Origin of the sequence: Marinobacter bohaiensis, from assembly GCF_003258515.1 — a bacterium.
In the GTDB taxonomy this organism is placed as follows: domain Bacteria; phylum Pseudomonadota; class Gammaproteobacteria; order Pseudomonadales; family Oleiphilaceae; genus Marinobacter_A; species Marinobacter_A bohaiensis.
Genome location: NZ_QGEH01000004.1, coordinates 1 through 57,671, shown reverse-complemented (window position 1 = coordinate 57,671; position 57,671 = coordinate 1). Strand labels below are relative to the sequence as shown.

Sequence of the window (57,671 nt, the reverse complement as noted above, 5' to 3'; positions counted from 1 at the left end):
TGCTGGACGATGAGACCTATCGCCAGATGAAGGACGAACTGTCCGGCAGTGTCGTGGACGATGTGGGCCGTTCCGGTAGTCAGCGAGTGGGCCGCCTGGACGGCCGCAAGTCGGCGCTGGCGGTGACGCTGGTGGCCGTGATAGCGGTGCCGGCGGTGTCCCTGTGGCTGTACGACGACTGGGGCGGTATCGAACAGCTGGAGCAGTACCGGACCATGCGCGCCATGGAGCAGGTGGACCAGGCTGGCAGCCAGGAAATGGCCGCCCTGGCCGAGCAGTTGCGGGCCCGCCTGCTGGAACAGCCGGACAACCTGGAAGGCTGGGCCATGCTCGGGCGGACCTATATGAATCTGGAGCAGTATGACGACGCCGCCTGGGCCTATCAGCAGCTGGCCGGGCAGGTGGAGAGCGCCACCCGGCAGGCGGCCACCGCCTGGGGCCTGGTGGCCCAGGCGCGTTATTTCCAAAGCCAGGGGGCGATGAATGAATCGGTGACGGCTGCCATCGACAAGGCCCGCGAGCGTAACCCGGATGAAGTCAACGCCCTGGGTCTGCTGGGCATCAATGCGTTCGAGGCCCAGAACTATCGCCAGGCGATCGAGTATTGGGAGCGCATCATGGACGTGGCTCCGGATCACCCGCAGCTGCCGTCGATCCGCCAGGGTGTGGCGGAAGCCTACCGACGGCTGGGTGAGCCGGTGCCGGCCGGGGTGATGCCCGTGCAATTGAAAGTTCAGGTGTCGCTGGCCGAGTCCCTGCGTGATCAGGTGGCGCCGGATACGGCGCTGTTCGTGTTCGCCCAGAACGCGGACGGTCCCAAGGTGCCGCTGGCGGTGGCGCGTTTATCCGCCGCCCGGTTGCCGGTGACCCTGACCCTCGACGACAGCATGGCGATGATGCCGGGCAATACACTGTCTTCGGCCGCCGAAGTGACCGTTTCCGCCCGTCTGTCGCCGTCCGGCGAGGCGGTTCCCCAAAGCGGTGACTGGCAAGGCGCCAGCGAACAGGCGATCGTGCTGGACAGCTACGACGGGCAGACGGTGCCGGTGGTCATCGACCAGCGGATTCCGTAATCGGCCGGAATGGCATGCCCGAAGCGCGTGGGGCCAGTGTTTCGCACGTTACTTCTGGCGCCACGAACTTATGTTAATGGGCGCTAGCTGCCGGCCCGGGACGCTTTCAGACCAGCAGGGTAGAGCGGTGCCAGGGCGTCCTTCTCCGGTCGGGCGGCGTGACTTTCCCGCAGGACTTCCAGGCGTTGCAGCAGCGCTTTCGAGTGCCATTCCCCGGTGCTCTGGTGATCGCTGTAAAGGCGTTCCTGCAATTTCTCCAGCTCTTCCCCCAATACCTCGTCCTGACTGAAACGAACCACATCCGCGGCACTGCGCAGATGCTGGTTGGCGAAGCGCCGGCGAGCCCAGCGCGGCAGCAGGCTCAGGGTTTGCGCGCTGCCTGCACCGGCGGCGCTTTGCAGGTCGGCGAACAGCACCGCCTCGGCCGCATCCGGCTGGCTGTCGACGGGCACGGTGCCTGTGTCCCGGCGCCGATTCAGCCACCAGAACAACAGGGTCAGCACCCAGCCGGTGCCCAGCGCCAGGGCCAGCCAGAACCACGTACGGTCAACGCTAGCGGTTACCGGTTGCGAGGGGGCGTTGTCGCTGGCCTCGTCGGCGGGCGCGCTGGCCGGTGCTGAGGTCTGCGCCGCGGTTTCCGGCGCCGGCGGTTGGCTCGGCACCTGGCCGGACGCGTTGGCGATGCTCAGCGTGCGGGCGGGAATCACCGCCACCCGCTGGCGGTCGTTCACCGTGTCCCACCAGGGCACGCGGATCTCCGGCAGGGTGATCTCGCCGGGTTTGATGGCCACCAGCGCCGTATTCTCGGTACGCGACGAGGTGACGGTGCGATCGTTGACGTCTGAGGTCATTTCCGCCTTGTCCGGATAGCTGCGCAGGCTGTCCGGGTAGTTCACGTCCATCGGTGGCAGCGCCGACCCCAAAAGCCCCAGGGCTTTCATGCGGATGGTACGGGTCACACTCTTGCCGGCTTCCAGCTGCTGGCTGGGATCGCTCCACTGGTCTTCCAGTTCGAGGCTGGTGGCGGGCAGCCAGGTGTCGCCGGTGAACTGGGCAGGAATGTCCTTGACGGGGATGTCTACCGGATTCGCCCGGTCGCGCAGGAAGTTGAGCTGGCCGCGGTCGTCCCGGGCCTGGCCGTTGAAGGTGATGCCGTCGATCGTCAGGTTGCCGGGTGTCTGCGGATAGATCACGTAGCGCCGCTCCACGACGCGGTAGCGCACGTTGTTGCGGATGCGGGCGTATTCCTGCTGCTCACCCATGGTTTCGATGATGGCGTCGCCGTGGTCGGGCTGGCTCAGGTCGCCACGGATCAGGTTACCGCGATAGAACAGGCGCACGGTCAGTACCAGTTGCTCCTGCACGTAGACGCTGTCCTTGTCGGTTTCCACTTCCACGAAGGCGGGCGGGGCATCACCGTCGGCGGAGGGGGCATCGCCGGGTTTGACGGTGATCGTCACCGGACTGGAGTGGGCGTCGCGAAAGGTGAGGGACGGAATCGTGAGCTGTCCGGTTGTCTTCGGAGCCAGTTCATAGATCCAGGTGATCACCGCCGTGGCGTCGCCGTTGACCGAGCGCAGGCTGTATTTCTGGTGCCGGCTGAGAATCTCGAAGTTCTGCTTGAGGGCGTCTTCGTCCGGCGAGGGCAGATCCGCATCGCCGATGTTGAAGAGCATGTCCAGGTCCATGGAGAAGGGCATCTCGCCCTGGACCCGCATGGTCAGTGTCTGGTTCTCGTGCAGGGTGTCGCGGTCCACGTGGATGTCCAGGGTGCCGGGTGCCGCCCATGCGCCGGACACGAAGCCGGTCAGGAGGATCAGAAGCAGGAGCGATGGGACGCTTCTTACCATGGTGTATCGCCTTCCATTTGTTGCTGGTTGCCGCGCTCACGGTACTGGTAGAGGAATTTGCGCCGCATCAGGCCGGACGGGTCGTCCGGGATGCGGCGCAGCCATTGTTCCTGGCTCTGGCTCAGCTGTGAGCGGTCTTCCGGTTCCGCTTCCCGCGCACTGGCGGACGCCTGTTCGCCGTCACCGGGCGAGCGTTGCCCCGGCGATGAGGGTTGCCGGGCGTCCTGAGCCTGCTGTTCATCGGACGATGCGGCGTCGCCGCTTTCGGACGACGGCTGCTGGCCGTTCTCTCCCTGGGGCTGTCCCTGCTGCCCGGCCTGGTCCGGCTGTTGACCGGGTGACTGGGAGCGGTTGCCCTGGGATGAATCCTGTTGCTGTTGGCCCTGGCCGGATTGGGATTGCTGGCCCTGGCCGTCCTGGTTCTGCTGCTGTTGTTGGTTTTGCTGTTTCCGCTGTTCCTGCTGGCGTTGCTGTTGCTCGAGCAGTTTCTTCACCAGGTCGCGGTTGTATTGGGCATCCGCGTTGTCCGGATCCTGCATCAGGGCCGTGTCGTACGCGTCGAGGGCGGCTTGCAGCTCGCCCTTGCGGGCCAGGGCGTTGCCCCGGTTGTAATGGGCATCGGCGCCGTCGCCCCGTTCGAACTGTTCGGCGGCACGGCCGTAATCCCCCGAGCGGTAGAGTGCGGAACCTTTCCACTGCGGGTCCTTGAACTTACCGGCCGCCACCGATGGATCCTCGGCGATCAGGGCTTCGCCGCGCTGGTCCGGGCGGGTCCAGAGATCGTTCCAGTCCATCGCCTGGGCCGGCTGGGGCAGCATCGGCAACAGCACCAGCGGGATCAGCAGCAGGGCACCTCGCCGCCACGCCAGCAAGGCCAGCGGTGCGGCGAGCCAGAGCAGCCAGTAGCCGTCGTCCTGCCAGCGGTCGACCAGTAGCTGGCGCTGGCTGTCGTGCCAGTCGTCGCTGTCTTCGGTGCGCAGTTCCAGTGAGCGGATGTCGCCATCGTCCAGGGTGATGGCGGAACTCCGGCCGCCGGTGGCATCGGCCAGGCTGGCCAGGCGTTCCGGGTTGGCCTTGGCGATCACCACCTGATCGCCGTCGCGGATAAAGCCGCGCTTGGGCAGCGGGATCGGACTGCCTTCGCGGGTGCCCACGACCAGGGTGCTGAGCGTGTAGTTCGTGCCCTGCAGGCTCTCGCGGATCGACTGCACGTCGCCGGGGCGCACCGAGTCCGCCACCAGCAACACGCGGCCGTCGCCCGGGGCGCCCTGGTCGAGAAGGGTTTCCGCCCGCTCCACACCGAGATCGGCGCGGTTGCCGCTGGCGGGCATCATGAACGGATCGAGCACGCCCAGCAGGCTCTCGATGGTGCGGCCGTCATCGGTCAGGGGGGTGACCACGTGAGCGTCGCCGGCGTAGACCACCAGGGCGGTAAAGCTGCCCTTGCGTTGTTCCAGGATGTCGCGGATCTTGCGTTTGGCCTGGGTCAGACGGTCCGGGTCCACGTCCTGCGCCAGCATCGACAGGGACAGGTCGAGCACGATCACCAGACTGTCGTTCTGTTGCATAAGTGGCGTGGGCGCCTGGCGCCAGCTGGGGCCGGCCAGGGCGATAGCGCAGACGATGACCAGCGCGCCCAGGGTTAGCCCCGGCCGACGCTGACGGCTCTGTTGTTCGACGGCTTCGCCCAGAAGCGGACGCAGCAGGGCATCGGGAATGATCCGCGCCCAGCCGCTCTGGCCCTGGTTACGGTGGCGCAACAGGAAGGGGATCAGCGGCAGCAGGATCAACAGCAGCAGCCACAGCGGCCGCAGGAAATGGAAGTCAGCCATGGCTCACCTCCGGCGTGCGGTGGCGCAGGTGGCTTCCGGCGGTGCCCAGAAGCAACAGGATGACGGCCAGACCGGCGGGCCACTGGAACAGGTCGGTGGTGGGCCGGTACTGCTTGCCCTCCAGCTCGATGGGCTCGAGCCGGTCGATGGTGTCGTAGATGGTCTCCAGCTCCGTGGTACTGCGGGCGCGGAAATACTCGCCGCCGGTCTGGCTGGCGATGCGTTTGAGCAGGTCTTCGTCCAGGTCCCGCGAGGGGTTGATCTTGCGGGTGCCGAGGAAGCCTCGCTGGATCATGGCTTCGGCGCCCATGCCGATGGTGTAGATGCGCACACCGGCCGCTGCGGCGATCTCGGCGGCCTTATCCGGGCTGACCTCGCCGGCGGTGTTGGCGCCGTCGGTGAGCAGTATCAGGACGCGCTGGTCCTGGGGCCGGTCGCGCAGGCGTTTGACCGCCAGGCCGATGGCGTCGCCAATGGCGGTAGCCCGGCCGGCCATGCCCAACCGGGCCTCCTGCAACAGGGTGCGGATGGTCTCGTGGTCGAACGACAGCGGCGCCTGGATATAGGGTTGGGTGCCGAACAACAGCAGGCCGAGACGGTCGCCCTCGCGGCGTTTGATGAATTCGTCCAGCACGGATTTGACCGCCGTCAGTCGGTTCACCTGGCGCTGGCCCAGCACCATATCCTCCTCTTCCATGCTGGGGGAAATGTCCACCGCCAGCAGCAGGTCACGACCGGTGACCGGCAGTTGCACCCCCTCGGCGACGTGTTGTGGACGAGCGACCGCGATCACCAGAAGCACCCAACTCAGCAACAGCAGCATCTTCTGCCACCGCGGTCGGGCATCGCCGCTGCGACTGACGCCGGGCAGACCGGTGATCCAGTGACCCACTGGCAGTGTCGGCGCGGCCACATCGTCGACGTGGCGTTGGCGGCGTCGCCACCACAGCAGCGGAATCAGGGCCAGCAGCAGGAGCCAGGGGTAGGCCAGGGTCAGCATTTCTGACCTCCCAGCCAGCGGGCGGCCAGGCTGTGCGCGGCTTGCGGATCAATCGCCGGTGACGGTGACCAGGCGGCCTCCACCAGGGCGTTCACAGCCTGAGGGTCCAGCTTCTTCTGCGTGTGGGTCAGGAAGTCACGCCACTGGGCGCCGCTCAGGGCGTGGGGGCGCTGTTCCGGATAGCGCTGGCGGGCGCAGCGTTTGAGCAGGGCATTGAGTTCGGTGAACCAGGTGGGGCTGGCTTCGGCCCGGGCGCCCAGTTGATCCAGTTCGGCCCGGGCGGCGCGCAGCCAGCGGTTGCGCTGATGGCGACGCCAGAGCCAGAACACCAGCGCGCCCACCAGCACCAGGATGAGCGCGGCGACGATCCACCAGCCCGGTGCCGGGGGCCAGAAACCGCCGGGCTCCGGCAGGTGGATATCGCGCAACTGGGCCAGGGGATCGCCCGAATTCATGGGATTGGATGTTGCCTGTGTCATGGGTTTCATCGAGAACTGCTGTCAGCCTATTCGTCCCCGCGGACCCAGCACCTGCTTGAGGGCCTGGGCCGGTGGTTGTCCGGTGTAGATGGGCGTTGCGCTGACGCCGGCGAGGCTGAAACAGCGCTCCACCTGGTATTCGTGTTCGGCCACCTTGGCTTCGAACGCGCGCCGGAAAGCGGTGTCACCGGCGTCGAACCAGAGCGGACCGTCCGGCCCGGCTACCGCGAAACGACCGCGTTCCGGCAGCGCCTGTTCCAGCGGGTCGATCACCCGCAGTGCCGTCACCGTGTTGTGGCGCGCCAGTTGGGCAATCAGCCCCGGGGTGTCGGCACTCAGGTTGATGAAGTCGCTGATCAGGAATACCCGGCTGCCGGTATGGGCGATACGCCGCGCCTCGCGCAGGGCCTCGTCCAGTTTACCCGGTTTGCCCAGATGGCTGGAGCCGTCCGACGACGGGGCGTGGTCGTCCTGGCGCTTGACCAGGCTGTCGAGCAGCTTGAGCACGGAGCGTCGGCGCCGGGCCGGTCGCAGTACGTCACACTGGTGATCGGAAAAGACGATGCCGCCCACCTGATCGCCGGCCTGTAAACCCAGCCAGGCGACCAGTCCGGCCGCCTGGGCCGCACGCACGCGCTTAAAGGCCCCTTCGCTGCCGAAATAGAGGGAGTCGCCCAGGTCGCAGATGATCAGCAGCGGACGCTCCCGTTCTTCTTCGTAAAGCTTGGTGTGGGGTGACTGCCGGCGCGCGGTGACGCGCCAGTCGATGCTGCGGATATCGTCGCCGGGCTGGTACAGGCGTACCTCCGAAAACACCATACCGCGGCCTTTCTGGCGCGAGCGGTTCACGCCCGCCTTGCGCACCGCCACCGGGCGGGTGCCGGGCATACGCAGGGCACGGGCGTCGGCCTGCAGCCGGATCAGCTCGGGCAGATCAATGCGGATCAGTGGAGACGCGTCGGCCATGGTGTCAGGCGGCCACCGGTACCCGGTCGATCAGGCGCTGGATGACGTCGTCCGGCGTGATGCCGTCGGCTTCCGCCTCGAACGTCAGCAGCACGCGGTGACGCAGCACGTCGAAGGCGACCGCACGCACGTCGTCGGGGCTGACGAAGTCCCGGCCTTCCAGCCAGGCCTTGGCGCGGGCGCAGCGATCCAGCGCGATGGTGCCGCGCGGGCTGGCGCCGAAGGCGATCCAGCGGGCCAGTTCCTCGTCCAGCGTCGCCGGCTGGCGTGTGGCCAGCACCAGCGCCACGAGGTAATCCTCCACCGCTTCGGCCATGAACAGCTCGTTGGCGTCGAGACGGGCCTGGAAGATGTCTTCGGCACGCAGGCGCAGGTCGGTCGGCGCCGGGCCCTGCTGGTAGTCGCGGCGGGCGAGGTGAAGGATGTCGCGCTCGGCGCCGGCGTCCGGATAGTCGATGATGACGTGCATCAGGAACCGGTCGAGCTGGGCTTCGGGCAGCGGGTAGGTGCCTTCCTGCTCGATCGGGTTCTGGGTCGCCATCACCAGGAACAGGCGATCCAGGGGAAACGTCTTCATGCCGACACTGACCTGGCGCTCGCCCATGGCTTCGAGCAGGGCGGACTGGACTTTCGCCGGCGCGCGGTTGATCTCATCGGCCAGCACCAGGTTGTGGAAGATGGGGCCTTTCTGGAATTCGAACAGGCCGGTCTCGGCCCGGTAGATCTCGCTGCCGGTGACGTCCGAGGGCAGCAGGTCGGGCGTGAACTGGATGCGATGAAAGTCGCCTTCGATGTGGTCCGAGAGCGTCTTGATGGCCGTGGTCTTGGCCAGGCCCGGGGCCCCTTCCACCAGCAGGTGGCCGTCGGCGAGGAGAGCAATCAGCAGGCGATCCACCAGTTTTTCCTGCCCAATGATCCTTTTCGCTAATTGGGATCGCAGATCCCCGAATATACGCTGCACACTCATTGCACTTTCGAACCTTCCGTTTTGACTTTCGATCCGGGACCTATGGGCGACCGATCCGGGACGTGAGGGCGATCCGCGCCCTGCGGGGCAGGAGAGCCAATCAACGTGATGTCGTCGACTCGTGCAGTCGCGGTGGGGTACCGGCATGGGCCGGGTCCGTATTCACCACAATCGCCGTAGGGGCCCAGTGTTTGTAACCTACCAGCAAAAATCAAGGGTTTGACTATGCTTGTGAAAAGATCCGCTTGTGGCGGTAGCCGCGTGCGGACATATCCCGCTAGCTGTCATGGCCTTGTCGGGGAACCCTGTCTCTGACAGGACTCCGCCTCATTTGTTTATTAACATTAATTCAGAAAGTTGGGGTAGCACATGAACGCGCTGACGGTAACCAGCAAGGATCAGTTCCATGACCTGCTGGCCGAAGCCTTTGCCGAGAAAATCAACAAGACTGAAGCGAAGAAGATCAGTGAATTTGCAGTTCAACATTTATCCCACTTACCGCTGAACGAACTGGTGTCGAGGCGGTTTGCGGATGTCTACGGGTCGGTTCTCGCCGCCTGGCAGTTCATCAAGAAACGCGGCGCCAGCGAAACGCCTGTGTCGGTCTTCAATCCGGATCTGGAAAGCGACGGCTGGCAATCGACCCATTCGGTCATATTCATACTGCATCCGAACATCCCTTTCCTGATCGACTCCATCCGCATCGCGATCAACCAGCGCGAAATCGGTACCCACACCCTCTACCACTCCATCCTCCAGGTCGAACGCGACCGCACCGGCAAGCTCAAGAAGATCCACGACCGCGACAGCCAACCGGGAAAGGCCAAGACCAGCTACGAAGCGATGATCGTGCTGGAGATCGACCGCCACAGTGACCCGGAAGACCTGCGTGTCCTGGAGCAGGAACTGCAGAGTGTGCTTGAGGAAGTGCGCATCGCGGTGGACGATTTCCCGAAGATGAAGGACAAGTCCGCCCAGATCCTCAAGGAGCTGGATAACTGCAAGGCCAAGGTCAGCGCCGAGAACGTCAAGGAAGCGCACCGTTTCCTGGAATGGCTGGGCGACGACCACTTCACCTTCCTGGGGTATGACGAGTACGACTTCGTCAAGGAGAAGGACGGCAGCATCCTGGTGACCCAGGTGCCGGATTCCGAGATGGGGATCCTGCGGGTCCACAACGAACGTCCGGCCAAGGTGCGTCTCGACGAGCTGCCCCAGCGTACGCGCACGGAGATGACCCGCACCGACGACATCTTCATCTTCGCCAAGTCGGCGCAGCGGTCGCGAGTGCACCGGCCGGCCTATCCCGACTACATCGCGGTGAAGAAATTCAACGCCAAGGGCGAGGTGATCGGCGAGCGCCGTTTCCTTGGCCTTTACACCTCGCGGGTCTACCAGGAGCGTCCGGATCAGATCCCGCTGCTGCGCCGCAAGATCGCCGAGGTCATCGAGCGCTCCGGCTTCCTGCGCGACGACTACGCGGGCAAGGAGCTGGACCAGATCCTGACGGTTTACCCCCGCGACGAGCTGTTCCAGATCGAGCCGGGCGAGCTCTACAACGTGGCGCTGGATATCCTCTACATTCAGGAACGCCGCATGATCAAGGTATTCATGCGTGAGGATGTGTACGGCCAGTTCGTCACCTGCCTGGCGTTCTTCCCGCGGGATATCTACAACACCGAGCTGCGCCTGAGCGTGGAGCAGGTGCTGATGGAGCGGCTGGGTGCCGAGGACATCGAGTTCGTCACCCATTTCTCCGAGTCGGTACTGGCGCGGGTGCAGTTCACCATCCGTGTGCCGCAGGTGGAGAACCGCCAGCTGCCGGTGGCCGAGATCCAGGAAAGCGTGCTGGCGCTGGCCCAGTCCTGGCGCGACGGCTTGTCCGAAGCGCTCTACGAGACTCACGGCGAGGAACGCGGCAACGAGCTGATCCGCCTCTACCGCAACGCTTTCCCCGGCAGCTACCGGGACATGTTCTCGCCGCGCCGGGCCGCCATCGACCTGGACCACATCACTGAGTCGGCCGGCAACGACCGCGTGGAGATGAGTTTCTACCGGGCGCTGGAGGAAGAGGAAAGCACGGTCCACTTCAAACTGTTCGCGCCGGACAGGCAGCTGCCGCTGTCGGATGTGCTGCCGATCTTCCACAACCTCGGTTTCCGGGTGCTGGGCGAGCACCCCTTCGAGGTGGTGGATCGCAGCGGCAAGGCGGTATGGATCCATGACTTCACCCTGCAGGCCCGGTCCGGCAAGGCGGTGGACATCCACCGCATCCGGCCGATCTTTGAAGACCTGTTCCGCCGCGTCTGGTATGGCCAGGCGGAGAACGACACCTTCAACCGGCTGGTCCTGGCCTGCTACCTGGACTGGCGCCAGATTGCCATGCTCCGGGCCTACGCCCGCTACATGCGTCAGATCCGCATCTCCAACAGTCAGACCTTCATCGCCAACACGCTGGTCAATCACGTGTCCCTGGCGCAGCTGCTGCTGGATTTCTTCGCGGTGCGTTTCGATCCGGAACGTTTCCAGAGCAGCGGCAAGAGCGCGGCCGCCCAGCAGAAGCTGGAGCTGGAATTCAACGCCGGCCTGGACGACGTGGAGAACCTGAGCGAGGACCGGGTGCTGCGCCTGTACCTGGACCTGATCAAGGCGACCCAGCGCACCAACTACTTCCAGTTGGACGAGAATGGCGGCCACAAGCCTTACGTCAGCTACAAGTTCCGTCCGTCCGAGATTCCCGACATGCCGCTGCCGCGGCCGATGTTCGAGATCTTCGTGTACTCGCCGCGGGTGGAAGGTGTGCACCTGCGCGGCGGCAAGGTAGCGCGCGGCGGTCTGCGCTGGTCGGACCGTTTCGAGGACTACCGTACCGAGATCCTGGGGCTGGTCAAGGCGCAGCAGGTCAAGAACGCGGTCATCGTGCCGGTGGGCGCCAAGGGTGGTTTCGTGGCCAAACAGCTGCCCAATGGCGGTGATCGCGACGCCTTCCAGCGCGAAGGCATCGAAGCGTACAAGACCTTCGTGCGCGGCCTGCTGGATGTGACCGACAATCTGGTGGACGGCGCCATCAAGCCGCCAACCAGCGTCATCCGCCACGACGAGGACGATCATTACCTGGTGGTCGCGGCGGACAAGGGCACCGCCACCTTCTCCGACATCGCCAACGGCCTGTCGGCGGAATACGACTTCTGGCTCGGTGATGCCTTTGCTTCGGGCGGCAGCCAGGGTTACGACCACAAGAAGATGGGCATCACCGCCAAGGGCGCCTGGGTATCCGTGGAGCGGCATTTCCGCGAGCTGGGCATCAACCCGGCCAGGGATGACTTCTCGGTGATCGGTATCGGCGACATGGGCGGTGACGTCTTCGGCAACGGCCTGCTGCGTTCCGAGCACGCCAAGCTGATTGCGGCGTTCAACCACCTGCACATCTTCGTTGACCCGACGCCGGATCCCAGGGCCAGCTTCGAGGAGCGCCAGCGCCTGTTCGAGATGCCGCGCTCCAGCTGGACCGACTACAACGCCGACCTGATCTCCAAGGGCGGCGGGGTGTTCAACCGCAGCGCCAAATCGATTCCGGTCAGCGCGGAAATGAAGAAGCTGTTCAACATCAAGTCGGACCGCGTGCCGCCCAACATGCTGATCAGCCATATCCTCAAGGCCCAGGCGGATCTGCTGTGGTTCGGCGGTATCGGCACCTACGTCAAGGGCTCGAAGGAGACCCATGCCGATGTGGGGGACAAGGCCAACGACGGCCTGCGCGTGGACGGCCGCGAAGTGCGCGCCAAGGTGGTCGGCGAGGGCGGCAACCTGGGCATGACCCAGCTCGGTCGCATCGAGTTCGGTCTTAACGGCGGGCGTTTGAACACGGACTTCATCGACAACGCGGGTGGGGTGGATTGCTCCGACCACGAGGTCAACATGAAGATCCTGCTCAACCGTGTGGTGGCGGCCGGCGACCTGACCGAGAAGCAGCGCAACAACATGCTTGAGAAGATGACCGACGACGTGTCCGATCTCGTGCTGCTGAACAACTACCGCCAGACCCAGGCGATCAGTATCGCCAACACCGAGGCGATCACCCGCCTGGAGGAATACCGCCGGCTGATGATCAACTTCGAGACCGCGGGCAAACTCAACCGCGAGCTGGAGTTCCTGCCTGACGAGGAGACCCTGGCGGAGCGCAAGCTGAACAAGCGCGGCCTGACCCGGCCCGAGCTGTCGGTGCTGATCTCCTACGTCAAGGGCGACCTCAAGCAGTTGCTGATCGACAGCGAGCTGCCGGACGAGCCGTTGCTGGCCAAGGAGATGAACAAGGTCTTCCCGGAGCAACTGATCAAAAAGTTCGGCAAGGAATTGGGCGAGCACCAGCTGCGGCGTGAAATCATCGCCACCCAGATCGCCAACGACATGGTCAACCACATGGGCATCACCTTTGTGGACCGGATGGCCCAGTCCACCGGCGCGTCGGTGTCGGCCATCGCCATGGCCTGGATCATCGCCCGTGATGTGTTCCGCTTCGACGAGTGGTGGAACAAGATCGAATCGCTGGACTTCAAGGTGCCGGCGGAACTGCAGCTGGAACTGATGAACGAGCTGATCCGCCTGATCCGCCGTTCCGTGCGCTGGCTGTTGCGCAACCGTCGCAGCGAGCTGAACATCCAGACCCACATGGACCGCTTCGCCGCGGCGCTGTCCGACATCATCGGCCAGATGCCGGAATACCTGGGCACGGAGTCCGGTACGGCCTGGCGCAAGCAGTTCGACGCGCTGGTGGCCAAGGATATTCCCGAGGATGTGGCCGGTGTCGTGGCCGGGGCGTCGTACCTGTACTCGGCGTTGGGCATCATCGAGGCCCACGAGACAACCCAGGTGCCGCTCAAGCAGGTGGCCAACCTGTACTACACCCTGGGCGAACAGCTGGACCTCAACTGGTTTGCCGGCGCGGTGGCCAAGCTGTCGCCGTCCTCCCACTGGGAGGCCTTGGCACGGGAGAGCTTCCGCGAAGACCTGGACTGGCAGCAGCGCGCGCTGACCACCGGCGTGCTGCGCATCAGCGGCAAGGAAGGGGACATCGAGCAGGCCATCGAGGAATGGGCCGATCGGCACAAGCCGATGGTCCAGCGCTGGCACGCGATGCTGTCGGAACTGCGCAGCGCCCGGGAGCCGGAGTACGCCATGTTCTCCGTCGCCCTGCGCGAGCTCCTGGACCTGGCGCAGTCGTCCCTGCACACGCCGCTGGAGACGGCTAACCCGTAAGTCCAGTTGAACCGGAACGGGATTTGCCGTTCAATTTAAGGCGCTATCGTTCTCGCGGTAGCGCCTTTTTTGTGCCCGGGTGTTTTTCGGGCGGTTCAGGAAATCGGCCGCCCGCGTGTTATAAACACCCGCTTCGAGAACCTATCCACATCGAGAAGGGAACCATGCGACGGCTGAACCACCTCTTTGAAAGCAACCGCGACTGGGCGGATAAGATCAAGCAGGAAGACCCACAGTTCTTCGAGCGACTGTCCAACCAGCAGGCTCCCGAATACCTCTGGATCGGCTGCGCCGACAGCCGTGTGCCTGCCAACCAGATCGTAGATCTGATGCCCGGTGACCTGTTCGTGCATCGCAACGTCGCCAACGTGGTGGTGCACACCGACTTCAACTGCCTGTCGGTGCTGCAGTTCGCCGTGGAAGTGCTGAAGGTCAAGCACATCATGGTGGTGGGCCACTATGGCTGCGGCGGTGTAAAGGCGGCGCTGAAGAACGAAGGCAAGGGCCTGATCGCCAACTGGTTGCGCCACGTGCAGGACGTGCGCGACGAGTACAGCCCGATCCTGGAGAAACTGTCCGACGAGAGCGAGCAGGTGGACCGCCTGTGCGAGCTGAACGCCATGGCCCAGGTGCGTCACGTGTGCCAGACCAGCATCGTCCAGGACGCCTGGGAACGCGGCCAGGAACTCTCCGTGCACGGCTGGGTATACGACGTGGCCGACGGCCTGCTGCGTGATCTGGGGCTGTGCATCACAAACAATGAAGAGCGCGAGGAAATCTACGAGCAGAGTATCCAGGGGCTGGTCTCCCGCCCGGTGCGTTCGCTCAGCGCCAAATAAGGCGGCGCCCGCTCACTGCCCGGCGACCCGGATCTGGTTCCGGCCGCCGGTTTTTGCCGCGTAGAGCGCCGTATCGGCGCGCTCGATCCACTCCCGGGCGCTGTCGATATCCTCGGTCATCGATGCCAGTCCCATGCTGATGGTGCACTGGATTCGCGCCGAGCCGACGTCCACGGTGGTGGTCTCGATGGTGCGGCGGATGCGCTCGCACAACACCACCGCGCCGTCGATCGGCGTTTCCGGCAGCACGATGGCGTATTCCTCGCCGCCGTAGCGGCCGGCCAGGTCGGCATGGCGCAGGTTGGCCTTGAGGATCTGGGCCGTGCGCCGGATCACCTCGTCCCCGGTGACGTGGCCGTAGGTGTCGTTCACCGACTTGAAGCGGTCAATGTCGAACATCACCAGCACCGATTCGTTGCCGTAGCGGCAGCAGCGTCCGTATTCCGCTTCCAGCAGGTTTTCCCACGTATTGCGGTTGAGCAGCCCGGTCAGGCCGTCGGTTTCACTGAGGCGGCTGAGTTGGTCGTTGGCCCGTTCCAGAGCCAGCTTGCCGGCGGCCATGTCGGTCACGTCGTAAATCATCAGGCAGTACATCTGCACCGATCCGTCGCTGCCGCACAGGGGGCTGATGGTCAGGTTCTGGTACATGTACGGCGCCGTGCCCGTGATCGGGCGGGTGTTGCGGAAGTGGAACAGGTAGGGGCGCTGCTCCCAGGTGGTGAAGGCGCGGGTGCGCAACAGGCGCACCGACTCCAGCTTGCGTCGCAGCCAGGGCTCGGGCAGATCGGGGAAGATCTCGAACAGGTTGCGGCCCTTGATGCGGCTGGCGGTAATCTCGCTGTGGTTCTCCATGAACCCGTTCCACACGTGCACGCCGTAGTCGTGGTCGAGGACCACCAGGCCCACTTCCACGGTTTCCAGCATGTCCATCAGCCAGTGGAATTCCTGCAGGTCTTCGGGTTTGGCCATCATCGGGACGCCTTCGCTCCGTGGATGGCGGTCTCGAGTCGGGGCAGGGAATCCCCGGTCAGCAGGATCAGCAGGTCGCAGACCACGTTGTAATCCTCTATCGCGTAATTGATTTCGACGCACAGCAGTTGCTGGTCCCGGGCCTGGTGATATTCCAGAAGATCGCCGATCTGGCGGTGCTGGCCCAGCACGACCGGGTGGCTGAGGCCCAGGTTCAGATCCAGCTGCTCGCCCAGCCCCCGCAGGAAGGCGCCGAACAGGATGCTGGAGAGGTCCATCAGGACTTCCACTTCCAGCGCGTTGCGGTCGTCTTCCTCGTAACCCAGCAGGCGGGTCATGTCATTGAAGCTGGCGTCGGAGAACAGCAGCAGCGCTTCGCCGGCAATACCGCCGCCATTGAATCCCTGGCACACCGCCGAATAGGCGTCACGCTCGTCCACCGCGCCCAGCGCCATGGCCAGTTCGCTCTGCGCCAGCATGTCCACCCGCGGTACCGGCAGTTTGACGAACACGTTGAGCAGCCGGGCCAGCAGATCGGCGGCCTGGCCCATGGCGATGTTGGCCAGCTCCTGCAGGTGCCCGAACAGGTTTTCCTCGCCGGTATCGTCCGCCGTGGCCCGTTCGACAGCGGTGGTTTCCGTGGCGGCTTCGGCGGGGGAGATCAGGCCGTAGTCGGCCAGGATGTCGCGGATCTCGGCGGCGTCGGTGGGCTTGCGGATGAAATCCATGGCGCCCAGGTTGAGCACCCGGCGCCGGGCCTCCGGCTGGATGTCGCCGGACACCACGATGGTCATCACCGGCCGGTCTTCCCGGGCGATGGCCTCCAGCACGGCGTAGCCGTCCAGCACCGGCATGGTGAGATCCAGGAACAGTAGATCGCATCGATCCTGGCGAATCAGCCCGAGGGCCTGTTCGCCATCTTCGGCAAACGCCAGATCCGTGACCGCCGCCGAAGGCAGGGCGTCGGCCATCTGCTTGCGCGCCATGGCGGAGTCGTCACAGATGAGGACTCGATAGCTCATGCGATCTAACCCGTCGGGAAAGGAGTGTCGCCAGTGCTGAATTGTTATCTGTAATCAACGACCGAATTGGCACCGGACTTGAGCGTGCCGATCGGATAACCGGCACAGGCGAAAGGAAGTGATGATGCCCTAATCACTGTTTCTTTTGTTGTCCCAAATGTAATTTATTGTAAGAGATTCATCACAGATTCAGGATTGCCTTGTCGGGCCATTGGCCCGATGTGACATCTCTCACTGTCCCGCCGGGTTTGCCCGCCTATAGTCCCGATCGCAAGCAAGAAAAAGCCCCGGGTAACGCGCCCAATTCAACAACAAGAATCGACGGGCGTGGCGGTTGCCGATCAGGGGCGGACGCTCAACGACACAGAGACCATCAACATGAACAGGGAAACGCGTGCACGCGTGGCCCCGGCACTGCTCGGCCTGATGCTGGCCGGGACGGTGGATGCGGAGCTGCGGCCCATTTCCGAACAGGAAATGGAGCAGGTTCGGGGGCAGGGCATGATCGCCGTGGATCTGGGCGGGAGCGCGGCCAACCGCACCACCCGAATCACGCTGGGGCTGGATGCGGAGGTGCAGACCAACATCGCATCGCTGGCCTTCGGTGACACCGGCGACGGCACCGACGTGCTGATCGACCAGCTCTCCCTCGGCCACATCGCCACCGACGCCAATCGGGTCCAGATCGACGGCCAGACCTACGCCGTCGACGAGATCGTGCCCTTCGTCGGCCGTGATCCGTACATCGAGCTGGCGGAGGAGAACGGCGAGGTCATCGGCTTCCGGGTCGGCTTTAATCAAGCGCGCGGGACGTTGTCGGGCGATATCGAGAGTTTCTCCGGCCACCTCGGCATCCAGCTCGAAGACGCGGACGGCAACGTCTCCGCCGCGCAACTGTTCGACGCCGACGGCAACGCCACCCAGACCCGCGCGACCGACATCGGCCTGGCGGACGCCGCCACCGACTGCGCCACGAACACCCAGTGCGCGCCCCTGACCAACCTGCAGACCCTCGATGTGGGCAAGGGCAACGGCGACGGCACCACCGGCTTCACCGACGACCTGTTCATCGCCTTCCAGAAACAGGCGGTGCAGTGGCAGGATGGCACCGGCGGTGCGATCGATGCGGCAGCGGGCGTCTTCCTCAACGTGCCCACCGCCATGCAGTTGGATCTGCAGACCTTGCAGAACGGGATTCCCCGGGCGAGGACCGAGTACATCGACCGTGGTTTAGGACTTTTCTAAAAGAAGCCTGCCTACTGATCCCCCCCGGCGGCTCTGCTACACTCGGCCACCAAACTGGCAGAACCCCGCAGAGGTCCGGACACTGTGATCAAGAGCTTTTACTGGCACGACTACGAAACCTTCGGCGCCGACCCGATCCACGATCGGCCCTCCCAGTTTGCCGGAGTCCGGACCGACGCCGACCTCAACATCATCGAGGACCCGCTGGTCATCTACTGCAAGCCGACCGAGGACTACGTGCCCGATCCGGTGGCCTGCCTGATCACCGGCATCACGCCCCAGCAGGCGCAGGCCGAAGGCTATCCGGAAGCCGAGTTCATCGACATGATCCACGAGGCCTTCAGCCAGCCGGGCACCTGCGCCGTGGGCTATAACAGCCTGCGCTTCGACGACGAGGTCACCCGCCACACCCTGTACCGCAACCTGCGTGATCCCTACGCTCGGGAGTGGCAGAACGGCAATTCCCGCTGGGACATCATCGACATGGTGCGGCTGACCTACGCCCTGCGCCCGGAAGGCATCAACTGGCCCAAGAAGGAAGACGGCTCGCCCAGCTTCCGCCTGGAGGAACTGACCGCCGCCAACGGCATCGCCCACGAGGCCGCCCACGACGCCATGTCGGACGTGGAAGCCACCATCGCCATGGCCCGGCTGATCAAGGAGAAGCAGCCCAAGCTGTTCGAGTACGTGCTGGAGCACAAGGACAAGCACTCCGCCCGCTCCATGCTCGACCTGGCCACCATGAAGCCGGTGTTCCATGTCTCCAGCAAGTATCCGGCGTCCATCGGCTGTTGCGCCATGGTGGCGCCGGTGGCCCAGCATCCGGTCAACAAGAACGCGGTGATCGTCTACGACCTGCGCCACGATCCCGCCGAGCTGGTGGGGGCCGACGCCGACGAGATTCGCCGCCGGGTGTTCTCGTCCCAGGCGGATCTGGGCGAAGGCGAGGAACGCTTCGCGCTCAAGGCGGTGCACCTGAACAAGTGCCCGATCCTGGCGCCGGGCGCCATGCTCAAGTCCCTCACGCCCGAGCGCCTGGGCGAGCTGCAGCTGGACGGCGACGTGCTGCGCACCAACCTGCAGAAACTGCGCAACGCGCCGGGCATCGCCGAGACCATCGCCAACGCCTTCGCTCCACAGGACGATGGCCCCGGCGACCTTACCGATCCGGACGAACAGCTCTACGCCGGCGGGTTCCTGCCCCCGGCGGACCGCAAGCGCCTGGAGCAGCTGCTCAAGCAGCCGGTTGAGGTGATGGGCGAGGAAGTGCCTACTTTCGACGACCCGCGCCTGCCGGAAATGGTCTTCCGCTATCGTGCCCGCAATTTCCCGCATACGCTCGATCCCGAGGAGCAGGAACGCTGGGAACAGTTCCGTCAGCAACGCCTGATGCAGCCCAAGGCCGGCTGGCGCTCCCTGGAAGGCTTCTTTGCCGATATCCAGCAGCGGGTGCAGTCGCCGGACATCTCAGACCGCGACCGGCACTTGCTGGAAGAGTTGGCGCTGTACGGGGAGTCGATCATTCCGTACGTTTGAACCGCCTCCTGCGTCGAAGGTTTCGAATCAGGGCTCCAAAACGACGGAATTGGCAGGATCGTGGCAGAATGATACTGTCGCCACAGCGCACAGATTGAGCCCTGAGAGGTATCCTCTGTGACTTTATGGACGACGTAAAATAAGGACTCGCTGTGACTCGAACGTTTGTCGGCTGCTTGCTCCTGGTGCCCACGCTGGCACTGGCTGGGGAGCAAGGTGGCGTACTCGATACCAACTACGAGGTTGGTGCAGGTTATACCAAAGACCGCGACAGTGACTCGGTCGATCTTTCCGGTACCATCAACCTTCCGCTCTTCGGATATGTCGGATCGTCCGCGTTTGTGGGGGGCCAAACCAGTCAGGCTGACTCCGGCAGTAATCAGTTGGACGCTGACAATCTGGGATTTGGTGGCAGCATCTATTTGCGAGATTTTGATCTGGGCAAGGTGGGTGTGTCGGCGGCGTACACCAAGACCTTCTTTGACAGCTCCAGTCCGGCGGTTCCGGACGATCTGAAGTCTTACCAGTACTCGGCGTTTGGTGAGTACTACATTGATCGATTCACCCTTGGATTCCAGCGAACGCTGGTAGACGTTGAAGACCCGGTCGATGACGCGCACAGTTGGACCGGCTCAGTGGCATGGTACCCGGAAGACAACACCAAGCTGCTGCTTTCCGGTAGCGGTATGGATTCACGGGATAACTACTCGGTTGCTCTGTCACATCAACCGGATGCCTTGGGCGAATCGACGGAAGTATCGTTGGGCTATACGTCATCACCGCACGACGACACGTTCAACCTTTCGCTGAGCTATTACTTCGGAACCCAAGTGCCGTTGATCGATCGGGACCGCAAGTACCGTTAGAACGCTTTTCGACTGGGTAGGCGCCTGTGTGGGTGCCTGCCTGCTTCCTTACCCTTGATAAACAGCCTAAAGTTAAGATCCAAGCCTAATCGACAACGCAGGACGCCTGTCATGAAGGTTGCGATCTTCAACGCCAAGCCCTACGAGCGTGAGGTCTTCGAAGCCAACAACAGCGAAGGCCGTCACGCGCTGACGTTTCTCGAGCCTCACCTGAATCCCACCACTGTGTCCCTGGCCGACGGCTATCCCGCCGTCTGCGCCTTTGTGAACGACGATCTGTCGGAACCGGTGCTACGTCGCCTGAAAGCCGGTGGCACGCAACTGATTGCGCTGCGCTCCGCCGGCTTCAACCACCTTGACCTGGGCGCTGCCGACGCGTTTGGGCTGGCGGTGGTGCGGGTGCCGGCCTATTCGCCCTACGCCGTCGCCGAGCACACCGTGGCGCTGATGCTGTCGCTCAACCGCAAGACCCACCGCGCCTACGCCCGGGTGCGGGACGGCAATTTCTCCCTCAACGGCCTGATGGGCTTCGACTTCCACGGCCTGACCGCGGGGATCGTCGGCACCGGCAAAATCGGCGAGGTGCTGGCCCGCATCCTCACCGGCTTCGGCATGACGGTGATCGCATCCGATCCTTACGAGAATCCCGCGTGCACGGCGCTGGGCGTGCGCTACGTGACCCTGGACGAGCTGCTGCGCACCTCGGACGTGGTGTCCCTGCATTGCCCACTCACGCCGGACAGCCACCACCTGATCGACACGGCGGCGATCGACACCATGAAACACGGCGTCATGCTCATCAACACCAGCCGGGGTGCCCTGGTGGACAGCCGGGCGGTGATCAAGGGCCTCAAATCCGGCCGGATCGGTCACCTGGGGCTGGATGTCTACGAGGAGGAGGGCGATCTGTTCTTCGAGGACCTGTCCGACCGGGTGATCCAGGACGACGTGTTCACCCGCCTGCTGACCTTCCCCAACGTGCTGATCACCGCCCACTAGGCGTTCTTCACCCGCGATGCGTTGGACGGCATCGTCGCTACCACCCTGGCGAACATGGACGAATTTGAGACCACCGGGCGCTGCCGGAACGCGGTCACCGCCGCAAGCGTGGCCAGGCCGGGCCGCTGAGCCTCAGATCACCAGCACGCCGGAGCCGGTGAAGCGACCGGCCCGGAGATCGTCCAGCGCCTGGTTGGCCTGTTCCAGCGGGTAGGTGTGCACAGTGGTGTCGACCGGGATGCGCGCCGCCAGGGGCAGGAACTCTTCACCGTCGCGCCGGGTCAGGTTGGCCACCGAACAGATCTCCCGCTCGCCCCAGAGAATGCTGTACGGGAAACCGGGAATGTCCGACATGTGGATGCCGGCACAGACCACGCGTCCGCCCTTGCGCACGGCCCGGAGCGCGGCCGGCACCAGCTCGCCGGCGGGGGCGAAAAGGATGGCGCCGTCCAGCGCCTCTGGCGCCGACTGGGATGAATCCCCGGCCCAGGCCGCCCCCAGGGAACGGGCGAAATCCTGCGCCTCGCGGTCTCCGGGGCGGGTAAAGGCGTAGATCGACTGGCCGAAGTGCCGTGCCACCTGAATCAGGATATGGGCCGCTGACCCGAAGCCGTAGAGCCCGATCCGCTGGCGGTCCTGCACCAGCCGATAGGCGCGGTACCCGATCAGACCGGCGCAGAGCAGGGGTGCGGCCTGCAGGTCCGAAAAGCCCTCTGGCACCGGGAAACAGTAGCGCGCGTTGGCCACCGTATACTCCGCAAACCCGCCCGGAATCTGGTAGCCGGTGTAGCGGGCGGCGTCGCACAGGTTCTCTTTCTCGTGGGTGCAGAACCAGCACTGCCCACAACTGCTGCCCAGCCAGGGCACGCCCATCGTCTGACCCACCTCGAAACCGGTCACCGCGGCCCCCAGTTGCGCCACCTCACCGATGATCTGATGTCCCGGAATCAGCGGCAATACCGGCTCCTTCAGATCCGCATCCACCACGTGCAGGTCCGTCCGGCAGATCCCGCAGGCCGTGACCCGGATCAGGATCTGGTGATCCGCCGGTTTTGGGGCGGGGACGTCTTCCAACGTCAGGGGCTGGCGTTGCTGGTGCAGGACCATGGCGCGCATGGGATAGGTCTCCTATGCGGATGGGAGGAGCGTATTGAACACTTCAAGCGAGAGAGCCCATCGAAAGCATAGTCTGTTGAGTAGCAGGTGACCTTGTCAGCGTGTTTGGGGTTTGACTACCTTGAAACGAGTGGATAGCTGGACTGCGTGTGATGTTGCGCATTCTTTTGTTGGCCACCCCCTTTGTGTGCGCACGATGCAATCAAGCCCAGGCATGATCGTACTCGACTCTGACGGACACATTCTGTAAGCCAATCACTCAAGTAAGGGAATTACATCCATGAAGAAACGACTGCTGATCCTTGCCGCGCCGATGGCCATTGCAGTGGCCTTTCCGGCACAGGCCGATATCGCCCCGGGCTTCGATGTGACAACGCCGGCCGACTTTGGAGTGCCGGGCTACGTCTATAAAATCTCGGAGAGCGATTTCAACTTCAAGCGCAGCCTCGCCAAGGCGCCGATCAATGAATGGGCCTACCAGAGCGATCTCAGCCGAGTGAAAACCCAGCAGGTTATCCGCGAGAACCAGGATGGGATCTATGCCAGCGCCGTGGTGGACATCAGCGAAGGGGCAACCTTTTCCATTCCCGAAGGCGATCACTACCAGATCATTCAGGTGATCGACATGCAGAATTACGTCGCCGGTGTCGCCTATGCGGGCGACACCATTACCATTACGACCGATGATGTGACCTACGGCGACCACGTGTACCTGAACATGCGCGTACCGATCCTGGCTGAGGAGAAAGGTGGGATTGAGGAGACCCTGCGTCTGCAGAAGCTTGCCACCATTGACGCCAATTCTGCCAAGCCCTACGAAACCCCGGATTTTGTTCTGCCGCTGAAAAAGACCGAAGAAATCCGGGCGGCGCTGGTACAAGACGTTAAGGAAGGCGCACTGACCCACACCAAGAACGTCAACGGCACGCCCTATACCTCGCGCCCGCAAGACCATCTGTACGGTACCGCATACGGGTGGGGCGGGCTTGGCTTGCCGGATGCGGCATACTGGCCGTTTGTGAACAAGACCGAAATCGTCGACGGTAAAGCTCAGCCCTCGAGTGCAACCTTCACGCCGCCTGAGATTCAGGAAGACCGCGGGGGCTTCTGGTCGGTTACGATCTACAACGAGGAGGGCTGGTTGGCCAAAGACATTTCCGCCATCTCAAACACCCAGGCGGAGCCCAATGAGGACGGCACCTACACCATCAACTTCAACTCACCGGGCAAGAAGAACAACCTGGAAACCTCCACGCCGTTCACGGCACTGTTTCGCTTCTACCTTCCCAAGTCGAAGGAGTCTGCGATTGAGTATATTCGTGAAAGGTCCGGGGAGCTGGTTATTGAGTGAGGTTCCTGGCCACTGCTTTCCGTTTACAGAGGCGAAGGCACTTCACATTATGACGTAACCGCTTTGCTTAGCGAATCGGAACGGCTTTGACGAGGGGCAATCTGCGAGCCGTTAGGAAGACAAAGTCAGTTGAAAACTTTCTGGATTGCCCGTTAACTGCAGAAAGCCAGAGAAGAACAGGGGCTGATGTACTTTCTCGCACTCGTGAGATAACCCTTGGCTTAAAGCACAAGGTCGCAAACTGACTTCGCCCGTGCGCGACTGCCCCAATGAACGCTTATCGGCACACCGGACAAACCAGGGAGGTGACAGGTGCCAGGGAAGTACCCGGATAAAATTCGAACGCTACCGCTGTTTGACGGACGCTTTGATGCCTACCGACTGGCGGCGGATGGGGCTGATGTGTTGTTTGCGTCCTATCCCGCAGGCACCGAAATTCCGCCCCATACCCATGACACTGACAACCACGGGGTGATCATTCGTGGCGAGTTGCTGCTCTCTATCGAAGGCCGGAACGAGCGCTATGGGGTTGGCGACTGGTACCACGTTCCGGCGGGCGTTGAGCATGCGGCAGCGTTCGAGCAGGCGACGGATGAGATTGAGTTCTGGTTTGAGGCTGGTCAATAACCGTTAGAGAGGGGCGCTGATAATGTCACCGTATCAACGGCGTGCGGGGCTACTGATCTTCGACGGGTGAGCAGCAGTCAGCGCTTGGTGTCGGTGTAATCGAGAGTGGCCCAATTCGTGCTGTACCCTAACCATGTGATCCGTTAAAAAGAAGGAGTCTGTAATGGGAAGACGACAAATTCTTGAAAGCGCCATCACCGCCAAAAGCCCCGAGGCGCTCGGGGACCTCTACAGCCAGTGGGCGGGCAGCTACGACAACGACCTGCTCAACGAAATGGGCTACAAGGCCCCCGCGACCACCGCGTCCATTTTCCAGCAATTCCACACCGACAAAGTGGGCACGATCCTGGATGTGGGCTGCGGCACGGGCATTGTTGGTGCACTCCTGTCGGACAGTGGCTACCCGGCGATTGAAGGGCTGGATTATTCGGACGCGATGCTCCACGAGGCGAAGAAGAAGGGCGTCTACCGGGAACTGTTCCAGGCGGACCTGAACAAGACCCTGACCGTCGCGAACGACCGCTACAGCGCCCTGATCAGCGTGGGCACCTTCACCTTCGCCCACGTCGGCCCCGAGGCGTTGCACGAACTGATCCGGATTACCAGGCCTGGCGGCGTCATCTGTTTTACCGTGCGCAGCGAAGCCTGGAACGAACACGGCTACAAAGGATTCACCGAGGATCTGGAAGCGCAGGGCAAGTGGGCGCTGCTGGATCGGCAGACCATTGATTACATCGAGGAAGAGCACTCTACTTGTGAGGTGTTGGTTTACAGGGTGTCGTGAGTCCGTGCTTTTGAGTGCGCGAATCTCTTCATCATGGTCCCACCTCACTCTCCCGCCTGGATTAGCAATGTTATAGTGTTGCATAATGGCCGCCGCCGGATGCTGACCGGCGGTGATTCCTGATCTCTCGCCGCTACACCGGCATCGATCACTGATTGACCGGTAGACCTTCTATGCCGTTTGTTCGCCCGGGCGCTGGCCGTTTGCTGCGCCGTCTCTTGCTAATTTGCCTGCTCCCGCTCTGGCTGCTGGCGCCCACCGCCCAGGCCCACCCCCACGGCTGGGTCGACTACACCGTCCGCGTGCTGTTCGACGACGCGGGGCGAGTGACCGCGCTTCAGCAGCGTTGGACGCTGGACCCGATGTACAGCCTGACTCTGATGGAAGAGCTGTCCCGTGAGGGCGATGCCAGGAGTCAGCAGCAGAAGCTGGACGGGCTGGGCGGCGAGATCATCGGCAACATCGCCAAACAGCATTACCTGACCCACGTGTATCGGGGCGATCAGGCGCTGGATCTGGGCACGGTGACCCAGTACACCACCTTCCTGGACGGGCAGCGCATCGAGTTCCGGTTTGTCCTGCCGCTGGCCGAACCGCAGGACCCGGACGGCGATGCGCTGAGCTGGAAGGTCTACGATTCCACCTATTTCATTGAATTCCTGTACGACAATGAGATAGACCAGCCCCTGACCCTGGGCAATGCGCCGGCAGGTTGCACCGCTGACATCGTGCATTTCAAACCCGATCCGAAGCTGGTGGCCGAGGCGGCAGCCATTGATGTTACCGGCCAGGCGCCGGACGGCTTCGGGAAAATGTTCGCCGACACCGGAAAGCTGACATGTCCCGCTCCCTAGGCTTGCTGATTGCGTTCCTGCCGCTGCTGGCGCTGGCCGCTGTACTGATGACGCCGTCCGGCGAGGTTGCCGCGCAATGGCTGCTGGCCCAGATGCTGGAGTGGCAGCGCTCCCTGCAGCGCGGGCTGTCCCTGAACATGATGCAGTTCTCCCAGCAGATGGACATGGGCACCCTGCTGACGCTGGTGGGGCTGAGCCTGGGTTACGGTGTATTCCACGCGGTTGGGCCGGGGCACGGCAAGGCCGTGATCTCGACCTACCTGCTGGTGCACCGGGCGGAACTGGCGCGAGGGATTCGTCTGACGGTGGCCGCCGCGTTCCTGCAGGGGCTGGTGGCGATCGCGCTGGTGGGCGTTCTGGTGATCGGGCTGGGGATGCTGACACGCCACGCCATGGCCGACACGGTGGTGGTCGAGCGCATCAGTTACGGACTGGTGGCGGCGCTGGGCGGCTGGCTTAGCCTGCGGGCGTTACGGCGCCTGCCCGCGTTACTGCGTCCGTCCCGGGAAGAATCCGCAGCGGCGCCGGTGTTCCAGCCGCTTGGGCCGGCGGGCTCGGCGGCTGTCCAACCGTCGCCGGTCACCATGCGACCTGTAGCGAAGAACGCGGCGGCGATGGAATCGATCTGCGCCTGCGGCCGGGACCATCACGTGGATCCGGCCCATGTGGGACACGACTGGCGCGAAAGTCTGGGGGTGATTGTCTCCATCGGCCTGCGCCCGTGCAGCGGCGCCATCATGATCCTCGGCGTTGCCGTGATGCTGGGGCACTGGTGGGTAGGCGTGGCGGCGACGCTGGCCATGTCCGTTGGCACCGCCCTGACCACCTCGGCGCTGGCGGCGTTCACCGTGCTGGCCCGCAACCAGGCCGGCCGGCTTGCATCGCGCACGCCCCCGCGCTGGCAGGCACTGCTGGGGCAGGGGTTGGCCCTGTGCGGCGGTCTGCTGATTCTGGTGCTGGGTGTGGTGCTGTTGATGAACGCGACAGCGCCCGTGGTGCCGATGCTCTGAACGTCATGCGGTCAGCGGAGTGGCGGTCTGGGGTTGGGGCTTCGGCCGATGCTCCACCGGCCGAAGCGATTGGCCAGGGTTCAGGCTACCCGGTGCCGGTCGAAAATCTCCTGGATTTCCCGGCGCTCCTCGTCGGGAATCATCACCCGGATGACGTGTTCGTCTTCGTCGATGTAGATGTTGTCCCGCGGGATGCCCGAGGCAATCAGGTCGTCCCACACGTTCTTGGCCTGCTCTTTCGAGCCGTAATGGCCGTTCATGGCATGGCTCATATCGCCCTCCTGTTTTTCGAAGGCTTGTCTATCAAGTGTAGTTGGTGGCGTCAGGCGCCGCCAGATCGCTGCGTGAGTCTGCGAAGCGGATCAGGGGTTGAGGATCTGGATCTCCCGGTTCCAGCGGCGCATGAACAGCTCGCGGCGCAGCGGGTCGACGAACGCCAGCAGGGACGCGTTGATGGGAATCGGATAGAGCCGCTCGCCCACCTGGTCGCGCAGGCGCTGGGCGGTGTAGGGGCCGATAACGTCGGGCAGCACGCTGAATAGCGGCGTGCGCCCGGCCAGGGTTTTCTGGCCGGCCTCGCTCAGCAGGAAATCCATGAACACCCGGGCGGCGGCGGGATGCGGCGCGTCCCGGTGGATGAAGGCCATCCGCATCATCACCAGGGCGTAGTCCTGGGGAATCTGCACGATGATTTCGGGATGGCTGCGCGCCCAGTGCATGGCGTAGGAACCCAGCAGGTTGTAGCCCACCCAGTAAGTGCCGTCGGACAGGCCCCTGAGCATATCGCGGGTGTTTTTCTCCAGCTTTACACCGGTGGCGCCCATGGCCGCGACCAGATCCCAGAACCGGGGAGAGTAGCGGGCGTCCTGCTGGGCCAGGGTGTAACCGATGCCGCTGCCCGACGGCGAGTAGGTGGTTACGCGGCCGCGCAACAGGTCACTGTGGGTCGTGAGGAGGGTGTGCAGGTCGGCGTGGGTCTCCGGCGGCTTCATGTGGCGCGGCAGATCCAGGCGGTAGGCGGTGACGATGGGCTCGAAGGTAAAGCCGAACACTTCGTTGCGCCATTTGGCCCAGTCCGGCCACTGCCGGGCACTGGGACTGTCCAGCGGCTGTGCCAGCCCTTCGTTGACCCGCGCCATCTGCCAGGGCATGGCGGAGCTGATCACCACGTCCGGCGCCGGTTGCGCGGAGCGGGCCCGGCGATCGACCTCAAGGGTGGAGTCGTCGTGATAGACCAGCTCGACCTCGGGGTGCGCGTTGCGGAAGGCCTCCAGTAGCGGCGCGACCACCTGGCGATCCAGCGCCGCCGAAACGGTGACCGTCATCCGCGACTGGGCCATCAGGATCGCGGGCATGAGGCACAGTATCAGCAGGCCGGCCCGGAGGGCGGTGCGCAAGAATAATCGGTGGAATGGCATCATGCCGAAACCTCTCCAGACGTCAGGGAAAAGCGGATGCCGACCCACAGACCGCGCCCAGGTTTGCTGCGGATTGTCAGGGATGCCGCATGGCGGCGGGCGATGGAGTCGACGATGGCCAGGCCCAGGCCCGAGCCTTCGGTGTCCTGCCGTCCGCCGCGCTCGAATGGTTGGTGCAGTCGATCGAGCGCGTCCTGGCTGACCCCGGGGCCGTTGTCCTCGATGAACAACTCGACCGCCTTCGTCTCCGGTTGCAGGCCCAGGGTGATTTCGCTGCCCGGCGGTGTGTAGCGCAGGGCGTTGTCGATCAGGTTGCCGATCAGTTCGCGCAGGGACCAGGCCTCGCCCTGAATCCACACCGCCGACGCCGGCAGCGCGGCCAACCCCAGGTCGTGGTGCTGGGCGTGGTCCCGTTCCGCCCATTCCAGGGTGGTGTCCCGCAGCAGGGCGGCCAGATCGATGCGATGGCGGGCGCTGTCTTCGGCGTGGCGCAGCCGCGCCAGGCTCAGCAGTTGACTGGCCAGCCGGCTGGTGCGAGCGCTGCTGTCGTGGACGGTTTGCAGGGCGCGGCGCCAGTCGTCGGGCTGGTCGCTCTGCAGGGCCAGTTCGCTGGCGCTTTGCAGGCCGGCCAGCGGGGTCTTGAGCTGGTGGCTGGCGTCGGCGGTAAAACGCAGCAGGGCGTCGCGGCCTTCCCGCTGGCGCTCGAACAGCGCGTTCAGGGTTTCCGCCATGTCGTAGAGTTCGCCCGGCACCCGGGCATTGAGCGGGCTGACGTCGTCGGCTTCGCGCTGGCGGATCAACTGGCGCAGACGGCGCACCGGCCGCAGAGCCGTGCGGATGGCCAGCAGCATCAGCAAGCCGGTCAGGATCACCATCACCACGAACCGGGTGAGGGCGCGGATGAACAGATCGCGGGCCAGGGCGTCCCGGCCGGAGAGCGTATGCCCCACCCAGATCTGCACCGGCTCCACCGACTCCCAGCCGGCGGATTTCAGTTCGCGCCCGTACAGCCGAATGGGGGTGCCGTGAACCTCGACGAAGCGCCACACTGGCTCGCTTTGGGCGCTCTCGCGCAGGGCATCGGTCACCACGCCGTCCAGGTTGCCGGTTACCTCCCGGCCGCCGGTGTCGAGCAGGGTGTAGAACACCCGTTCCTGCTGGTCGGTGGCCAGGATCTGGAAGGCGGCGGCGGGGATCTCCACGACCGGGCGGCCGTCCTGCCACTGGATGGCTTCAGCGATGGTCAGGCTGGCGGCTTCCAGCTGGCTGTCGTAGGCCCGGTCCGCGGCGCGTTCGGCGCTGGTGTAGGCCTCCACCAGCAGGAATGACCCCAGCACCGCGACGGCGGCCAGCAGCCAGGCGGCCAGGCGCCGTTTGAGGGTGCCGTCGATGGCGATCACGCGGGATCGTCCTCCAGTCGATAGCCCAGGCCTCGCAGGGTGCGGATGCGTACGCCGCTGCCCTGCAGGCGCTTGCGCAGTCGGCTGATGTAGAGGTCGAGCGCGTTGGGGCCAGCCTCGCCAAAACCGAACAGACGGTCGATCAGCTGTTCCCGCGGCGCGATGCGCCCGGCGTGAAGCAGCAGCCCCTCGATCAGACCCAGTTCCCGTGGCGGCAGTTCCAGATGCTGGCCATGGAGGGTGGCTTCGCCCGACGCTGGGTCGAAACACAGCGGGCCGAAGCGCAGGCGGTTATCGGTGCGCTGCTGGCTGCGACGGAGCAGGGCGCGGACCCGGGCCTGCAGCTCGGGCAGCGAGAAGGGTTTGGTGAGGTAATCGTCGGCGCCCAGATCCAGACCTTCGACGCGCTCGGCCACCCCGTCACGGGCGGTGAGGATCAGCACCGGCGTGGCGTCGCCGCGTTTGCGGATGTCCGCCAGCAGCGACAGGCCGTTGCCGTCGGGCAGCCCCAGGTCCAGTACCACCAGGTCGAAATGGCTGTGGGCCAGCGCGGCCCGCGCCTCGCTCAGGCGGGTAAACACCTCGACGGTGTTGCCCAGCGGGCCCAGGCCCTGGGTGAGTGAATCCGCAATCAGCGGATCGTCTTCGACGATAAGCAGGCGCATGGCTCAGGTCTCGCAAAGAGGGACATGACGACGACGGACGGCTGACAGGTTGATGACAGGTTGCGTCCCTAGAATGGCTCGGGTCATCGACACGATGAACAGCAGGGACGTTTCCGGACGACCTTGCGGAAAACAAATACAACAGGAGTCCAACATGAAATTCAACTCCGCATTCCTGCGCTGGTCTGCGCCGCTCGTCATGGGTGCCGCACTGATGACCGGTAACGCTCACGCCCAATCCGAAACCACCGAATGCATCGCGCCCGCCAAGCCGGGCGGGGGCTATGACCTGACCTGTCGCCTGGCCGCCAACGGCCTGCAGGAGACCGGGCTGATCGACCAGCCGATGATGGTCAGCTACATGCCCGGCGGCATCGGCGCCGTGGCCTACAACCACGTCAACGGCGTGCGTGACGACGACCCCAACCTGATCGTGGCCGCGAGCACCGGTGCCGCCGTCAACCTGGCTCTGGGCAAGTTCGGCCAGTACGACGCCGACGAAGTGCGCTGGCTGGGCGCGTTGGGCGTGGATTACGGCGCCATCGTGGTCAAGGCGGATGCGCCCTGGCAGAACCTGGGCGATCTGATGAGCGACCTGAAGAAGAACCCGAACGGCGTTGTCTTTGGCGCCGGTGGAACCGTGGGCAGCCAGGACTGGATGAAAGCCGCCCTGACCGCCAAGGCGGCCGGCGTGTCCCCGCGCCAACTGCGCTACGTAGCGTTCGAGGGCGGTGGAGAGTCCCTGGCCGCGTTGCTGGGCGATCACATCGAAGTGTTCACCGGTGACCTGTCCGAACTGCGTCCGCACCTGGAAAGCGGCAAGATCCGCGTGCTGGCGGCGCTGTCCGACGTGCGCATGGGCGGGCCCTACGCCGATATTCCCACCGCCACCGAGCAGGGCTACGACGTTGAATGGCCCATCTGGCGCGGTTACTACATGGGGCCGAAAGTCACCGACGCAGACTACAACGCCTGGGTCGAGCGTCTGGAAACCCTGTCCGGCAAGGACGCGTTCGCCGAGATGCGCAAAGCCCGGGGTCTGTTCCCGATGAACCGTTTCGGGGATGACTTCGACGCCTACGTGAAGGCCCAGGTGGTCCAGTTCAAGCAACTCGCCAAAGAAGTAGGACTGACGCAATGAGACTCGCCGCCGACCGTATTCTGGGACTCGCCTTGATCGGTCTGGCGGCTTTTGCCGCCTTCAACGCCAGCCAGTTCCAGGTCACCTTCAGCTACGAGCCGGTCGGGCCCAAGGCCTTTCCTATGCTGCTTTCCGCGCTGTTGGCCGGCCTGTCGCTGGTGCTGGTGTTCCGACCCGGCGAAAACGGGGAATGGCCGGACAAGCGCACCACCCTGAAGCTGGTGGCGGTGTTGCTGGTCCTGCTGGCCTATGCGCTGCTGTTCACCCGTCTTGGCTTCCTGATCACCACGTTCCTGACGGTGCTCTCCCTGGCGCGCCTGTTCGAGGCGAGTTGGGCGAAGGCGTTGCTGGGCGGAATCCTGATGGCCGTGGGCAGCTACTACCTGTTCACCCTCGGCCTGGGCATTGCCTTGCCAGGCGGCCACTGGCTGCCCGATTTCAACTGAGGTGTCCGGCATGTTCGATTTCCTGATCCATGGTTTTGAAGTCGCCCTGAGTCCGATGAACCTCGGGCTCGCCTTTCTGGGCGCGCTGCTTGGGACCCTGTTCGGCGCCTTGCCGGGCATCGGTCCGATCAACGGCATCGCTATCCTGATGCCGCTGGCCTATACGCTGGGGCTGCCGGCGGAATCCGCCCTGATCCTGCTCGCCGGGGTCTACACCGGCGCCGAGTACGGCGGACGCATGTCGAGCATCCTGCTCAACGTGCCCGGCGATGCCGGCGCGGTCATGACCACGCTGGACGGGCATCCGCTGGCCAAGAAAGGACTGGCCGGGCCGGCGCTGGGGCTGTCCGCGGTGAGCTCCTTCGTGGGCGCCACCATCGCGATCATCGGCCTGACCCTGTTTGCGCCGCTGCTGGCGCAAGTCGCGGTGATGTTCGGCCCCGCTGAATTCTTCGCGCTGATGGTGTTCGCGTTCTCCTCGATGGCGGTGATGATGGGCAAGGACCCGATCAAGACCGGTATCGGCGCCGTGCTGGGCGTGTTGATCGCCATGGTCGGCGTGGACTCCGGTACCGGCGTGATGCGTTACACCTTCGGCATGGCCGAGCTCTACGACGGCATTGATTTCGTGGTGATGATCATCGGCCTGTTTGCCATCAGCGAGATCCTGCTGATGCTGGAACACGCCAACCGTCAGGATGCGGGCGATACCATGCCGCCACTGGGCCGGGTGATGGTCAGTCTCAAGGAGCTGCTGCACTGCAAGTGGACCATGCTGCGCAGCGGCGTGATCGGCTTTATCGTCGGCGTGCTGCCGGGGACCGGCGCCTCCGTGGCCGGCGCGGTGACCTACACCACCGAGAAGCGACTATCCGACAAGGACAACACCTTCGGCACCGGCGACATGCGCGGTCTGGCGGCGCCGGAAGCAGGCAACAACGCGTCGGCGGCCGGCTCCTTCGTGCCCATGCTGACCCTGGGGATTCCGGGCTCCGGCACCACCGCGGTGCTGCTGGGCGCGCTGATGCTCTACAACATCACGCCGGGTCCGATGCTGTTCTCCGAGCGGCCCGAAGTGGCGGGCGGCCTGATCGCCTCGCTGTACATCGGCAACATCGTGCTGCTGGCCCTGAACCTGCCGCTGGCGGGGGTCTTCGCCAAGGTGCTGACCATCCCGCGCTGGGTACTGGTACCGGCCATCGCCATCCTGGCCTTCGTCGGGGTGTACCAGTTGCACTCGGACCTGATGGCTATCTACCTGATGCTGATCATCGGTATTTTTGGCTACGCGCTGCGCAAGCTGGGATTCTCCCTGGCGCCGGTGATCCTGGGCTACGTCCTGGGCGGTCTGATGGAAGACAACCTGCGCCGGGCCCTGTCGATCAGTGGCGGCGACGCGGGCATTCTCTGGCAGTCCGGCATCTCCATTGGCCTGTGGATCGCGGCGGTGTTGTTGCTGGTGCTGCCGTGGCTGGTGCCCAAGCTGCTCAGTCGCAAGACGCCGGTCCATGCCTGACGTGCCGGTGACCCCTTGAGCGCGGCGCTCAAGGGCCGGATCGCGGATGGTGGGCGGCTGCTGCCCACGCTGGCGGTCGGTGTCTGCGGCGGAGGGCTGGCGTACGCCGGCGGTCTGCCGCTGCCCTGGCTGTTGGGGGCGTTGATCGTTACCACGCTCCTCAGTCTGGCCGGCCGGGCGCTGCCGGCCCCGAAGGCTTCACGCCGGCTTGTGCTGGTGGTGATTGGTGTTTTGCTGGGCGGCGCGTTCACGCCGGAGATGGCGACCGACGTCGGTCGCTGGGCCGCGAGCATGACGATCATGTTGCTGGGCACCGCGCTGATGATGGCGGTGTCGGTGTGGCTGCTGCGCCGGGTGAGCGGTCATTCCATGGACACCGCCATCTACGCGGGCATGCCCGGCGGCGTGTCCACGGTGACGCTGATGGCGGCCGACTCCAACGCCGACCTGCGGGTGGTCGGGCTGACTCACGCGGTACGTATCCTGGTTCTGCTGCTGGCGATTCCGCCGCTGTTGCAGTTGATCGGTCACGTCAGCCTGCAGACTCCGACGGCCACGGTGGCTCGCTGGTTCGCCATGCCGGCGCCGGTGGATGCCGCGATGCAGGTGGGTGCCGGTGTGTTCGGTGCCTGGCTGGGGCGCCTCGTGCGTCTGCCCAATCCGCTGCTGTTCGGCCCGGTGCTGGTGTCGGGGGCGCTGCATATTACGGGGGTGTGCGAAGCGACCATCCCGCCGTTCATTGTGGCGCTGGCCCAGGTGGTGATCGGCGTGTCGATCGGCGTGCGCTTTGCCGGGACTTCCCTGGCCAGCGTCGGATTCACTCTGGTTTTGGCGCTGCTGCAGGCCTTCCTGTTGATCCTGCTCGCGGTCGGTGCCGCCTGGCTGGCCCATGCGGTAACCGGCTATTCCCCCGCCGCCGCGTTACTGGCCTACATGCCGGGCGGGGCGCCCGAGTTGAGCCTGGTGGCGCTGTCCCTGGGTATTGAGCCGGCGTTCGTGACTTCCCACCACTTGCTGCGCCTGACGGTGCTGATCCTGCTGATGCCCGTGTTACTGACGAAACTCCAGCGTCGGTGCGCGTAGCGCACGCGTGGGTTGCTTAAAGCCGGTGAACGTTGCACAGGAAGGATGGAGCCGCCTCGCAGAGGCGGCTCCGGACGGCGGGCATCAGGATGCCAGGACGGCTCCGGTGGCAGCCAGAATGGCGCCAATGCCGCGGGTGATGCGGCTGTCGGTCTTCATCAGCAGGGCGCCCAGACCGCGACCGGCCAGGGTGATGCCCAGGGTGGCCAGGGCGAAACCGGCCATGTAGGCGGCGATGTGCGCGCCCGCCGGCATTTCGGCGGCGTGGGCATAGCCGTGGCACATCATGAAGGCGACCACGAGCGTGCCGCCGACGGCGGTCGGCAACCTGACCAGGGTGGCCAGCAGTACGCCCGCAAGCAGCACGGACAGGGCGATGCCGGTTTCAACACCGGGTACGCTCAGGCCGGCCCAGGCGACGCCCGCGCCCAGAAACATGCCGCCGATCACGAACAGCGGTGTGCCGTACTTCATGACGTTGCCCTGGCGGATACTCCACAGGCCGATTGCGGCCATCGCCAGAAGGTGGTCAAGCCCGAGCAGCGGGTGCATCAGGCCGCTGGCAAAGCCGCCTTCGGCGTGCCCCGGGTGGGCGGCGGCGGTAGTGGCGGTCAGCATGAGGCCGACCGTGAACAGGATTTTGCTACTGCGGTTCATTGTCTGTCTCCATTTATCCGTCGGTAAGGTTTCCTTGGCGCGCGACAGGCCGGGCGGATGCGTCCTTGGCGTGACCCGCAGAGGGAATCCGCCAGATCACTTTTCCCAGCACACGACTCCGGGGAACCGCGCCCATAGCCTGCGTCGAGGTGCTCTTCGCGGGATTGTCGCCGGCCAGCATCAGCGCTGCATCAGGCTGGATCGCGGTAATCCGCTTGACGATCCGGCCGTAAGCGGGATGCTCGGCCACAATCACGTCACCCACCCTGAGCGCCAGGGAGCGGCGCCCGAAGACGATCACGAAACTGCCGGGACCGAGTTCCGGCAACATGCTTTCGCCGGTGACTTTGAAGAGCCGGATGCGCATCAGTTCAGTTTCGGGTAGACCACGGTTTCGTTGGGCGGGTACGGGCAGGTCGCCTTGAAGGTGCTGACACCCTTGGTGGTCCAGAAGGCGTCGGCGAATTCATTGATCAGTTCCAGCAACTTCTCGCCCTTTTCCCGCTCGATACCCTGTTTGCAGGCCGAACCAGCCAGCATGATGCTGTGTACCAGGCTGCTGGCGTCGGGATACTGGTCGAACTGGGGCTGCTTGAAGTAGTCCCCCCAGATCACGCGGACTTCGTGCTTGGCCTTTTCGGCGTGATCTTCCTTTTCGCGGACCAGGCGGGCCAGTTGCGCGTGGTCGGCGACGGTCAGTGAATCCTTGCCTTCCATTTCCCCGATCAGGTCCATGAAACGCAGCACGCTCAGGGCGGCGATCTGGGCACTGATGGGGTCGTAGATCTTGCACGGAATGTCGCAGTGGGCAGCGACGGTATCGACACCAAAGGCCCGGTCATACCACGCTGTGAGTTTGCTCAGCATTGCTTTGACTCCTCTTTCGCTGGTTTAGAACGCGTCCCTTTTTCGGCTCAATACATCTTTGCTTGTGCATTGCTTCGATTCAGAACGGCACTGCATGGGGCCGTATCTGAATTGGCACACCGAAAGCCGCACGCGCCATCGCGCCGGAACGCCATCTCAATTGACGAGGCTCCGGGGGAAGGCGGTGACGTCTTTCAGTATTTCTTTAGCGTAGTCGGAATTGAGCGTGTGGGACTGAATAATGCACATCAGGTCGGTTACGGTGCGGCGGCTGGCGCTCAGGGCGGCCTTGCGCCGGTTGGCGTTGCCGTTGCGGTAAGCCAGCTCCAGCACTTCGTGCAGTCGCCGGTACGTTTCCAGGGCGTCGCGCACCCGGCACTGATCCAGATAGGTATCCGCCAGGTTCTGGTAGCTGACGCACAGGGCCGCGGTGACCGCGTCGGCATCGGGCCATTCCGCAAGCAGCTCAAGGGCCCGCTCGCAGGCGGCCCGGTAACGGGTGGCGGCGGTTTCGTAGTCGGCGCGCTCGAAGGCGGTGTTACCGGCAACGATCAGGGACTGCCACTGTTGCAAGCTGTCGACCTCCGTCGCCGAATGAATGATCTCGTTTATCATAAACGCAACGATAATCGTTATCATTTATATTTGTCCAGTCTAACAACGGCATGTTTTATGATGGATATCATCAAGAGCCGCTTGTCGGGCTCAGGGAATCTGGGCTGAGATGCTTGGGGATGAGGAAAAACGGGGCGCGCGGTCAGGAGGTCTTGCGGGGCTTTGAACGGGCCTTGCGTTGGCCGGATGTCGCGGCGGGGTCGTCGGCCGGCATTTCCGTGGCGTCCCGGATGCGCGCTACTTCGGCCTCCTGTTCGGCGACGAAGTGCAGGGACATCTCGAAACTCTGGCGGGTGAACTCGAGGACTTTGCGGAAGCCTTCGTCGGACAGTTCGCGGGCCTGGTCGTGGCCGCGGAAGATGTTGATGAACTCCCGTTCCCGCTCGAATTGCAGTGGCAGGCGGCCGACGCCCCAGTCGTTGAGCAACTGCCAGGCTTCCGGGTTGTAGTTGCGGGTAAAGCGCAGGACGAATGGGATCGGGTCGTTGCGGGCCACCAGGGCGGCCAGACGCAGGATCAGCTCGAACGACAGGGTTGCCGTGCCGTTCTCGACGGCTTCCAGCAGACTCTTGTCGCGCAGGTCCAGGGCCTCGCTCATTTCGCTGAGGGTCAGGCCCGCCACTTCGCGGACGTCTCGCAGGGAATCGCCGGCGGCCAGCATCATGCGCAGCTTGTCCTGGGAACGGAGCAGGGCGCGCCCGGCTTTCAGGGAGCTGTCGGTGGTGCGCAGGGCAAAACGGAAAGCGGAGCCGGTCAGGTCGGTGAGGCGGTCGACGAGCGAGTCATCGGTGTCGTCGTCGCCGGCTTTGCGGTCTTTGGAGGGGGATAGCGGCGGAATGCCGAGCTTTTCCGCCTGTTCCATGGACTGGATCGCGTGCAGCGTGTCCATGAGCAGGCTTTCCAGGGCCCGGGCGCGTTTACGATCACCATTGTCGGTCATATCGGTCGCGTCCCGGGTCCCTGGGGTAAGAGGCTGTCCTGATTATTTCAGGCTTTCGTCCGCCTGGGCGGTGATGCGCTCCGGCGGGTTCTTGATCGAGGCCATGCGCGAATCCAGCTCGATCAGGTCCGCCATGATGTTCCCGCCTTCCTTGACGATGAAGTCGTGGTCGCCGTCTTGGTCGGGGTTGGCGGCCTCGGCTTCCTCATGGTCTTCCAGCGCTTGCCAGTCGGCGAACGGTTCCTTGCCCTTGAGCTCGCGACGGGCGTTGGCAATGTTGAGCTGGCGCGACTCCAGGTCGGTCTGGTAGGCCGAGCGCTTGTCGTAGTTCAGGCTGACGTACTCGCGGTTGCGCTGGCCCTTGAGCAGGTCAATTTCCTGTTGCAGCAACTGGAACTCGGGGCTCTTGTCGAAGCGCGCCTCGTGGCGCTCGCGCAGATCGTCGATGACGCTGCTGAAATCGAAGTAGCGACCGTGGGGCACTGCCTCGATCTGGTCCCAGGGCAGGGCGTTGTCGAGGGCGTCTTCACCGATCTCGTCTTTGTTGATGCGCGTCGGGATGTTGATGTCCGGAATCACGCCCTTGTGCTGGGTGGAGCCGCCGGACACGCGATAGAACTTGGACTGGGTGATCTTGAGCTGGCCGTGATTCAGCGGGCGTACGGCCTGCACCGTGCCCTTGCCGAAGGTCTGGGAACCGACGATCAGGCCGCGGCCGTAGTCCTGGATGGCGCCGGCGAAGATTTCCGATGCCGAGGCGCTCATGCGGTTGACCAGGACGACCAGCGGCCCGTTATAGGCCACCGACGGGTCGTCATCGGTCAGCACACTGACGTCGTTATCGGCGCTGCGGATCTGCACGGTGGGGCCTTCGTCGATGAACAGGCCCACCAGATCGTTGGCTTCCTGCAGCGCGCCACCGCCATTGTTGCGCAGGTCGATGACCAGACCCTGCATGCCGTCGTCCTTGAGCTGGTTGATCAGCTTGCGTACGTCTCGGGTGGTGCTCTTGTAGTTCGGGTCGCCCGCCTGCATGGCCTGGAAATCGGCGTAGAAGGTGGGGATGTCGATCACGCCGACCTTGTAGTCCTTGCCATTGCGCTCGAGGTTGATCATATCGCTCTGGGCGGACTGTTCCTCAAGCTTCACCTGGTCGCGGGTGATGTCGATCGTGCGGGTGATGGTCTCGTCGGAGGCGTTGGACGGAATCACTTCCAGCCGGACCACGGACTCCCGGGGGCCGCGGATCAGGTCCACGACCTCGTCCAGGCGCCAGCCGATGACGTTGGTCATTTCGCTGTCCTTGCCCTGGGCGACGCCAACGATGCGGTCCGCCGGCTTGAGCTGGCCCTGTTTGGAGGCGGGGCCGCCCGGTACCAGGCGCACGACCTTGGTGTATTCATTGTCGGACTGCAGCACCGCGCCAATGCCTTCCAGCGACAGGCTCATGTTGATGTTGAAGTTCTCGGACGTGCGCGGTGAGAAGTAGGAGGTGTGCGGGTCCCACAGGCTGGTGAAGGCGTTCATGTACATCTGGAAGGCGTCTTCGCTGCGCACCTGGATGGCGCGTGAGCGCTGGCTCTCATAGCGCCTGCGCAGGGAGTCGACGATTTCCTTGTCGCTCTTGCCGTTCAGGCGTTGGGCCAGTACCGCGTTCTTGATGCGGCGCTTCCAGACGTCGTCCAGAGCGTCGCGGTCGGCGGCCCAGGGATCGTCGGAGCGGTCCAGCTTGAGCTGCTCGTCGGCTTCGAAGTCGAACTCGTCGACGCCGTCGTCCAGCAGCTCCAGGGCGTAATCGAGTCGCTCGATGACCCGTTGCTCAAACAGGTTGTAAATCTGGAAGGCGGGTTCCAGCTGCCCGGTTTTCAGGGCGGAATCGAGTTTGGAACGCCAGGGCGCGAAGCGATCGATGTCGCTTTGCATGAAATAGATGTGCTGCCCGTCGAGGTGGTCCAGGTAGGCGTCGAACACCCGGCCTGACAGCGAGGAGTCGATGCGCTGGTCAAGGAAGTGGGTGAACTGGAGCTGGCGGGCAATCAGGATGTTGGCACGGGCCTGATCGATCGTGGGAGCTACCGGCGTGAATGTCTTTTCCGCGTCCTTGTCCAGTGCGGCAAAGCCGGCCGTCGAGGTGACCATGAGGCCAAGGGCCAGGGCGGCAACGGGAGACCGGAGGCGGGGGAGACTCAGCTTGCGGATCGATATTGGCATGTTATTACAGTCTTTGCAGAGGTTGATTGTCCACCGGACGCGCTGTCCGGGACCCAGGCATCGTATATCCAACGGAGCGGTGTCGCACCAGGGTTGGCGGAACCCATGCCGGCTGGGGCCATTGACACCCACGCGTTTTGTAGGTTCCTCAACTCATTGTAGGCAAGCGGAAAGACGGTTGCTACCGCACGACGACGGCGAGGTCATGACAATCTGTCCATGAATCCGGACAGCGGATTGACAAAACGGGAGGGGAGGGCGCAGAAACGCCCTCAGGCGGAGCCCGCGAGCGCGGGCCCGTTTCAGGTCATTGAAATTTTTCATCGCGCTCCGCTTTGTCCAGCAACAGCTTCGGTGGACTGAAGCGTTCACCATAGCCTGCGGCCAGCTCCCGGGCCCGTTCCACAAAATCACGCGGGCCGTACTGGTTGATGAACTGGATGGCGCCGCCGGCCCAGGCGGCAAAGCCGATCCCGAAGATGCTGCCGACGTTGGCGTCTGCCACCGTGCGCAGGACGTTCTCCTCCAGGCAGCGTACGGTTTCGATCGCCTGGATGAACAGCAGCCGGTCCTTGAGGGTTTGCAGATCGGCTTTTCCAGCTATCGGAAAGGCATCCGCCAGGCCCGGCCACAGATGTTTGCGGCCGGACTCCGGATAGTCGTAGAACCCGGCGCCTGCGGCTTTGCCTTTGCGGCCGAACTCGTCCACCAGACGGTCGATCACCGCCTCGGCCGGATGGGGCTGCCAGCTGCCGCCGGCGGCTTCGGTGTCTTTCCGGCTCTGGTTGCGGATGTGCTGGACCAGCGTCAGGCTGACCTCGTCGCAGACCGCCAGCGGCCCGACCGGCATACCCGCCAGGACGCCGGCGTTCTCGATGCTGGCTGGCGCGATGCCTTCCTGCACCATGGCCACGCCCTCATTGACGAAGGTGCCAAAGACCCGCGAGGTGAAGAAGCCGCGGCTGTCGTTCACGACGATGGGGATCTTGCCGATCTGCTGCACGTAGTCGAAGGCTCGGGCCAGGGTGTCGTCGGAGGTCTGCTCGCCAACGATGATTTCCACCAACTGCATCTTGTCGACTGGAGAAAAGAAGTGCAGGCCGATGAACTTGTCCGGGCGAGCGGACGCTTTGGCCAGTTGGGTAATGGGGATGGTCGATGTGTTGGAGGCGAATATCCCGCCTTCGGCGAGCCGCTGTTCGGCCTCCTGTGTGACTTTGGCCTTGAGGTCGCTGTCCTCGAACACGGCTTCGATGATCAGGTCGCAGCCGTCCAGGTCGTCGGCGGATGCCGTAGGCTGGATGCGCGCCAGCACGGCGTCTCTTTCGGCGTCGGACAGTCGGCCCCGGCTGACTTTCTTGTCCAGCAGTTTCTGCGAGTAACCCCTGCCTTTCTCGGCGTTCTCCAGGGACACGTCCTTGAGCACCACGTCCAGGCCGCGCGCGGCCGTTGAGTAGGCGATGCCCGCGCCCATCATGCCGGCGCCGAGGACGCCGACTTTGTGGAAACGTGCCCGGTCGACTCCCTGCGGGCGGCTCTCACCGGCCTTGATAGCGTTGAGCTGAAACCAGAAGGTGCCGGTCATGTTCTTGGCCACCTGGCCGCAGACCAGTTGTGCGAAGTAGCGGGTCTCAATCAGTTGGGCGCTGTCGAAATCCACCTGGGCGCCCTCAACGGCGGCTGACAGGATGGCTTCCGGTGCCGGATAACAGCCTTTGGTTTTCTGGCGCAGCATGGCCGGGGCGATGGCCAGTTTCTGGGCCATGGCGGGATGCTGGGGACCGCCGCCCGGCATCTTGAAGCCTTTCCTGTCCCAAGGCTGCTGACAGCTGGGGTTGGCGTCGATAAAGGCGCGGGCCTGCTGGATCAGGTCGTCGGTATCGGAGGCGAGGGCGTCGACGATACCGGCCTTGAGGGCGGCTTTCGGCGTCGCCTTCTTGCCTTCCATCAGATAGGGGAAGGATGCTTCCAGCCCCAGCATGCGCGGCAGGCGCTGGGTGCCGCCTCCGCCGGGCAGCAGGCCCAGCGTCACTTCCGGCAGCCCCAGTTGGATCCGGTCGTCGTCCAGTACGACGCGATGATGGCACGCCAGGCACAGCTCCAGGCCACCGCCCAGGGCGCTGCCGTTGATCGCCGCCACCACCGGTTTGCCGGCGATTTCCAGTGTGCGCATCTGGCGCTTGAGGTTGTTGACCATGGCTTCGAAGTCACCCGCCTGGTCCTCGGTGACCTGGTACAGCTCGTTCAGGTCGCCGCCGGCAAAAAAAGTGCTCTTGGCGGAGGTCAGGATAATCCCGCGGAGGCGCTCCAGATCCTGCTCGACGCGGCTGACGGTGTCGGTCAGCGCCTCCCGGAAGGCCGCGTTCATGGTGTTGGCTGACTGGCCGGGCATGTCGATGGTCAGGGTGAGGATGTTCTGGTCGTCGATGTCGTAATGAATGGCACTCATGATTGGATCCTTCTCCTGTCCCGGCTCAGCAACGTTCGATGATGGTGGCGATACCCATGCCGCCGCCCACGCACAGGGTGGCGAGCCCGTAGCGCTGCTCACGGCGCTCCAGTTCATCCAGCAGGGTGCCCAGGATCATCGCGCCGGTGGCGCCCAGAGGGTGGCCCATGGCAATGGCGCCGCCGTTGACGTTGAGCTTCTCGTCCGGCACCTCCAGTTCGCGCTGGAAGCGCATGACCACGGAGGCAAAGGCCTCGTTCACCTCGAACAGGTCGATCTGGTCGGCACTCATACCCGCCTTGGCGAGGGCCTTGCGGGTGGCCGGCGCGGGCCCGGTGAGCATGATGGTGGGATCGGTCCCCGTCACCGCCGTGGCCAGGATGCGGGCGCGGGGCTTGAGCCCCAGTTCGCGGCCCTTGGCCTCGCTGCCGATCAGCAGCGCGGTGGCGCCGTCGACGATGCCGGAGGAATTGCCGGCGTGGTGGACGTGATGGATGGTTTCCACATCGTGGTACTTCTCCCGGGCCACGCCGTCGAAGCCCATTTCGCCCATCATCTGGAACGAGGGTTTGAGCTGGGCTAGGGACTCGAGGGTAGTGCCGGCGCGCACGTGTTCGTCGCGATCCAGGATCATCACGCCGCTCTGGTCGGTGACCGGCACGATCGAGTGCCTGAAGTGGCCCTGTTCCCAGGCGGCAGCGGCTTTCTGCTGGGAGTTCACGGCGAAGCGGTCCACGTCCTCTCGGGTGAAGCCTTCCAGGGTGGCGATCAGGTCGGCGCCGATCCCCTGGGGCATGAAGCCGGTGGTCAGGTTGGTGGCCGGGTCGCTGGCCCAGGCGCCGCCGTCGGAACCCATGGGCACCCGCGACATGGATTCCACACCGCCGGCGACGATCAGGTCCTCCCAGCCCGAGCGGACTTTCATCGCCGCCAGGTTGACCGCCTCCAGTCCGGACGCGCAGAAGCGGTTGAGGGTGACGCCGGCCACGACTTCGTCCCAGCCGGCGGCGAGGGCGGCGGTCTTGGCGATGTCGGCACCCTGGTCGCCCACGGCGGTGACGCAGCCCATGACGATGTCGTCCACCTGGGCGGTGTCCAGTTGGCTGCGCTGTTGCAGGGCGTCCAGCACCGTGGTCATCAGGGTGATGGGCTTGACGCTGTGCAGGGCGCCGTCCCTCTTGCCGCGTCCCCGCGGTGTGCGCACCGCATCGTAGATAAAGGCGTCTGTGGTCATTGTTGTTCCTCTGCCGTCAAAGCGGGATCGGGTGGGGGATCGGGCCCGCTTATTCCCGGCGGTATCTTCAGTCCGCCACGGCCCCGACCACTCTAAAAGTAGACTGCCAAGATAACGGCGCGTTCCGGCTCCTGTAATGACGCGGGCTGCCAACCGGATTGGCGAAACTGCTCAGGTTGCGGGTACCTGACAGCGGCGAGACGGCCAACTAGGCTTGTTGGAACGGACGGCTGAGGAAGGAGTGCTGGATGTCGTTGCTCGATACAATCGATAATTTCTACGAGCGCCTGGTGGCGGATGCCATCGAAGACACGCGGGCACCGGAGGACGACGAGGACTATCTGGCGGACGTGATGTGCGTGGCTCTTAACCGGCTGCCAACGCGTTATTACCGCCATTCGATCGATATGCGCTTCTATCTGGCCGACCCGGAAATGCAGGAGATGCGGGACCGGGTGCGTTTGGCGGTGGCCCAGGCGCGGGACTTCGTGCACTCCCACTCGCGGGAATAGGCAAGGCCGGAGCCCGAAGTCTGTCTGAAGGAAGGGTGCCGGCGTCCCGTCTGTCGGGACGCCGGTTTCGAGGCGTTGCCGTCTTCGTCCGTTAGCCGGCTTTCCACTGGGCCAGCACCTGAAGCAGGCGCGGCAACAGCTGCTCGGCATCGTCGGCGCTGATGGCCTGGGCGCACCAGCAATCCACCAGGCGTTCGATTTCCGTCTCGGGACGGCTGGTGTCCGGGTTGCTGCTGCCCATGCCGGCGGCCAGTCGTTCTACCTGCTGCTTCATGCGCAGCTCCTGGTCCGCCTCGGGCGACGGCTGGCCGGTGGCGATTTCCAGGCGCACGGCGATTTCCCGTGGAGCCGGCAGTGACTCCGGCAGTCGGGTGCTGTCGACAGCTTCCTGCTCGGTGGCAAAGCGCTGCAGACGTGCTTCCCAGTCCGCTGTTTGTTGTGAACGCTCAAGCGCCCCAATCGCGGACTCCAGGGCACGGCGCTCGGCGCTCAGTGCTTCGTTGACGTCGGCCGGGAGTTTACGGGGTGTTGCTGTCTTTTTCAGGGTATCCAACGCATTGCGCAGCAGCGCCGGATCGTTACCGGCCTGTTCACGCTGGGCCTGGCTTTCGCTGATCCGTTGACGCACGGTCTCCACGGCGGCGGTGTCGGCGGCGGCCTGTTCCGCCCGCTGCGCATCCCGGCGGGCAAAGATGGCATCGCAGGCGGCGCGGAACGCCTGCCATAGCTTGCGGTCTTCCCGGTGGCGGGTGATGCCCACGGCCTGCCAGTCTTTCTGCAGGGTCTTGGCCCGTTCCATGGCTTCCTGCAGCGGTTCATGGCTGATCAGGGCTTCCGCCTGGTCGACAATCTCCTGCTTGCGGGCCTCGTTGCGACGACGCTCTTCGTTAAGCGGCGCTTCAATCTGCTTGAGCAGGCGGTCGAACCGCTTCTGCAACGGCCGGTTGGCCTTGAAGTCGATGGGCCAGGCTTCGCGCCATTCCTCCCGGGCCACCCGATGAATGCGCTCGACCGCTTTCCAGTCGACGTTGTGCCAGTCGGCGTTTTCGGCGAACGCCTCCAGCTGCTGGCAAATCGCTTCCCGCTTCTCGATATTGACGTGCTTGAGCTCCGACTTGGCGGCAAAGTACGCCTGGCAGGGTTCATAGGCCTTGTCGGACGCCTGTTTGAAGCGTTGCCACAGGGACTGGTCCGAGGAACCGCCCAGATCGCGCCATTCCTGTTGCAGCTCCTTGATGTGGGTCGCCTTGACCTCCGGCTCCATGTGCTGGGTGGCCAGGTATTCCATGGCTTCGCACAGTTCTTCCTGCTTGGGGCGGGTGGCAAAGCCGCGCCAGTCCTGCAGATCCTTCAATTGCCGCCCCAGCAGGGTGAGGCGCGCGTGGCGTGAGCCGGCGTGCTTGTGGTCCAGGGCGTTGAAGGCGTGCTGGGCCTGTTTGTGGAGCTGGCGGGACTCGGCGAAATGGTCCTGCTCCAGCGCTGTCTCCAGGCGGTCGAGCAGTTGGTCGAGGGTCTTCTGCTGCTCTTTCTGGTCGCTGGCGTGGGCTTTCTTTTCTTTCTGCACATGGCCGAGGGTGCGCGCCGCGGCCGCGATGGCCTCCGGGCGGGCAAAGTCATCGGGCCAGTCCACGTCGTCCAGCAGGTGTCGGAGTTGTCCGCTGTCCGGCTGTTCGCTGGCGAGCAGGTTGTCGAGTTGCTCCTGCTGGTTGTGCAGGCGCTGCACCGCGCTGATGTACTGACGCAGGTCGTGCATCAGTGCCTGGTAGTCCTTTTGCTCGGCTTTGCCCACCTCGGTTTCCCGGGTGGCTTCCATCCAGCGGTTTTCCTGGGTTTTCTGCAGAGCGTCCAGTGACGACAGGGAAGGGCCGCGCGGATCGACGCTGGCCTTGAGGTCGTCCAGGGTCTGCTGCAGCAGCTCCAGGGTCGCCTGGCGTTCGGTCTGTTTGCGGTCGGACTCCGCTTCCCGCTCGGAGGCCGCTTCCGCTTCGCGGATGCGGTCCTGGCATTCCTTCATGGCGCTCAGGAAGGCTGTCTGCTGTTCAGTGGAGGCCTGGGCCGACAGGTTGCGCCACTGGGACTGCAGGCTATCCACGCGGGCGCTGTAGAGCTGCATGTTGTCGGTACGGGCATGCTCCTGGGTCTGGCGGACCAGCTCGTCGATGGCGTCCTGGGTCTTGCGGGCTTCGGCCTGGTCCTGGCGCAGGGCCTGCAGTTTCTTGCGGGTCAGCTGGTAGACGCCCTTGTCACGCCCTTTGGCCGCTTTCTGCAGGCTGAGCAGGTCGTCTTCCGCCTCGATTTTCTCCGCGGCGGCCAGGCGCACGGCGGCGGTCTTGCCCTCAATGGCCAGTTTTAGCAGCTGCGCCGGATCCGTGTCCGCCGAGACCTGTTCGTGGTCCGTCGGTGACGGCTCGCACAGTTGCTGGATCAGGGTCTGGAGGTCGGCGCCGGCGAGGGCGTTTTTCGCGTCCTGGATCTGGCCGGGTGAGCCCTGGGCCAGCTGGCTGATGCGCTGGGCGAGGATGTTGCGCAGCGCCGCGGAGGCATCGGGATAAAGCGGGATCAGGTGTTTGATGTGGGGGATTTTCTCGACCGCGGCGGCCTTCTGGCTGTTGGTTTCCGCCGACTGGGCGAACTCGATCAGGGTGTCGAGGTCCTTGGCGTCGTCCGGGTTGAGCTGGTTGAGGTCAACGGAGGCCGGGCCGCTGTCGGATTTGCGATTTTTGAAGAGTTTCTTGATGAATGCCGCCATAACTGGGCTCCCCACACTGGATGGCAAATTGCTGGTCAGACCGCGGACCAGAATCGGGCAGTCGCGGTTGCGACTGCCGGCAGACGGGGCGGGGCCAATCGACGCCCGCTCGTTCGGTGGGTTAGTCTAATCTTTTTGGCGACCGCCTGCACAGGTGTGGGGCGGTGGATTGCGACAGGTTCTGGAAAGGCTTTCATGGCGTTCCGCAAGGGAAAATCCGAAAACGAAGATCCTGAGTACCGGGCGCGCTCGGTCGCGCTCAAACTCCTGGCCCGGCGTGAGCACAGCCGGCAGGAACTGCGGCTGAAATTGATGCAGCGAAAGCTGGCGCCGGAGGTGATCGACCCGGTGCTCGACGATTACGAGGCGGAGGGCTGGCTGGACGACGATCGCTTCGCCGATGTCTACGCACGCCAGCGCATGGAGCTGGGTTACGGGCCCCTGCGCATCGAGAGCGAGCTGCAGCAGCGTGGCGTCTTCACGCGGCCGTCCTGTCTGGTTGAGGTGAGCGATGAGCAGTGGGCGCAATGGGCGACCCGGACACGGCGGCGGCGTTTCGGAATCGGCGAGGAGCGTCTGGGGTGGGACGACCGAGTGCGCCAGGCGCGCTTCCTGGCCCAGCGCGGATTCACCGGCGAACAGGCGGAACGGGCCCTGGAGGTGCGGGAAGAGTCACTGAATCCGCCGGCCGAGTAAACTGGTCCGATGGACCGGGCCGGCCCGTCACAGGGTCGGCGGTGCGACGCTCAGTTCCTGGGGAACCCGCACCGGCTGAACCGGCGCCAGGGTGTCGTCGCTCGGTTGGGTGGCGTCGAGCTCAGGGAAGTCCGGAGACTGGGCCAACTGCTCGGTGGGGTTGATGGGCTCTTTCATCCACACCAGTACGTCGTAGTAGCGGCGGATGTTCTGCACGTAGACCACCGGCTCGTGGCCCCGGGCGTAGCCGTAGCGGGTTTTCGAGTACCACTCTTTCTGTGCCAGCAGCGGCAGGTATTCCTTGACGTCGACCCAGCGGTCCGGATCGCGGCCGTCGGCCTCGGTCAGGCGGCGGGCGTCTTCCAGGTGGCCGAAGCCCACGTTGTAGGAGGCCAGTGCGAACCAGGAACGGTCCGGTTCGGGAATGTCGTCGGGAATCTGGTCGTGCACCATCTGGAAATAGCGGGCGCCGCCTTCAATGCTTTTCTCCGGATCCAGGCGGTTGTCGATGCCCACGTATTCGGCGGTGTTCTGGGTCAGCATCATCATGCCGCGCACGCCGGTGGGCGACACCGCATTGGGGCGCCAGTGGGATTCCTGGTAGCCGATCGCCGCCAACAGACGCCAGTCCATTTTGTATTTCTCGGCGGTGGCCTGGAACACCAGCTCGTAGTTGGGCAGTCGGTTGCGCACGTGGTAGACGAACGTACGCGCGCCCACATAGTTGAGCCGGTCCAGATGGCCGTAGAAACGCTCTCGCAACTGTTTGAGGCGGCCATTGGCCTGCATCTTTTGCAGGAACCGCCGGGCCGCGTTGGCCAGGGTGTCGTCCTGTTCGCTGGGGAACAGCCAGGCGATGGGCTGCGGCTCGTTCAGGTCGAAACCTTTCTTGACGTGGGGGAAGAACACCTGGTTCAGGGCCAGCTCGGTGGAGTCCACCACCGCCACTTCGAACTCCCCGGACTCGACCCGCTCGAGGATGCCGGCAGTATCCAGATCGTCATGAGCCTGCCAGTGCAGGCCCGGCTGCTGCTGGGCCAGCTTGCGTAGCGGCGCGATGTGATTGCTGTTGGCGACGGCGTGGATGACGCGATCGCCGATGTCTTTGGCGTTACCGGCCGTATCGGCGTCGCGGTTGTAGATCAGGGTGGACTGCACGCTCAGGTTGATGGGCACGCTCTTGAAAGCTTGCGTGCTGGGCAGGGTGTTGGTCAGACCGGCCAGGCCGATATGCGCATAGCCCTGTTTGAGCACCGACAGGATCTGGCCGTTGCCTTCGGCTTCGCGCACCCTCAGTTCCACGCCCAGCTCGTCGGCGAAGCGTTTGGCCAGTTCGTATTCATACCCCGTTGGACCGTCTCGGCCGTCGTAATAGACGGATGGCGAGGGGCGGGCGATGACGTGCAGTACGCCTTCCTGACGCAGCTCTTCCAGTGTCGACGGGCGCGAACAGGCCGTCAGGGCACCGGCGATGCCCAGCACGAGAGCCAGGCCCATCGGGCCGCGGCGTGCTGATTTCAGGATGGAAATAACGGGCAAGTATCTGCTCTCCCTCACCGTATCCACGCTGGGATGGGTTCCTTCTTGCTTTGCAGAAGACTCTGTTTAGCGGCGTTGGGCCGGGCTCTGTGACCGGCACCCTGATGCACTGAGGCTGTGCTTTCCGCATTCTACGGGCGGTTGGCGCTCCGGTGCGACGCGCAAAGGACGTACCGGTGTCGTTCGATATAGCTGGATCATGGCCAAAAGCTTCGGGAGGGTCAATCGGATGCCGGTCGAAGTCTGCAAAAGGGTGTAAATTTTAATGATGTGGTAACTTTTTATACAGTTGCTTAGGTTGGCCCGGGCGGATGATCGGACGGCCAGGATCCGGGCTTCAGGGGCGTCGGACCGTGCTCGAACGCGAATTCAGGCACTTGCAGAATCGACATTCATCCGGGGCCGGCAAACCTGTATCCGGCGACCGGATTCCAGTATCATTGCGGCCGTCTTGAACGGGGGTGGCCCGCTTTTGCGGCGATTGCCCCATTGTCTCCCAGATCAGCGCGATACAGGTTTTTGCCATGCTGGAACTCCGCGGTGCCCCCGCACTTTCATCCTTCCGCTCCCAGAAGCTTCTGTCCCAGGTCCAGGCCGTGGTTCCGGAAGTCTCACGGATCTATGCGGAGTTCATGCACTTTGTGGACGTCCCCGAAGCGCTCTCGGACGACGATCAGCAGGTTCTGGATCGCCTGCTGAGCTATGGACCGGCGACTGAATCCCAGGCCGCCGAGGGCGTGCTTTTCCTGGTGGTTCCGCGCCCGGGCACGATTTCTCCGTGGTCGACCAAGGCTACGGACATTGCCCGTATTTGCGGCCTGCGCATGATTCGCCGCATCGAGCGCGGCACGGCGTTCTATGTTCATGCCGACTGCAAACTCAAGCTGGAGCAGCGTGAGGCGATTGCCGCGTTGCTGCACGATCGCATGACCCAGCGGGTGTTCCACGAGATGGGCGGCGCTGAGCTGTTGTTCCATCGCGAAGAGCCGCGCACGGCCGATCGTATTCCCGTGCTCAGTGGCGGTCGCCCGGCGCTGGTGGACGCGAACCGGACTCTGGGGCTCGCCCTGGCGGACGACGAGATCGATTACCTGGTCGACGCTTTTACCCGGCTGGAGCGCGATCCGGTGGACGTTGAGCTGATGATGTTCGCCCAGGCCAACTCCGAGCACTGCCGCCACAAGATTTTCAATGCGTCCTGGGACATCGATGGCGAAGGCCAGGAAAAGTCCCTGTTCGCCATGATCCGCAACACCTTCGAAATGAACAGCGAAGGCGTGCTGTCGGCCTATAAGGACAATGCGTCGGTGATCCGCGGTGCCCGTGCCGGCCGTTTCTATCCGGATCCGGAAAACGGTCAGTACGGCTACCATGAGGAAGACATCCACATTCTCATGAAGGTGGAGACCCACAACCACCCGACCGCCATTTCACCCGATCCGGGATCGGCGACCGGCGCCGGCGGTGAGATTCGTGACGAGGGTGCTACCGGTCGCGGTTCCAAACCCAAGGCGGGGCTGAGCGGTTTTACCGTTTCCAACCTGAATCTGCCGGGCGACCTGCAGCCGTGGGAAAGCGAGTATGGCAAGCCGGACCGCATCGCCTCGCCGCTGGACATCATGATTGAAGGTCCCATCGGCGGCGCCTCCTTTAATAACGAGTTCGGTCGCCCCAATCTGGCGGGCTACTTCCGCACGTTCGAGCAGGCGGTGCCGAGCCCGGCCGGTGACGAGGTGCGTGGTTACCACAAGCCGATCATGATCGCCGGTGGCATGGGCAACATCCGTGAGGATCACGTCGAGAAGGGCGAGATTCCGGTGGGCGCCAAGCTGATCGTACTGGGCGGCCCGGCGATGTTGATTGGCCTCGGCGGCGGGGCGGCGTCCTCCATGGATTCCGGCAGCAGCCACGAAGATCTTGATTTTGCCTCGGTGCAACGCGGCAACCCCGAGATGGAACGTCGTTGTCAGGAAGTGATCGATCGCTGCTGGCAGATGGCGGACGAGAACCCGATCAGCTTCATTCACGACGTCGGTGCCGGCGGTCTGTCCAACGCCATGCCCGAGCTGGTCAAGGACGGTGGCCGGGGTGGCCGCTTCGAGCTGCGTGATATTCCCAGCGACGAGCCGGGCATGTCGCCGCTGGAAATCTGGTGCAACGAGTCCCAGGAGCGGTACGTGCTGGCGGTCGGCCCCGATGAGCTGGAACGCTTCGATGCGATCTGTCGTCGCGAGCGCTGCCCGTACGCGGTGATCGGCGAGGCCACCGAAGAGCGTCACCTGAATCTGTCCGACGCCTACTTCGACGACAACCCGGTGGACCTGCCGATGGATGTGCTGTTCGGCAAGCCGCCGCGCATGCATCGCAGCATCGAGCGGGCGTCCTTCACCAAGGCGATCTTCGATTCCCGCAAGATTGACGTCAACGAGGCGGCCCAGCGGATTCTGCGACTGCCTTCGGTTGGCAGCAAAAGCTTCCTGATCACCATCGGCGACCGCACCATCACCGGTCTGGTGGCGCGCGACCAGATGGTCGGCCCCTGGCAGGTGCCGGTGGCCGACGTGGCGGTCACTGCGGCCTCCTTCGATACCCTGGCGGGCGAGGCCATGGCGATGGGCGAGCGCACGCCGGTGGCGGCCATTGACGCCCCGGCCTCCGGCCGCATGGCGGTGGGCGAGGTGATTACCAATATGGCCGCGGCGTCCATCGACCAGCTTTCCGACATCCGCCTGTCGGCCAACTGGATGGCGGCGGCTGGCCATCCGGGCGAGGACGAGAATCTCTACGAGACGGTGCGCGCCGTGGGTATGGAGCTTTGCCCGGCACTGGGCATCACCATCCCGGTCGGTAAAGACTCCATGTCCATGAAGACCGTGTGGGAAGAGGACAACGGCGAGCAGAAGAGTGTGACCTCGCCCCTGTCCCTGATTGTCAGCGGTTTCGCGCCGGTGACCAACGTCCGCCGCACCTTGACGCCGGAGTTGCGTCGCGATGCCGGTGAGACGGATCTGATTTTGATCGACCTGGCGGCGGGCCAGAATCGTCTGGGCGGTTCCGCCCTCGCGCAGGTATACAGCCAGGTGGGCGCTGTGGCTCCGGATCTGGACGACCCGGAGGATATCAAGGCTTTCTTTGCTGTTATCCAGGGACTCAATGGCGACGACAAACTGCTGGCCTACCACGACCGTTCCGATGGCGGTGTGTTCACGACACTGGTGGAAATGGCGTTTGCCGGGCACACCGGGATCGACGTCAAGCTCGATGGTCTGGCGGAAGAGTCGAGTCAGTTGGCCCGCGAGCTGTTCAACGAGGAGCTCGGCGCCATCATCCAGGTACGCCGCGAGGATACCCCGTTCGTGCTGCAGCAGTTCACCGGGGCCGGACTCGGCGACCACACGGCCGTCATTGGCACCCTGAACGACGAAGACCGGATTCGCTTCACCTTTGGTGATGATGCTGTCATCGAAAGCAGCCGGGAGGCGTACCAGCGCCTCTGGTCCGAGACCAGCTACCGAATCCAGTCCCTGCGCGACAACGCGGACTGCGCCAAGCAGGAGTTCGACAACCTGCTGGCGCCGGCGGATCCAGGGTTGCGTGCCGATCTGACCTTTGACCTGAACGATGACATCGCGGCGCCCTACATCAACAGCGGCGCGCGCCCGAAGATTGCTGTTCTCCGGGAGCAGGGCGTCAATGGCCAGGTGGAAATGGCGGCGGCGTTTGATCGGGCCGGTTTCGATGCGGTCGACGTACACATGAGCGACCTGGTGTCCGGTCGCGTCACCCTGGAAAGCTTCCGGGCGATGGTCGCCTGCGGCGGCTTCTCTTACGGCGATGTGCTGGGTGCCGGTGAGGGGTGGGCCAAGTCCATCCTGTTCAACGAGCGGGTTCGCGACCAGTTCGAGGGCTTCTTCGCTCGCAACGACACTCTGGCGCTGGGTGTGTGCAACGGCTGTCAGATGCTGTCGAGCCTGCATGAGCTGATACCCGGCACCGAGCACTGGCCGCGCTTCGTGCGCAACGAGTCGGAACAGTTCGAGGCGCGTCTGGTCATGGTTGAGGTGCAGCAATCACCATCGCTGTTCCTGCAGGGTATGGAAGGATCGCGGATGCCGATCGCCGTGGCCCATGGCGAAGGCCGGGTTGAGTTCTCCCGGGTCGACGCGGCGTCTCGTCTGCAGGAAGAGGGTCTGGTGTCTCTACGTTACATCACCAACGAGGGGCATCCAACGGAGCGTTACCCGTTTAACCCGAACGGCTCCCAGGGCGGCATTACGGGGCTGACGTCCGCGGATGGTCGCGTGACCATCATGATGCCGCATCCGGAGCGGGTATTCCGCACGGTGCAGCACTCCTGGCATCCGTCGGATTGGCAGGAAGATGGCCCGTGGTTGCGGATGTTCCGGAACGCGAGGAAGACCCTCGGCTGATCCGGCATCGACCACGTCGGTTACTAGAGAAGCCGGCCCGGATATTTCCGGGCCGGCTTTTTTGTGTCTGCCAAATTTTGTCAGCCAAAAACGCCGGAGAAGCGGGGAGCTGGTTCCAATGGTAACGAGAATGGTTACTATTGGTGACAGTCTTGCCCACAAACGTGACGTACTGGTCATGATTGCCGATTTGTTGGCGTATCATGGCCAGTATTTCGTCACTGGTTTGGCGGTCAAGCGATGAAATCGGGGATTTCCTCGCTTGACTTTGCTCATTTATGCACACTTGTTCCGAGCTTGTGTTTTTCATCTGCCTAAAACGCGAACACTCGGGGCAGAAACTGAGCGATATCTTTAAAGTCTTGATAATAAAGTAAAAAATGAAGGCGGTGAAATTGTCGCCAATTTGAGGTCAGATGCTTAACCATGGGGCTTCAGCGCCTGTTCCCTGAATATATCCCCAAGGTTATCCACAGAATCTGTGGGTAAGTCGTACAAGCGTTTGAGGGCGGGCTTTTTTGAAGGCATTGCGACTGTTGTGGATAATTCTTGAGCGCGATTCAATCCATGTTTTGCGCCGAAGCTCGTGGGAGGATGTGATGTTCAAGCTTTGCTATTTCGTGCCTGAGAGTCACCTGGAACAAACCAAGTCAGCGCTGTTTGAGGCTGGGGCAGGGCGTATCGGCGACTACGACAGCTGCGCCTGGCAGTGTTTGGGGCGGGGCCAGTTTCGGCCGCTGGACGGGAGTCAGCCATACCTGGGGCAGCAGGGAGAGGTGGAACGGGTTGATGAATACAAGGTGGAGCTGGTCTGCGAAGCGGATTTGATCCGAAATGCCATCCAAGCGCTCAAGCAGGCCCACCCTTATGAGGAGCCCGCTTACGAGGTGTTGCGCGTCGAGGTTTTCGACTGAGCCGCTATTGCCCCAGCCGACGGCGGATATCGCCGATATGCAGGGGGAAGTCGTCGCGCTCGATATCCTCGACGAAATACTCCAGCGTTTCCCGGATTGTGGGAAACGCAAGCTCCTCCCAGGGGATGTCTGCCAGCGGGAAAAGCTGGGCATCCAGGGATTCCTCGCCGGCGCCGAAGGAACCGTCTGTGAGGCTCGCCCGGAAGAACATGTGCACCTGGTCGATGTGGGGGACGTGGAGAATGGTGTAGAGGCCATCGACATTCACCGCGGCCAGCGCTTCTTCCTGGGTCTCGCGAACGGCTGCTTCGACTGTGGTTTCCGAGTTTTCCATAAAACCGGCTGGCAGCGTCCAGTACCCCTTGCGGGGTTCGATGGCTCGGCGACACAGCAGGACCTGTCCATTCCAGATGGGAACCGTGCCGGCCACGATGCGCGGGTTTTCGTAATGGATTCGGTCGCAATGATCGCAAACATAGCGATGTCGATTGTCGCCTTCCGGGATGCGATGGGTTACCGGTTTGCCGCAATGACTGCAATAATTCATTAGCCACCTCAATTCTGTATCATCCCAGTATACCGAGGCTTGCCCGCTCGTCGACCCGATTGACCAATCAATTGTCGGTTCGGTGGTGTGCGACCGATTTTCCGGATGTGATCGACGGATAGCGAACAATCGATGTTATCGAACAAAAGGAACGCCCGGCTTGTTTAAGCATTTCAAAGAGCGTCTTGATCGTCATACGCCAAAATTGATTGCGCTGGACTATCCCGAAGCAGGGGTTCTGGTGCCCGTGACCAATGTGCCGGATAACCCCGAGCTGATCCTGACCCAGCGTGCCGCCCATCTCAAGACGCATCGAGGGCAGGTTGCCTTTCCCGGAGGCAAGCGGGACCTGTCGGATCGGTCGCTGGAAGAGACCGCGCTGCGAGAAACCCATGAGGAAATCGGCTTGCCGCCATCGGAAGTGATGGTCGCGGGCCCGTTGGGTCAGGTGGTCTCCCGTCACCGTATCCTGGTAACGCCCTTTGTTGGCATCGTGCCTCATGACGCGACATTGACGGCCAGCCCGGAAGAAATCGATGCGATCTTCAAGGTGCCGGTGTCTTTCTTTATGGAGGACAGGCGCCTGCGAACCGATGCGCTGGGATTTCAGGGGCATACCCTTTACGTCCCCTGCTACGAATGGGAGGGGTATCACATCTGGGGGTTGTCCGCGGTCGTGCTGGTTGACTTCCTGAACGCGGTGTACGATGCCGGGATCGATTTACTGGAAGCGCCGAGCTGAGATGGTCATGAGATACGCATTGGGAGATCAGCAACCAACACTGGAGGGCGGTGATCATTTTATCGCGCACAATGCCACGGTGATTGGCCGGGTCTGCCTGCAGGATAAGGCCAGTGTCTGGTTCAACGTGGTGATTCGCGGTGACAACGACCTGATTACCGTGGGCCCCGAGTCCAATGTCCAGGATGGCACGGTGATGCATACCGACGCCGGTATACCCTTGACGCTGGGGCAGGGGGTGACCGTTGGGCACAAAGCCATGTTGCACGGCTGTGAAATTGGCGATTATTCCCTGATCGGCATTAACGCGGTCGTCCTTAATGGAGCGAAGATCGGCAAGCATTGCCTGATTGGTGCCAATACCCTGATCCCCGAAGGAATGATCGTGCCGGACGGCTCTCTGGTTGTTGGCTCTCCGGGAAAGGTGAAGCGGGAATTGAATGACAGTCAGCGCAAGATGCTGGAGCTGAGCGCCGCGCATTATGTCGACAATGCCCGGCGCTACCGGAATGACTTTAAAGTAGTGGACTGATTGATGGCGGATAGGCATGCGGCGCCGGTGCGCTCCCCTTGTGTTGGGGTGTGTGCCCTGGATGCAGACGATATGTGCGTTGGTTGCCAGCGTACTGGTGACGAGATCACGCGCTGGTTTGATATGACCAATGACGAGCGCCGCGAGGTGATGAAGAAAGTGGTCGTGCGCGAGGAGCGGGTGGCTCTCTAGTTTCTGGTGGTCCCCAGTCGGCGGGTTTACTTGAATGGATGAAATGAGGAAAGACGAATGGTCAGTATCGGGACACCGTTGACGGAAACGGCATTCAGGGTGCTCTTTTGTGGCGCGGGTGAATTGGGTAAGGAGGTAGTGATTGAGCTTCAGCGTCTGGGCGTTGAGGTGATTGCCGTTGATCGCTACGAAAATGCGCCGGCCATGCAGGTGGCCCACCGCAGTCATGTGATTAATATGCTGGATGCGGATGAGTTGCGCCGGGTGGTCGAACTGGAGAAGCCTCATCTGGTGGTGCCTGAAATCGAGGCGATTGCCACGCCAGAGCTGGTCCGGTTGGAGCAGGAAGGTGTCCGTGTGGTGCCGACCGCTCGTGCGGTGAATCTGACCATGGACCGGGAAGGCATTCGTCGCCTGGCGGCCGAGACGCTCGGTTTGCCAACCTCGCCCTATCGCTTTGCCGAAACATTGGAAGATTATCGTGCCGCCGTCGCTGAGGTTGGTTTACCGCTGGTCGTTAAGCCGGTTATGAGTTCGAGCGGCAAAGGTCAGAGCACGGTAAAAACCGAAGCGGACATCGACGCCGCCTGGGACTATGCGCAACAGGGTGGTCGCGCCGGACAGGGGCGGGTGATCGTCGAGGGCTTCGTGGATTTCGATTACGAGATTACGCTACTGACTGTTCGTCACGCGGCGGGTGTGTCTTTCTGTGATCCCATCGGCCATATCCAGGAAGATGGCGACTACCGTGAGTCCTGGCAGCCGCACCCAATGAGCGAGCTCGCGCTTGCGCGCTCCCGAGAGATCGCCGATAAAGTAACGGCTGATCTTGGTGGCTACGGAGTGTTCGGCGTAGAGCTGTTCATAAAAGGTGACGACGTCTATTTCTCCGAAGTGTCTCCGCGTCCCCATGACACGGGCCTGGTTACACTGGTGTCCCAGGACCTGTCCGAGTTCGCCCTGCATGCGAGAGCAATCCTGGGGCTGCCGGTGCCGGCGATTCGTCAGCAGGGTGCCTGTGCGTCTGCGGTTATATTGCCTACCGGTGAGTCGCGGTCACCGACCTTTACTCATATAGAAGAAGCGCTGGTAAACCCGGATACCCAAATTCGTCTGTTCGGTAAGCCTGAAATTGCGGGGCGTCGGCGCATGGGTGTTGCCCTGGCTCGGGGAGAGGATGTGGAGAGCGCTCGTGCACAGGCGCGGGTGTCGGCCGGGGCGGTTAAGGTCGAGTTTTAAGTTTCTTCAGATTTTTTTGAAAAAGGCGTTGACGGGTTCGGAGAAGTCTGTAGAATGCGCATCTCTTTCGAGGGGCACGCCACTGAGGCGGGTCAGAAATCGAAAGGCAACCGACTGATTTACTTGAAGAATTTGATTTAAATTTTCTCGAAATCAACGGTTGACAGGGTGGCGAAACAGCGTAAAATGCGCGCCACCTTGAACGGGTCAGCCGGCAACGATTCGGCGGTTTCGGAAGCATCGAAAACGCTGAAAAATAACGGTTGACAAGGTTGAGAAGCGCGGTAGAATACGCG

Annotated in this window: 47 protein-coding genes and 1 pseudogene (1 of these 48 running past the window's edge); 24 read left to right on the top strand and 24 right to left on the bottom strand. The window is 63.5% G+C overall.

Going from position 1 to position 57,671, the window contains the following annotated elements; genetic code table 11:
• On the top strand, positions 1 to 1,073 hold the 3' portion of the coding sequence (gene ccmI / locus DKK67_RS16880; protein WP_111497688.1) for a c-type cytochrome biogenesis protein CcmI. It extends 178 nt beyond the left edge of the window; the window shows 1,073 of its 1,251 coding nt (coding positions 179–1,251); the start codon falls outside the window, past its left edge; its stop codon occupies positions 1,071 to 1,073.
• 83 nt (positions 1,074 to 1,156) lie between these two features.
• Here the strand turns inward: ccmI and DKK67_RS16875 are convergent, their stop codons facing one another.
• The 6 genes from DKK67_RS16875 to DKK67_RS16850 are packed head-to-tail and all read right to left on the bottom strand — an operon-like array spanning position 1,157 to position 8,167.
• The gene (locus DKK67_RS16875; protein WP_111497687.1) at positions 1,157 to 2,923 is read right to left on the bottom strand and encodes a BatD family protein; all 1,767 of its coding nucleotides are present in this window, start codon (positions 2,921 to 2,923) and stop codon (positions 1,157 to 1,159) included.
• Positions 2,917 to 4,755: a vWA domain-containing protein gene (locus DKK67_RS16870; RefSeq protein ID WP_111497686.1), complete on the bottom strand. Its 1,839-nt coding sequence runs from the start codon at positions 4,753 to 4,755 to the stop codon at positions 2,917 to 2,919. Before DKK67_RS16870 ends, DKK67_RS16875 begins: the two co-directional genes overlap by 7 nt.
• Positions 4,748 to 5,755 (bottom strand): VWA domain-containing protein, encoded by a 1,008-nt coding sequence (locus tag DKK67_RS16865; RefSeq protein WP_111497685.1) that lies wholly within the window; start codon positions 5,753 to 5,755, stop codon positions 4,748 to 4,750. The genes DKK67_RS16870 and DKK67_RS16865 overlap by 8 nt, the downstream gene beginning before the upstream one ends.
• Positions 5,749 to 6,234 carry a DUF4381 domain-containing protein gene (locus DKK67_RS16860; protein WP_228160684.1) on the bottom strand — a complete coding sequence of 162 codons (486 nt, stop codon included), beginning with the start codon at positions 6,232 to 6,234 and terminating at the stop codon, positions 5,749 to 5,751. Before DKK67_RS16860 ends, DKK67_RS16865 begins: the two co-directional genes overlap by 7 nt.
• Positions 6,235 to 6,255: 21 nt before the next feature.
• The gene (locus DKK67_RS16855; protein WP_111497683.1) at positions 6,256 to 7,200 is read right to left on the bottom strand and encodes a DUF58 domain-containing protein; all 945 of its coding nucleotides are present in this window, start codon (positions 7,198 to 7,200) and stop codon (positions 6,256 to 6,258) included.
• A gap of 4 nt (positions 7,201 to 7,204) precedes the next feature.
• Positions 7,205 to 8,167, bottom strand: a complete 963-nt coding sequence (locus DKK67_RS16850) for an AAA family ATPase (protein WP_111497682.1) — start codon at positions 8,165 to 8,167, stop codon at positions 7,205 to 7,207.
• Between the two features lie 369 nt (positions 8,168 to 8,536).
• On the opposite strand from DKK67_RS16850, the gene DKK67_RS16845 reads away from it, so the two are divergent.
• Positions 8,537 to 13,423, top strand: a complete 4,887-nt coding sequence (locus tag DKK67_RS16845) for an NAD-glutamate dehydrogenase (RefSeq protein ID WP_111497681.1) — start codon at positions 8,537 to 8,539, stop codon at positions 13,421 to 13,423.
• A 164-nt stretch (positions 13,424 to 13,587) separates the two neighbouring features.
• Complete coding sequence (gene can, locus DKK67_RS16840; RefSeq protein ID WP_111497680.1) at positions 13,588 to 14,262, top strand: carbonate dehydratase; 675 nt, start codon at positions 13,588 to 13,590, stop codon at positions 14,260 to 14,262.
• 12 nt (positions 14,263 to 14,274) lie between these two features.
• On the opposite strand, the gene DKK67_RS16835 is transcribed toward can, so the two are convergent.
• Together DKK67_RS16835 and DKK67_RS16830 are read right to left on the bottom strand one after the other, a co-directional pair.
• Positions 14,275 to 15,234: a GGDEF domain-containing protein gene (locus DKK67_RS16835; protein ID WP_407657874.1), complete on the bottom strand. Its 960-nt coding sequence runs from the start codon at positions 15,232 to 15,234 to the stop codon at positions 14,275 to 14,277.
• On the bottom strand, positions 15,231 to 16,253 hold the full coding sequence (locus DKK67_RS16830) for a response regulator (RefSeq protein WP_111497679.1): 1,023 nt from the start codon (positions 16,251 to 16,253) through the stop codon (positions 15,231 to 15,233). The genes DKK67_RS16835 and DKK67_RS16830 overlap by 4 nt, the downstream gene beginning before the upstream one ends.
• A 378-nt stretch (positions 16,254 to 16,631) precedes the next feature.
• Here DKK67_RS16830 and DKK67_RS16825 point away from each other — a divergent pair, with 378 nt between their 5' ends.
• The 4 genes and pseudogenes from DKK67_RS16825 (at position 16,632) to DKK67_RS16810 (ending at position 21,028) form a co-directional block, all read left to right on the top strand.
• Complete coding sequence (locus DKK67_RS16825; protein WP_111497928.1) at positions 16,632 to 17,498, top strand: hypothetical protein; 867 nt, start codon at positions 16,632 to 16,634, stop codon at positions 17,496 to 17,498.
• Positions 17,499 to 17,582: 84 nt separating this feature from the next.
• Positions 17,583 to 19,034, top strand: a complete 1,452-nt coding sequence (gene sbcB, locus DKK67_RS16820; RefSeq protein WP_111497678.1) for an exodeoxyribonuclease I — start codon at positions 17,583 to 17,585, stop codon at positions 19,032 to 19,034.
• 152 nt (positions 19,035 to 19,186) lie between these two features.
• Positions 19,187 to 19,900 carry a hypothetical protein gene (locus DKK67_RS16815; protein WP_162628861.1) on the top strand — a complete coding sequence of 238 codons (714 nt, stop codon included), beginning with the start codon at positions 19,187 to 19,189 and terminating at the stop codon, positions 19,898 to 19,900.
• Between the two features lie 111 nt (positions 19,901 to 20,011).
• Positions 20,012 to 21,028, top strand: a pseudogene (locus tag DKK67_RS16810) (2-hydroxyacid dehydrogenase).
• 3 nt (positions 21,029 to 21,031) lie between these two features.
• Here DKK67_RS16810 and DKK67_RS16805 read toward each other — a convergent pair.
• A complete protein-coding gene (locus DKK67_RS16805; RefSeq protein WP_111497675.1) occupies positions 21,032 to 22,015 on the bottom strand; it encodes a zinc-dependent alcohol dehydrogenase family protein in 984 nt (327 codons plus the stop codon).
• 280 nt (positions 22,016 to 22,295) lie between these two features.
• On the opposite strand from DKK67_RS16805, the gene DKK67_RS16800 reads away from it, so the two are divergent.
• The 5 genes from DKK67_RS16800 to DKK67_RS16780 all read left to right on the top strand — a co-directional run bounded on the left by DKK67_RS16800 (position 22,296) and on the right by DKK67_RS16780 (position 26,641).
• Positions 22,296 to 23,366, top strand: a complete 1,071-nt coding sequence (locus DKK67_RS16800) for a DUF1214 domain-containing protein (protein WP_111497674.1) — start codon at positions 22,296 to 22,298, stop codon at positions 23,364 to 23,366.
• Positions 23,367 to 23,678: 312 nt separating this feature from the next.
• Entirely contained in the window at positions 23,679 to 23,993 is a 315-nt protein-coding gene (locus tag DKK67_RS16795; protein ID WP_111497673.1) for a cupin domain-containing protein, read from the top strand.
• Positions 23,994 to 24,156: 163 nt separating this feature from the next.
• Complete coding sequence (locus tag DKK67_RS16790) at positions 24,157 to 24,777, top strand: class I SAM-dependent DNA methyltransferase (protein ID WP_111497672.1); 621 nt, start codon at positions 24,157 to 24,159, stop codon at positions 24,775 to 24,777.
• A 173-nt stretch (positions 24,778 to 24,950) separates the two neighbouring features.
• On the top strand, positions 24,951 to 25,631 hold the full coding sequence (locus DKK67_RS16785) for a DUF1007 family protein (protein WP_111497671.1): 681 nt from the start codon (positions 24,951 to 24,953) through the stop codon (positions 25,629 to 25,631).
• Complete coding sequence (locus DKK67_RS16780; protein ID WP_111497670.1) at positions 25,616 to 26,641, top strand: nickel/cobalt transporter; 1,026 nt, start codon at positions 25,616 to 25,618, stop codon at positions 26,639 to 26,641. Before DKK67_RS16785 ends, DKK67_RS16780 begins: the two co-directional genes overlap by 16 nt.
• Positions 26,642 to 26,721: 80 nt before the next feature.
• Here DKK67_RS16780 and DKK67_RS16775 read toward each other — a convergent pair whose 3' ends face one another.
• The 4 genes from DKK67_RS16775 to DKK67_RS16760 all read right to left on the bottom strand — a co-directional run bounded on the left by DKK67_RS16775 (position 26,722) and on the right by DKK67_RS16760 (position 30,124).
• A complete protein-coding gene (locus DKK67_RS16775) occupies positions 26,722 to 26,913 on the bottom strand; it encodes a hypothetical protein (RefSeq protein ID WP_111497669.1) in 192 nt (63 codons plus the stop codon).
• A 90-nt stretch (positions 26,914 to 27,003) separates the two neighbouring features.
• Positions 27,004 to 27,996 carry an ABC transporter substrate-binding protein gene (locus tag DKK67_RS16770; protein WP_228160683.1) on the bottom strand — a complete coding sequence of 331 codons (993 nt, stop codon included), beginning with the start codon at positions 27,994 to 27,996 and terminating at the stop codon, positions 27,004 to 27,006.
• Positions 27,997 to 28,058: 62 nt separating this feature from the next.
• Positions 28,059 to 29,459 carry a sensor histidine kinase gene (locus DKK67_RS16765; RefSeq protein ID WP_111497668.1) on the bottom strand — a complete coding sequence of 467 codons (1,401 nt, stop codon included), beginning with the start codon at positions 29,457 to 29,459 and terminating at the stop codon, positions 28,059 to 28,061.
• On the bottom strand, positions 29,456 to 30,124 hold the full coding sequence (locus DKK67_RS16760; protein WP_111497667.1) for a response regulator transcription factor: 669 nt from the start codon (positions 30,122 to 30,124) through the stop codon (positions 29,456 to 29,458). Before DKK67_RS16760 ends, DKK67_RS16765 begins: the two co-directional genes overlap by 4 nt.
• Positions 30,125 to 30,278: 154 nt before the next feature.
• Between DKK67_RS16760 and DKK67_RS16755 the strand changes: the two genes are divergently transcribed.
• Genes DKK67_RS16755 through DKK67_RS16740 form a run of 4 tightly spaced genes read left to right on the top strand, consistent with a single transcriptional unit; the run spans position 30,279 to position 34,310 of the window.
• On the top strand, positions 30,279 to 31,265 hold the full coding sequence (locus tag DKK67_RS16755) for a Bug family tripartite tricarboxylate transporter substrate binding protein (RefSeq protein WP_111497666.1): 987 nt from the start codon (positions 30,279 to 30,281) through the stop codon (positions 31,263 to 31,265).
• Complete coding sequence (locus DKK67_RS16750; RefSeq protein ID WP_111497665.1) at positions 31,262 to 31,711, top strand: tripartite tricarboxylate transporter TctB family protein; 450 nt, start codon at positions 31,262 to 31,264, stop codon at positions 31,709 to 31,711. Before DKK67_RS16755 ends, DKK67_RS16750 begins: the two co-directional genes overlap by 4 nt.
• Positions 31,712 to 31,721: 10 nt before the next feature.
• Positions 31,722 to 33,227: a tripartite tricarboxylate transporter permease gene (locus DKK67_RS16745; RefSeq protein WP_111497664.1), complete on the top strand. Its 1,506-nt coding sequence runs from the start codon at positions 31,722 to 31,724 to the stop codon at positions 33,225 to 33,227.
• A 15-nt stretch (positions 33,228 to 33,242) separates the two neighbouring features.
• Complete coding sequence (locus DKK67_RS16740; protein ID WP_111497663.1) at positions 33,243 to 34,310, top strand: AbrB family transcriptional regulator; 1,068 nt, start codon at positions 33,243 to 33,245, stop codon at positions 34,308 to 34,310.
• A gap of 84 nt (positions 34,311 to 34,394) precedes the next feature.
• Here the strand turns inward: DKK67_RS16740 and DKK67_RS16735 are convergent, their stop codons facing one another.
• The 8 genes from DKK67_RS16735 to DKK67_RS16700 form a co-directional block, all read right to left on the bottom strand.
• Positions 34,395 to 34,967: a HupE/UreJ family protein gene (locus DKK67_RS16735; RefSeq protein ID WP_111497662.1), complete on the bottom strand. Its 573-nt coding sequence runs from the start codon at positions 34,965 to 34,967 to the stop codon at positions 34,395 to 34,397.
• Positions 34,968 to 34,980: 13 nt separating this feature from the next.
• A complete protein-coding gene (gene sodX / locus DKK67_RS16730) occupies positions 34,981 to 35,334 on the bottom strand; it encodes a nickel-type superoxide dismutase maturation protease (protein ID WP_111497661.1) in 354 nt (117 codons plus the stop codon).
• A complete protein-coding gene (sodN, locus tag DKK67_RS16725) occupies positions 35,334 to 35,834 on the bottom strand; it encodes a superoxide dismutase, Ni (protein ID WP_111497660.1) in 501 nt (166 codons plus the stop codon). The genes sodX and sodN overlap by 1 nt, the downstream gene beginning before the upstream one ends.
• Before the next feature lie 156 nt (positions 35,835 to 35,990).
• Entirely contained in the window at positions 35,991 to 36,407 is a 417-nt protein-coding gene (locus tag DKK67_RS16720) for a hypothetical protein (RefSeq protein WP_162628860.1), read from the bottom strand.
• 184 nt (positions 36,408 to 36,591) lie between these two features.
• Complete coding sequence (locus tag DKK67_RS16715) at positions 36,592 to 37,389, bottom strand: helix-turn-helix domain-containing protein (protein WP_228160682.1); 798 nt, start codon at positions 37,387 to 37,389, stop codon at positions 36,592 to 36,594.
• A 42-nt stretch (positions 37,390 to 37,431) separates the two neighbouring features.
• Positions 37,432 to 39,600: a carboxy terminal-processing peptidase gene (locus DKK67_RS16710; protein WP_111497658.1), complete on the bottom strand. Its 2,169-nt coding sequence runs from the start codon at positions 39,598 to 39,600 to the stop codon at positions 37,432 to 37,434.
• Between the two features lie 307 nt (positions 39,601 to 39,907).
• Positions 39,908 to 42,049: a 3-hydroxyacyl-CoA dehydrogenase NAD-binding domain-containing protein gene (locus tag DKK67_RS16705; protein WP_111497657.1), complete on the bottom strand. Its 2,142-nt coding sequence runs from the start codon at positions 42,047 to 42,049 to the stop codon at positions 39,908 to 39,910.
• A gap of 25 nt (positions 42,050 to 42,074) precedes the next feature.
• Positions 42,075 to 43,283, bottom strand: a complete 1,209-nt coding sequence (locus tag DKK67_RS16700; RefSeq protein WP_111497656.1) for an acetyl-CoA C-acetyltransferase — start codon at positions 43,281 to 43,283, stop codon at positions 42,075 to 42,077.
• Between the two features lie 248 nt (positions 43,284 to 43,531).
• Here DKK67_RS16700 and DKK67_RS16695 point away from each other — a divergent pair, with 248 nt between their 5' ends.
• A complete protein-coding gene (locus DKK67_RS16695; RefSeq protein ID WP_111497655.1) occupies positions 43,532 to 43,795 on the top strand; it encodes a late competence development ComFB family protein in 264 nt (87 codons plus the stop codon).
• 91 nt (positions 43,796 to 43,886) lie between these two features.
• On the opposite strand, the gene DKK67_RS16690 is transcribed toward DKK67_RS16695, so the two are convergent.
• On the bottom strand, positions 43,887 to 46,544 hold the full coding sequence (locus DKK67_RS16690; RefSeq protein ID WP_111497654.1) for a DUF349 domain-containing protein: 2,658 nt from the start codon (positions 46,542 to 46,544) through the stop codon (positions 43,887 to 43,889).
• 195 nt (positions 46,545 to 46,739) lie between these two features.
• Between DKK67_RS16690 and DKK67_RS16685 the strand changes: the two genes are divergently transcribed.
• Entirely contained in the window at positions 46,740 to 47,240 is a 501-nt protein-coding gene (locus DKK67_RS16685) for a regulatory protein RecX (RefSeq protein WP_111497653.1), read from the top strand.
• Positions 47,241 to 47,267: 27 nt separating this feature from the next.
• On the opposite strand, the gene mltF is transcribed toward DKK67_RS16685, so the two are convergent.
• On the bottom strand, positions 47,268 to 48,737 hold the full coding sequence (gene mltF / locus DKK67_RS16680; protein ID WP_111497652.1) for a membrane-bound lytic murein transglycosylase MltF: 1,470 nt from the start codon (positions 48,735 to 48,737) through the stop codon (positions 47,268 to 47,270).
• Between the two features lie 566 nt (positions 48,738 to 49,303).
• On the opposite strand from mltF, the gene purL reads away from it, so the two are divergent.
• Together purL and DKK67_RS16670 are read left to right on the top strand one after the other, a co-directional pair.
• A complete protein-coding gene (purL, locus tag DKK67_RS16675) occupies positions 49,304 to 53,209 on the top strand; it encodes a phosphoribosylformylglycinamidine synthase (protein WP_111497651.1) in 3,906 nt (1,301 codons plus the stop codon).
• A gap of 599 nt (positions 53,210 to 53,808) precedes the next feature.
• Positions 53,809 to 54,123, top strand: coding sequence for a Nif3-like dinuclear metal center hexameric protein (locus tag DKK67_RS16670; protein WP_111497926.1), 315 nt, complete (start codon positions 53,809 to 53,811; stop codon positions 54,121 to 54,123).
• Positions 54,124 to 54,127: 4 nt separating this feature from the next.
• Here DKK67_RS16670 and DKK67_RS16665 read toward each other — a convergent pair whose 3' ends face one another.
• Positions 54,128 to 54,670, bottom strand: a complete 543-nt coding sequence (locus tag DKK67_RS16665) for an NUDIX hydrolase (RefSeq protein ID WP_111497650.1) — start codon at positions 54,668 to 54,670, stop codon at positions 54,128 to 54,130.
• Between the two features lie 160 nt (positions 54,671 to 54,830).
• Here DKK67_RS16665 and DKK67_RS16660 point away from each other — a divergent pair, with 160 nt between their 5' ends.
• The 4 genes from DKK67_RS16660 to purT are packed head-to-tail and all read left to right on the top strand — an operon-like array spanning position 54,831 to position 57,375.
• Positions 54,831 to 55,412, top strand: coding sequence for an NUDIX hydrolase (locus tag DKK67_RS16660; RefSeq protein WP_111497649.1), 582 nt, complete (start codon positions 54,831 to 54,833; stop codon positions 55,410 to 55,412).
• Positions 55,413 to 55,419: 7 nt separating this feature from the next.
• Positions 55,420 to 55,944, top strand: a complete 525-nt coding sequence (locus tag DKK67_RS16655; protein WP_111497925.1) for a gamma carbonic anhydrase family protein — start codon at positions 55,420 to 55,422, stop codon at positions 55,942 to 55,944.
• Between the two features lie 3 nt (positions 55,945 to 55,947).
• Entirely contained in the window at positions 55,948 to 56,136 is a 189-nt protein-coding gene (locus tag DKK67_RS16650) for a DUF1289 domain-containing protein (protein ID WP_111497648.1), read from the top strand.
• A gap of 57 nt (positions 56,137 to 56,193) precedes the next feature.
• Complete coding sequence (purT, locus tag DKK67_RS16645) at positions 56,194 to 57,375, top strand: formate-dependent phosphoribosylglycinamide formyltransferase (RefSeq protein ID WP_111497647.1); 1,182 nt, start codon at positions 56,194 to 56,196, stop codon at positions 57,373 to 57,375.
• Positions 57,376 to 57,671: the final 296 nt, after the last annotated feature.

Coding starts and splice junctions, on each gene's coding strand:
- DKK67_RS16875 (WP_111497687.1), bottom strand. CDS start 2,923: ATGGTAAGAAGCGTCCCATCGCTCCTGCTTCTGATCCTCCTGACCGGC.
- DKK67_RS16870 (WP_111497686.1), bottom strand. CDS start 4,755: ATGGCTGACTTCCATTTCCTGCGGCCGCTGTGGCTGCTGCTGTTGATC.
- DKK67_RS16865 (WP_111497685.1), bottom strand. CDS start 5,755: ATGCTGACCCTGGCCTACCCCTGGCTCCTGCTGCTGGCCCTGATTCCG.
- DKK67_RS16860 (WP_228160684.1), bottom strand. CDS start 6,234: ATGACACAGGCAACATCCAATCCCATGAATTCGGGCGATCCCCTGGCC.
- DKK67_RS16855 (WP_111497683.1), bottom strand. CDS start 7,200: ATGGCCGACGCGTCTCCACTGATCCGCATTGATCTGCCCGAGCTGATC.
- DKK67_RS16850 (WP_111497682.1), bottom strand. CDS start 8,167: ATGAGTGTGCAGCGTATATTCGGGGATCTGCGATCCCAATTAGCGAAA.
- DKK67_RS16845 (WP_111497681.1), top strand. CDS start 8,537: ATGAACGCGCTGACGGTAACCAGCAAGGATCAGTTCCATGACCTGCTG.
- can (WP_111497680.1), top strand. CDS start 13,588: ATGCGACGGCTGAACCACCTCTTTGAAAGCAACCGCGACTGGGCGGAT.
- DKK67_RS16835 (WP_407657874.1), bottom strand. CDS start 15,234: ATGATGGCCAAACCCGAAGACCTGCAGGAATTCCACTGGCTGATGGAC.
- DKK67_RS16830 (WP_111497679.1), bottom strand. CDS start 16,253: ATGAGCTATCGAGTCCTCATCTGTGACGACTCCGCCATGGCGCGCAAG.
- DKK67_RS16825 (WP_111497928.1), top strand. CDS start 16,632: ATGAACAGGGAAACGCGTGCACGCGTGGCCCCGGCACTGCTCGGCCTG.
- DKK67_RS16805 (WP_111497675.1), bottom strand. CDS start 22,015: ATGCGCGCCATGGTCCTGCACCAGCAACGCCAGCCCCTGACGTTGGAA.
- DKK67_RS16800 (WP_111497674.1), top strand. CDS start 22,296: ATGAAGAAACGACTGCTGATCCTTGCCGCGCCGATGGCCATTGCAGTG.
- DKK67_RS16790 (WP_111497672.1), top strand. CDS start 24,157: ATGGGAAGACGACAAATTCTTGAAAGCGCCATCACCGCCAAAAGCCCC.
- DKK67_RS16785 (WP_111497671.1), top strand. CDS start 24,951: ATGCCGTTTGTTCGCCCGGGCGCTGGCCGTTTGCTGCGCCGTCTCTTG.
- DKK67_RS16780 (WP_111497670.1), top strand. CDS start 25,616: ATGTCCCGCTCCCTAGGCTTGCTGATTGCGTTCCTGCCGCTGCTGGCG.
- DKK67_RS16775 (WP_111497669.1), bottom strand. CDS start 26,913: ATGAGCCATGCCATGAACGGCCATTACGGCTCGAAAGAGCAGGCCAAG.
- DKK67_RS16770 (WP_228160683.1), bottom strand. CDS start 27,996: ATGCCCGCGATCCTGATGGCCCAGTCGCGGATGACGGTCACCGTTTCG.
- DKK67_RS16760 (WP_111497667.1), bottom strand. CDS start 30,124: ATGCGCCTGCTTATCGTCGAAGACGATCCGCTGATTGCGGATTCACTC.
- DKK67_RS16755 (WP_111497666.1), top strand. CDS start 30,279: ATGAAATTCAACTCCGCATTCCTGCGCTGGTCTGCGCCGCTCGTCATG.
- DKK67_RS16750 (WP_111497665.1), top strand. CDS start 31,262: ATGAGACTCGCCGCCGACCGTATTCTGGGACTCGCCTTGATCGGTCTG.
- DKK67_RS16745 (WP_111497664.1), top strand. CDS start 31,722: ATGTTCGATTTCCTGATCCATGGTTTTGAAGTCGCCCTGAGTCCGATG.
- DKK67_RS16735 (WP_111497662.1), bottom strand. CDS start 34,967: ATGAACCGCAGTAGCAAAATCCTGTTCACGGTCGGCCTCATGCTGACC.
- sodX (WP_111497661.1), bottom strand. CDS start 35,334: ATGCGCATCCGGCTCTTCAAAGTCACCGGCGAAAGCATGTTGCCGGAA.
- sodN (WP_111497660.1), bottom strand. CDS start 35,834: ATGCTGAGCAAACTCACAGCGTGGTATGACCGGGCCTTTGGTGTCGAT.
- DKK67_RS16715 (WP_228160682.1), bottom strand. CDS start 37,389: ATGACCGACAATGGTGATCGTAAACGCGCCCGGGCCCTGGAAAGCCTG.
- DKK67_RS16710 (WP_111497658.1), bottom strand. CDS start 39,600: ATGCCAATATCGATCCGCAAGCTGAGTCTCCCCCGCCTCCGGTCTCCC.
- DKK67_RS16705 (WP_111497657.1), bottom strand. CDS start 42,049: ATGAGTGCCATTCATTACGACATCGACGACCAGAACATCCTCACCCTG.
- DKK67_RS16700 (WP_111497656.1), bottom strand. CDS start 43,283: ATGACCACAGACGCCTTTATCTACGATGCGGTGCGCACACCGCGGGGA.
- DKK67_RS16695 (WP_111497655.1), top strand. CDS start 43,532: ATGTCGTTGCTCGATACAATCGATAATTTCTACGAGCGCCTGGTGGCG.
- DKK67_RS16690 (WP_111497654.1), bottom strand. CDS start 46,544: ATGGCGGCATTCATCAAGAAACTCTTCAAAAATCGCAAATCCGACAGC.
- DKK67_RS16685 (WP_111497653.1), top strand. CDS start 46,740: ATGGCGTTCCGCAAGGGAAAATCCGAAAACGAAGATCCTGAGTACCGG.
- mltF (WP_111497652.1), bottom strand. CDS start 48,737: ATGGGCCTGGCTCTCGTGCTGGGCATCGCCGGTGCCCTGACGGCCTGT.
- purL (WP_111497651.1), top strand. CDS start 49,304: ATGCTGGAACTCCGCGGTGCCCCCGCACTTTCATCCTTCCGCTCCCAG.
- DKK67_RS16670 (WP_111497926.1), top strand. CDS start 53,809: ATGTTCAAGCTTTGCTATTTCGTGCCTGAGAGTCACCTGGAACAAACC.
- DKK67_RS16665 (WP_111497650.1), bottom strand. CDS start 54,670: ATGAATTATTGCAGTCATTGCGGCAAACCGGTAACCCATCGCATCCCG.
- DKK67_RS16655 (WP_111497925.1), top strand. CDS start 55,420: ATGAGATACGCATTGGGAGATCAGCAACCAACACTGGAGGGCGGTGAT.
- DKK67_RS16650 (WP_111497648.1), top strand. CDS start 55,948: ATGGCGGATAGGCATGCGGCGCCGGTGCGCTCCCCTTGTGTTGGGGTG.
- purT (WP_111497647.1), top strand. CDS start 56,194: ATGGTCAGTATCGGGACACCGTTGACGGAAACGGCATTCAGGGTGCTC.